The sequence below is a fragment of the uncultured Altibacter sp. genome, assembly GCF_963972995.1.
In the GTDB taxonomy this organism is placed as follows: Bacteria; Bacteroidota; Bacteroidia; order Flavobacteriales; family Flavobacteriaceae; genus Altibacter.
Window position 1 is genome coordinate 1 of record NZ_CAXAXI010000024.1, and the last position, 42721, is coordinate 42721.

Annotated in this window: 35 protein-coding genes, 1 tRNA gene and 1 pseudogene; 26 read left to right on the plus strand and 11 right to left on the minus strand. The window is 41.3% G+C overall.

Annotation, left to right across the window (positions count from 1 at the left end; all coding sequences use genetic code 11):
• Window positions 1-350: pseudogene (locus AACZ11_RS10180) on the minus strand (acyl transferase); the annotation flags it as partial.
• A 93-nt stretch (window positions 351-443) separates the two neighbouring features.
• Window positions 444-1421 carry a T9SS type A sorting domain-containing protein gene (locus AACZ11_RS10185; protein ID WP_290625519.1) on the minus strand — a complete coding sequence of 326 codons (978 nt, stop codon included), beginning with the start codon at window positions 1419-1421 and terminating at the stop codon, window positions 444-446.
• A 221-nt stretch (window positions 1422-1642) separates the two neighbouring features.
• Between AACZ11_RS10185 and AACZ11_RS10190 the strand changes: the two genes are divergently transcribed.
• Together AACZ11_RS10190 and AACZ11_RS10195 are read left to right on the plus strand one after the other, a co-directional pair.
• Window positions 1643-2326: a response regulator transcription factor gene (locus AACZ11_RS10190; protein WP_290625517.1), complete on the plus strand. Its 684-nt coding sequence runs from the start codon at window positions 1643-1645 to the stop codon at window positions 2324-2326.
• On the plus strand, window positions 2326-3369 hold the full coding sequence (locus AACZ11_RS10195; protein ID WP_290625515.1) for an ATP-binding protein: 1044 nt from the start codon (window positions 2326-2328) through the stop codon (window positions 3367-3369). The genes AACZ11_RS10190 and AACZ11_RS10195 overlap by 1 nt, the downstream gene beginning before the upstream one ends.
• On the opposite strand, the gene AACZ11_RS10200 is transcribed toward AACZ11_RS10195, so the two are convergent.
• A complete protein-coding gene (locus tag AACZ11_RS10200) occupies window positions 3343-4404 on the minus strand; it encodes a glycosyltransferase (protein WP_290625513.1) in 1062 nt (353 codons plus the stop codon). The two genes, AACZ11_RS10195 and AACZ11_RS10200, sit on opposite strands and share 27 nt — an antisense overlap.
• A gap of 87 nt (window positions 4405-4491) precedes the next feature.
• Between AACZ11_RS10200 and trmB the strand changes: the two genes are divergently transcribed.
• The 7 genes from trmB (at window position 4492) to AACZ11_RS10235 (ending at window position 9307) form a co-directional block, all read left to right on the plus strand.
• Window positions 4492-5172 carry a tRNA (guanosine(46)-N7)-methyltransferase TrmB gene (gene trmB, locus AACZ11_RS10205; RefSeq protein ID WP_339832354.1) on the plus strand — a complete coding sequence of 227 codons (681 nt, stop codon included), beginning with the start codon at window positions 4492-4494 and terminating at the stop codon, window positions 5170-5172.
• 34 nt (window positions 5173-5206) lie between these two features.
• Window positions 5207-5833 carry a lysine transporter LysE gene (locus tag AACZ11_RS10210; protein WP_290625509.1) on the plus strand — a complete coding sequence of 209 codons (627 nt, stop codon included), beginning with the start codon at window positions 5207-5209 and terminating at the stop codon, window positions 5831-5833.
• Window positions 5833-6159 carry an MGMT family protein gene (locus AACZ11_RS10215; RefSeq protein WP_290625506.1) on the plus strand — a complete coding sequence of 109 codons (327 nt, stop codon included), beginning with the start codon at window positions 5833-5835 and terminating at the stop codon, window positions 6157-6159. Before AACZ11_RS10210 ends, AACZ11_RS10215 begins: the two co-directional genes overlap by 1 nt.
• Window positions 6160-6475: 316 nt before the next feature.
• Complete coding sequence (locus AACZ11_RS10220) at window positions 6476-7612, plus strand: Mrp/NBP35 family ATP-binding protein (protein ID WP_290625504.1); 1137 nt, start codon at window positions 6476-6478, stop codon at window positions 7610-7612.
• 2 nt (window positions 7613-7614) lie between these two features.
• Complete coding sequence (locus tag AACZ11_RS10225) at window positions 7615-7860, plus strand: NifU family protein (protein ID WP_290625502.1); 246 nt, start codon at window positions 7615-7617, stop codon at window positions 7858-7860.
• Window positions 7861-7922: 62 nt separating this feature from the next.
• On the plus strand, window positions 7923-8975 hold the full coding sequence (locus AACZ11_RS10230) for an NAD(P)/FAD-dependent oxidoreductase (protein ID WP_290625500.1): 1053 nt from the start codon (window positions 7923-7925) through the stop codon (window positions 8973-8975).
• The gene (locus AACZ11_RS10235) at window positions 8975-9307 is read left to right on the plus strand and encodes a 2Fe-2S iron-sulfur cluster-binding protein (RefSeq protein ID WP_290625498.1); all 333 of its coding nucleotides are present in this window, start codon (window positions 8975-8977) and stop codon (window positions 9305-9307) included. Before AACZ11_RS10230 ends, AACZ11_RS10235 begins: the two co-directional genes overlap by 1 nt.
• A gap of 9 nt (window positions 9308-9316) precedes the next feature.
• Here AACZ11_RS10235 and AACZ11_RS10240 read toward each other — a convergent pair whose 3' ends face one another.
• The 4 genes from AACZ11_RS10240 to AACZ11_RS10255 form a co-directional block, all read right to left on the minus strand.
• A complete protein-coding gene (locus tag AACZ11_RS10240; RefSeq protein WP_290625496.1) occupies window positions 9317-10213 on the minus strand; it encodes a metallophosphoesterase family protein in 897 nt (298 codons plus the stop codon).
• Window positions 10214-10300: 87 nt separating this feature from the next.
• Window positions 10301-10978, minus strand: coding sequence for a hypothetical protein (locus AACZ11_RS10245; protein ID WP_290625495.1), 678 nt, complete (start codon window positions 10976-10978; stop codon window positions 10301-10303).
• A 5-nt stretch (window positions 10979-10983) separates the two neighbouring features.
• On the minus strand, window positions 10984-12162 hold the full coding sequence (locus tag AACZ11_RS10250) for an acyl-CoA dehydrogenase family protein (RefSeq protein WP_290625493.1): 1179 nt from the start codon (window positions 12160-12162) through the stop codon (window positions 10984-10986).
• Window positions 12163-12237: 75 nt separating this feature from the next.
• A complete protein-coding gene (locus AACZ11_RS10255; RefSeq protein WP_290625491.1) occupies window positions 12238-13326 on the minus strand; it encodes an aromatic ring-hydroxylating dioxygenase subunit alpha in 1089 nt (362 codons plus the stop codon).
• A gap of 73 nt (window positions 13327-13399) precedes the next feature.
• Between AACZ11_RS10255 and AACZ11_RS10260 the strand changes: the two genes are divergently transcribed.
• On the plus strand, window positions 13400-14716 hold the full coding sequence (locus AACZ11_RS10260; RefSeq protein ID WP_290625489.1) for an amino acid permease: 1317 nt from the start codon (window positions 13400-13402) through the stop codon (window positions 14714-14716).
• Here AACZ11_RS10260 and AACZ11_RS10265 read toward each other — a convergent pair.
• The 3 genes from AACZ11_RS10265 to AACZ11_RS10275 are packed head-to-tail and all read right to left on the minus strand — an operon-like array spanning window position 14705 to window position 16551.
• Window positions 14705-15418, minus strand: a complete 714-nt coding sequence (locus AACZ11_RS10265) for a methyltransferase (protein ID WP_290625487.1) — start codon at window positions 15416-15418, stop codon at window positions 14705-14707. The two genes, AACZ11_RS10260 and AACZ11_RS10265, sit on opposite strands and share 12 nt — an antisense overlap.
• A gap of 1 nt (window position 15419) precedes the next feature.
• Window positions 15420-15944, minus strand: a complete 525-nt coding sequence (rimM, locus tag AACZ11_RS10270; protein ID WP_290625485.1) for a ribosome maturation factor RimM — start codon at window positions 15942-15944, stop codon at window positions 15420-15422.
• Between the two features lie 10 nt (window positions 15945-15954).
• Window positions 15955-16551 (minus strand): 30S ribosomal protein S16, encoded by a 597-nt coding sequence (locus tag AACZ11_RS10275; RefSeq protein ID WP_290625483.1) that lies wholly within the window; start codon window positions 16549-16551, stop codon window positions 15955-15957.
• Window positions 16552-16685: 134 nt separating this feature from the next.
• Between AACZ11_RS10275 and AACZ11_RS10280 the strand changes: the two genes are divergently transcribed.
• The 16 genes from AACZ11_RS10280 (at window position 16686) to AACZ11_RS10355 (ending at window position 41417) form a co-directional block, all read left to right on the plus strand.
• Window positions 16686-17489: a DUF6252 family protein gene (locus AACZ11_RS10280; protein WP_290625481.1), complete on the plus strand. Its 804-nt coding sequence runs from the start codon at window positions 16686-16688 to the stop codon at window positions 17487-17489.
• A gap of 195 nt (window positions 17490-17684) precedes the next feature.
• Window positions 17685-18134 (plus strand): PA2169 family four-helix-bundle protein, encoded by a 450-nt coding sequence (locus AACZ11_RS10285; protein WP_290625479.1) that lies wholly within the window; start codon window positions 17685-17687, stop codon window positions 18132-18134.
• A 145-nt stretch (window positions 18135-18279) separates the two neighbouring features.
• Entirely contained in the window at window positions 18280-22629 is a 4350-nt protein-coding gene (gene dnaE / locus AACZ11_RS10290; protein ID WP_290625477.1) for a DNA polymerase III subunit alpha, read from the plus strand.
• A gap of 236 nt (window positions 22630-22865) precedes the next feature.
• Window positions 22866-23183, plus strand: a complete 318-nt coding sequence (trxA, locus tag AACZ11_RS10295; RefSeq protein ID WP_290625475.1) for a thioredoxin — start codon at window positions 22866-22868, stop codon at window positions 23181-23183.
• A gap of 87 nt (window positions 23184-23270) precedes the next feature.
• A complete protein-coding gene (locus AACZ11_RS10300) occupies window positions 23271-23816 on the plus strand; it encodes an ATP-dependent Clp protease proteolytic subunit (RefSeq protein WP_290625473.1) in 546 nt (181 codons plus the stop codon).
• 113 nt (window positions 23817-23929) lie between these two features.
• A complete protein-coding gene (locus AACZ11_RS10305) occupies window positions 23930-24280 on the plus strand; it encodes a four helix bundle protein (RefSeq protein ID WP_290625471.1) in 351 nt (116 codons plus the stop codon).
• Window positions 24281-24440: 160 nt separating this feature from the next.
• Window positions 24441-25370, plus strand: coding sequence for a DUF58 domain-containing protein (locus AACZ11_RS10310; protein WP_339832369.1), 930 nt, complete (start codon window positions 24441-24443; stop codon window positions 25368-25370).
• Window positions 25371-25571: 201 nt separating this feature from the next.
• Window positions 25572-25645, plus strand: a tRNA-Asp gene (locus AACZ11_RS10315).
• A gap of 319 nt (window positions 25646-25964) precedes the next feature.
• Window positions 25965-29096, plus strand: coding sequence for a sensor histidine kinase (locus tag AACZ11_RS10320; protein WP_290625467.1), 3132 nt, complete (start codon window positions 25965-25967; stop codon window positions 29094-29096).
• Between the two features lie 75 nt (window positions 29097-29171).
• Window positions 29172-29804 (plus strand): response regulator transcription factor, encoded by a 633-nt coding sequence (locus AACZ11_RS10325; RefSeq protein WP_290625465.1) that lies wholly within the window; start codon window positions 29172-29174, stop codon window positions 29802-29804.
• 205 nt (window positions 29805-30009) lie between these two features.
• Complete coding sequence (locus AACZ11_RS10330; protein ID WP_339832372.1) at window positions 30010-34014, plus strand: tail fiber domain-containing protein; 4005 nt, start codon at window positions 30010-30012, stop codon at window positions 34012-34014.
• 448 nt (window positions 34015-34462) lie between these two features.
• Window positions 34463-35335, plus strand: coding sequence for a hypothetical protein (locus AACZ11_RS10335; RefSeq protein WP_290625455.1), 873 nt, complete (start codon window positions 34463-34465; stop codon window positions 35333-35335).
• A gap of 168 nt (window positions 35336-35503) precedes the next feature.
• Window positions 35504-36454, plus strand: coding sequence for a DUF1837 domain-containing protein (locus AACZ11_RS10340; RefSeq protein ID WP_290625457.1), 951 nt, complete (start codon window positions 35504-35506; stop codon window positions 36452-36454).
• A gap of 8 nt (window positions 36455-36462) precedes the next feature.
• Window positions 36463-38586: a DEAD/DEAH box helicase gene (locus AACZ11_RS10345; RefSeq protein WP_290625459.1), complete on the plus strand. Its 2124-nt coding sequence runs from the start codon at window positions 36463-36465 to the stop codon at window positions 38584-38586.
• A gap of 325 nt (window positions 38587-38911) precedes the next feature.
• Window positions 38912-40147 carry a DNA (cytosine-5-)-methyltransferase gene (dcm, locus tag AACZ11_RS10350; protein WP_290625461.1) on the plus strand — a complete coding sequence of 412 codons (1236 nt, stop codon included), beginning with the start codon at window positions 38912-38914 and terminating at the stop codon, window positions 40145-40147.
• Window positions 40110-41417: an MvaI/BcnI family restriction endonuclease gene (locus tag AACZ11_RS10355; protein ID WP_290625463.1), complete on the plus strand. Its 1308-nt coding sequence runs from the start codon at window positions 40110-40112 to the stop codon at window positions 41415-41417. Before dcm ends, AACZ11_RS10355 begins: the two co-directional genes overlap by 38 nt.
• Before the next feature lie 110 nt (window positions 41418-41527).
• Here AACZ11_RS10355 and AACZ11_RS10360 read toward each other — a convergent pair whose 3' ends face one another.
• A complete protein-coding gene (locus tag AACZ11_RS10360; protein WP_290625464.1) occupies window positions 41528-42331 on the minus strand; it encodes a hypothetical protein in 804 nt (267 codons plus the stop codon).
• Window positions 42332-42721: the final 390 nt, after the last annotated feature.

Below are 42721 nucleotides of genomic sequence, written 5' to 3' on the forward strand. Positions count from 1 at the left end.
GCATACTGAGATATCTCACCGTACGTGTCGTGAAAAGCTTTTGTGAAAGATGTCTCATACAGTTGAGTGTCGGCGACATAATGAGAGCTTACCGTAGCACCGGTCGTCCCGCTACTGGTAAAAGTGACGTGGGGCGAATATCCTTCGGAAATGATTCGGTGTGTTTTAAAGAATTGGATAGGTAAAAAAGGGATGTCCGTTACCGATCTAACCGCTTCAGGACGGACCTTCATATGTCTACAGAATTCGCGGTAAACGCGGTTGTTGTGATACTGAAACTGAAAGACCTGCAGTGCCGTTTCTGTGAATTCTTCCGAAGAAGAAATAGCAAAAATGTCTTGTTCGAGCATACTACAGATTCCTGAATAATTTCATTCAAAAATAGGGAATAAAAAAAGCTTCTGCGAACACAGAAGCTTTTTAAATTATGGAGTGGTTCTACATTATCGAACCACCAATTTCTTAGTAGTGGTTGCGTTTCCTTGCTTGATCTTCACAATATAAACACCGCTGTCCAAAGCACCGATATCTAAACGATCGTTGATTAGGGTAGTATTTACTACTTGCTTTCCTAATACATCGTAAATTGAAACCTGCTTGGCGCCGGCAACTTTTGAAGTTATATTCACATAGGTAGTCGCCGGGTTTGGGTACATGGCGAACTGACTGTCCTGTGCAGTATTGTTTCCAAGAGTTCCGCTTATTTGAATGTTATCGAAAAAGAAAGCTTCTCCTCCGGCATTCATACGGGCTTCGATCACCAATTGTACAGTAGTGTTTGGCAACAAAGCAGCCGTTCCTGTCTGCCATGCCACGATGTAATTTCCTGTACCGCTGTCGGTAGGTACAAAATCGTCAAGATCACTTCCGGTAGAATCAAGAATATCGATTTCAGTACCATTGGTAAGATCCTTCACGTAGATACGAAGTCTGTCTGAACCGGATTCGTTCACGGTTCCATCACCCTCATAATTACCATTGGTCCCATCGCCATTGATCGCTAAAGCAAAATCTAAAGAAAGACCCGGAGTGGTGGTTCCTGTAAGATCTACCGTGTCGAATTCAAGAATAAAGTTGCCGTCGGCATCACTTATTTGATATCCTTGTGTCCCATCAGTATAATCTACAGTAGCTGAAGGAGTAAAATCGGTTACACCCACAAAATCTCCATCGGTAAGACCTTCGCTGGGAGTGTCGTAAGGCACGTATCGTGCGTTAAAACCAAGTTCGCCACCTGTTGAGGCATAGTCTACCAAAGGCTCGTCCGGGTTATTTACTAAATCATGCGCGACATTGGCATCTCCGGTATCCACATATTGTACAGTGAAGATGGCCGGCTCTTCAAAACTTGTGCCTGCTATTTGTGCAAAAGAAGCAACGCTTGCAAAAAGTGCTGCTATAAATGTAATTTTTTTCATCATTAAATTGTTTTTTAATTTCGTGCAAAGATACATAATTGTATTCCTTTCTTTTTGTTAAAATTCCTGTGTTTTGGCGAGTTTAACGATTCGGTAACACTGTGGTTACTTCCTTTTAGAAAATGAGTATCTTTAGTATGTTATGTAATCGTTAACAATGATGATACCAGAATTGTAAAAAGTATTAAATAGTATCTTTAACTTTTCAAAAAAGTAACCTATAAATGAAACGGAAAGACACAAAAATTCTATTGGTCGACGACGAACCGGATATCTTGGAGATCGTTGGGTACAACTTAACAGCAGAGGGATATCAAGTGATCACTGCCGAAAATGGGGTGAAGGCTATATCTCAGGCGAAAAAACACAAACCCCATTTGATCATCTTGGATGTCATGATGCCTGAAATGGACGGGATTGAAGCCTGTGAAAAATTACGAAACATCCCGGACCTTTCTGAAACGGTCATTACTTTTTTAACGGCACGCGGAGAAGATTACTCTCAAGTAGCCGGTTTTGACGCCGGTGCCGATGATTATATAACAAAACCGGTAAAACCCAAAGTGCTCATTAGCAAGGTGAAAGCACTGTTGCGTAGGTTCAAAGAACCCGAAGAAGAAGAGGCTAAGATGAAGTTAGGCGATCTCGTTATCAATAGGGAAGAATATAAGATCATCAAAGGCAAAGAAGAGATCGTATTGCCTCGAAAGGAATTTGAACTTCTTGCTTTATTAGCCTCAAAACCGGGAAAGGTCTTTAAGCGGGAAGATATCCTTGACAGCGTATGGGGGAATGAAGTTGTCGTTGGAGGAAGAACGATCGATGTTCATATACGGAAGCTGCGTGAGAAGATTGGTGATGACCGTTTTAAGACGGTAAAAGGAGTGGGCTATAAGTTTGTAAATTAATGGCCGGGGTCTTTAAAAAAACATATAAATTCGCTGCCAATACTTCGGCAGCTATCACCTTATTTTTAACACTCGCCATGGGTGTTTTTTTTTATTTCTATCAAGGTATTAATTATTGGTTTCTTGTGGGATTTGCAGTGGTGTGCTATGTTTTTTCCTTTTTTACCATTCAGTATAGGGTAGAACGGTTTATTTACAAACGCATTAAGAAGATTTACGACGACGTAACGCTTTTGGACGCCACTACATTGAGTCCGCAACAAATCACGACCGATATGGAAACGCTTACCCGGGAAGTAGAGCGTTTTGCGCACGATAAGAAACTAGAGATCGAAAGTCTTAAAGTTCGGGAGAACTATCGTAAGGAGTTCATTGGAAATATCTCACACGAACTTAAAACCCCGCTCTTTACCGTGCAAGGGTATATTCTTACGCTACTCGATGGTGCTATGAAAGACAAATCGGTTCGAAAGAAATATTTGCAGCGAGCCAACAAAGGCGTTGAACGTCTTATCTATATTATCAAGGACCTGGACATGATTACCAAATTGGAAGTGGGAGACCTTAACTTGAACAAGGAAGACTTCAATATTATCGAATTGATCCAAAATGTATTTGATCTGTTAGAAATGAAGGCCGCTAAGAAGAATATTTCCTTGGTATTCGATATCGAATACAAAGAACCCATCTTTGTCAATGCAGACCGCGAACGTATCCAGCAGGTCCTCTCCAACCTTATTGTAAACTCTATAAAATACGGGAAAAAGGATGGTACCACCGAGGTAAGTATCGAAGGCCTTATTCGAAACAAAGTGATCGTCCGAGTAACAGACAATGGTGAGGGTATTGAAAAAGTACATATTCCTAGATTGTTCGAACGGTTCTACCGCGTGGACAAGAGCGGCTCCCGAAAGGAAGGAGGGAGCGGATTGGGCTTGTCGATCGTAAAACATATTGTAGAAGCACACGGCGAAAAAATCTATGTCGAAAGTCAGTTTGGCGTGGGCTCCGAATTCTCATTCACGCTCGAAAAGTCGAAATAGTTCTTTGAAGTTAGCCGTGGGATTAAATTCCTGAAGTCCCTTGTAGAATGGGATCTTCAATAATTTTTCTACTGTAAAGCGTTTCTGTTTGCATGAAGGCACGAGCCCTTGCTCCTTTAGGCGTTTTGCTAAATATTCTTGTTCGTACTGTCCCGGCGTTGGGATGAAGAAGGCCTTTTTCTGAAGGGCTGCAAGGTCCATGATCGTCGTATAACCACTACGGGAAACTACGACCTCACTTTTGTTGATCGCTGTCTCCAATTCTGAAGCATTCATATAGTTTACGATCTCCAGATTCCCTATCGTCTTTCTTTTTTGTCTGGCCTCAACCTTCCCTTGAATCAGCAACACTCGCTTCCCGCTACCCTGAAATTCGCTCAGTAAGAGTTCTTCCAACAACGACCGCTGGGGTTCGGGTCCCGATAGAAGGGCAAGAATATCATAAACAATAGGGACATCTTTTTTTTGCATACGGCTTAAAGGCCCTATATAGGTCACCGGAAACTTTAGGTTTTTGAGGTGTCCCAGTTTACCGCTTAGATTGGGCGTTTCCGCTACGTCTGGAACCCAGCAGGCTGTAAACTTTTTAATGGTTTTTTGATGAAGTTTGCTGCTAAAATAGGTGGTATCTCCACTTAACACATTCAACTGATGGGTGATAAAGACCGAAGGAATGTTTTTATTGCGAACACCCAGTCTGTTATCACTAATAAGCCCGTCGATCCTTCCTTCAGCCACCAGGGCTCCTATCACCTTTTTTTCTTCGGAAATGGTTTTTTGAAGGTGGGGAAGCTTCGAAAGTATGGACCACTTAAAATGAGCTCCTTTTTTTGGATAGGTAATGTCGTAGGAAGGTAATTCTAAGGAGGGTAACTGTGGAAATTCTTTCTGAAGTAATAGCAATGCCGCTCCGTCTGAAGCGATCATCACGCGGTACCCTTGCTCTAATAACGCACGAATAATAGGAATACAGCGCGTTGCATGACCCAATCCCCAGTGAAGGGGTGCTACCAGAATGGTTTTCGTATTCGACATAAAAACAAAGGTACGTATTATAGCCGCCGTACAATATTTCCTTAATTTTACCAATTCATATAGTAAGAATAAGCAATAGTTACCATTGTGGGCAGCAAGAATAAATTAAAACGGTTCAAGGAGAATGAGACCTTTGCAAATGTGGTGCAACCAACCCGTGAGGAGATCTTTCAGGATACACATCAGTTAAAAGGGAATTGGCGCACGAACTTCTTTAAGAACGATCATCCCATAGTCTTGGAGCTGGGTTGTGGCAAAGGAGAATATACGGTGAATTTGGCGCAACAATATCCGGAGAAGAATTTTATTGGGATCGATATTAAAGGGGCTCGCTTTTGGCGTGGCGCAAAGACCGCTCTTGAGAACAACTTGAACAATGTAGGATTCTTGCGTATGCAGATCGAATTAATAACGCATGTGTTCGATCAAAATGAAGTAGATGAAATCTGGATCACCTTTCCCGATCCGCAGATCAAATATAAACGTACCAAGCACCGACTTACCAATCGAGAGTTCTTAGAAAAATACAAGACCATCCTTAAACCGCAAGGGATTGTTCATTTAAAGACCGATAGCGAATTCATGCACGGGTATACCTTGGGCTTGCTGCAAGGACTGGAAGAGGAAATTCTCTATGCACATCACGATGTGTACGGTAATGACCATACCCCGGAAGAGGTGACCCGGATCCAAACCTTTTATGAAAGTCAATATCTGGAAGTAGATAAAAAGATCACCTACGTACGGTTCAGATTCCGTTCCACATAAATTTGTTTATATTCACACCACCAACCTTGCTTGAATGGCGCTTATTTTAAACTTCATTATTGGTTTTTTGGCATCTTTTGTTGGAGTGATCCCACCCGGATTGCTAAACATGTCGGCAGCAAAGATCAGTATGAACGAAGGGCGCAAGAAAGGACTTCTGTTCTCTGTTGGCGTATGCATTACGGTCATGATACAGACCTACATTGCCTTGTTGTTTGCACGCTATCTGGATATGAACCCTGAAATTGTGGATATGCTGCAAAAAGTGGCATTGGGTATTTTTATTTGTATTACCATCTTTTTCTTTTTTATTGCCAAAGACACGCGACGGGAGATCCCGGAAGACATGAACAAATCCAAGACCAATCGTTTTTTTTCTGGAATGTTCTTAGGGGCCCTTAACTTACTGCCACTACCGTATTGGGTATACATCAGTATTACCTTTGCAGGCTTCGGTTGGTTCGAATTTACAACCCTGGAACTGTGGGTCGCCGTCATTGCGTCGGGTATTGGAACCTTTGTCATGCTGCTGATCTACGTTCAGTTCTTCCGAAGAAAAGAAGACCAAGGGCGTCTTTCCGTCAATATGAATTACATTATCGGTTTTATTACCGCCGTTATCTCGGTGATCACAGCCATCAAGATCTTTAACGACTTCTAATGAAGCAGGAAGGATTCTTTGAACAGGTATACCATGTAGTACGTCAAATTCCCTTTGGGCGAGTCACCTCCTATGGGGCCATTGCAAAATACCTTGGTGCTGCGGGAAGTGCTCGCATGGTAGGTTGGGCGATGAACGCCAGCGGAGGAAAAGAGGATGTTCCTGCCCACCGTGTGGTGAACCGGAAAGGACTTCTTACCGGAAAACATCATTTTAAAGGAACCAACCTGATGCAACAATTGTTGGAAAGTGAAGGTATTACAGTGATTGAGAACAAGATTCAGAACTTCGAACAGTTGTTTTGGGACCCGGGAGCAGAGTTGTAATTAGGACCTAATTTCTCAAAAATTTACAAACAGTTATATATCCATTCCTTCAGCTATAATGGTATAAATCATTTCAATCCATCGCTTTCATAATCTGAAGTTTTCCTGCTATATTTGCACTTAGAATGAATCTAAATTAGTGAGACCCTCTTTTGAAAAACAAAGTGCATTCAAAAGGATGGTTGAACGAAGCCCAATAGAAATAGGAGTCTTACGAAATGAGTATTTTTTTGAAATACAAAGGGCTTTCGGAAGATTTCGTTGAATAAAAGTGAAGGTCGGTAAGGAGGTCTTGACGAAAGAATATTGAATAGCTATGCTGAAGAAACAAGAAATAATGAAAGCTTTGGAAACCATTTCAGTAGCCGGAGACGGAAAGAATATGGTTGAAAGCGGTGTGATACAGAATGTTGTAACCTTTGCCGACGAGGTGATCGTGGATCTAATACTATCCACACCGGCACTTCATATTAAAAAACGAGCAGAGGCCGATGTGGTCAAAGCGATCCAAGAAAAGGTAGATGAAAATGCGAAGGTGCAAGTGAACATCAAGGTGGAGGCTCCTGCAAAACCTAAGAACCCGAATCTAATTAAGGGAAAACCCATTCCCGGGATTCAAAATATCATCGCTGTAGCTTCAGGAAAAGGAGGGGTAGGTAAATCTACCGTAACGGCAAATTTGGCCGTGACGCTGTCAAAAATGGGGTTTAAGGTTGGGATCTTGGATGCCGATATCTACGGGCCATCCATTCCTATTATGTTCGATGTTGCCATGGAGAAACCGTTGTCTGTGAATGTCGATGGAAAGAGTAAAATGAAACCTATCGAAAATTACGGTGTCAAGGTGCTCTCTATCGGTTTCTTTACACAGCCTAATCAGGCGGTAATATGGCGCGGACCCATGGCTGCCAAGGCGTTGAACCAATTGATCTTTGATGCGGCTTGGGGAGAATTGGATTTTATGTTGATTGACCTTCCTCCGGGAACGGGTGACATTCACTTGAGCATCATGCAGTCGCTTCCCATTACGGGTGCTGTGGTGGTAAGTACACCGCAAAATGTAGCCCTAGCCGATGCCCGTAAAGGAGTGGCGATGTTCCAACAGGAGAATATCGATGTTCCCGTTTTAGGGATTATCGAGAATATGGCCTATTTCACACCGGAAGAGTTACCGGAGAACAAATATTATATCTTCGGAAAGGAGGGCGCAAAGAACCTTGCAGAAGATCTCGATGTGCCATTCTTAGGCGATATTCCTTTGGTGCAAAGCATACGGGAAGCAGGGGATGCAGGACATCCGGCAGCACTGCAGACCGCAACTCCTTTGGAAGAAGCTTTCGAGCGCATTACGAGAAACGTAGTGGAAGAAACAGTGCGCCGAAATGAATCATTGCCACCCACCGAAGCGATCAAAATTACCACCATGGCAGGCTGTAGTGCCGTAAAGAAATAATTATGACACAAGAAGAATTAACAGGAAAGGTGCAGGCAGCACTGGATGAGATTCGCCCCTTCTTACAAAGTGACGGAGGTGACATCTCACTCTTGTCTATTGAAAACGGCAAAGTGGTTCATGTCCAGTTGCAAGGCGCTTGTGTGGGGTGTTCGGTCAACCAGATGACGCTGAAGAGCGGCGTGGAGATGACCATTAAGAAACACGCGCCTCAAATTGAAAGCGTGGTGAATGTGGAAGTGAACTGATATGTATCAGTATACACCTCACAACCGCTTTTTACCTTTGCTAAAATGACCTATTTAGTTACATGATTAAAACCGACATACTTATTATTGGAGCAGGACCTACGGGTCTTTTTACTGTTTTTGAAGCTGGCTTACTGAAGCTGCGTTGCCATTTGATCGACGCCCTGCCGCAACCCGGCGGACAGTGTACCGAGATATATCCGAAAAAGCCTATCTACGACATCCCGGCCTTTCCCGAAATACTCGCTGGGGATCTTGTCGCTAATTTGATGAAGCAGATTGAACCGTTCCAACCCGGATTTACACTGGGAGAGCGCGCCGAAACCATCGAAAAACTAGATGATGGTAGTTTTATTGTCACTACCAACAAAGGAACGAAACATCACGCTCCTATAGTGGCGATCGCGGGAGGATTAGGAAGTTTTGAACCACGAAAGCCACCCATCACAAATATTGCAGATTACGAAGATAAGGGTGTAGAATACATTATTCGTGATCCGGAAATGTACCGCAATAAGGACGTGGTCATTGCCGGAGGGGGGGACTCTGCGCTGGATTGGAGTATCTTTTTAACCGATATTGCATCTCATGTAACCTTGATCCATCGGCGAAATGAATTTCGGGGTGCATTGGATAGCGTAGAAAAAGTTCAAGAGTTGAAGAATTTAGGGCGTATCGAACTGCTTACGCCGGCTGAGGTCATTGATATCGTTGGAAATGGAAAGGTAGAAGGTGTTTCCATAAAACAAGGGGCCGATGTCTTTAACCGTGCCTGCGATCATTTTATTCCCTTATTCGGACTCGCTCCTAAACTAGGGCCTATTGCCGATTGGGGATTGGAAATAGAGAAGAATGCTATTAAAGTAGACAACACTCTGGATTACCAAACCAACATTCCGGGGATCTATGCCATTGGAGATGTAAATACCTACCCCGGAAAATTGAAGCTTATCCTTTGTGGTTTTCATGAGGCGACCTTGATGTGCCAAAGCGCATTCCAACGTATCTTCCCTGAAAAACGCTACGTAATGAAATATACCACTGTAGGTGGTGTAGAAGGTTTTGACGGTAGCAAGAAAGAAGCACCAAAGGCGGTCATAAAGTCGATTAATTAATGGACCAAGATATTAAGATAACCATCATCGACCGAGAAGGGATTGCGCATGAAGTGGAAGCTCCAACCGACATGAATATGAATTTAATGGAGGTTGTTCGGTCGTATGAATTGGCTCCTGAAGGAACTATTGGTATTTGCGGTGGTATGGCGATGTGCGCTTCTTGCCAATGCTACGTCTTGACAGATCACGAACTTCCCGAAATGAGCTACGATGAAGACTTGATGCTTTCCGAAGCTTTCAACGTCCAAGAGAACAGCAGACTGGGATGCCAGATCCACATGAAACCTGAATTGGAAGGTCTAAAGGTGCAATTGGCACCGGAAGCGTAACAAGGTAGGCTATTCTGTTTTATAATCGATCAACTGTTGCGGCCCTTCCAATAAGATTCGAATCACCTTTAGCGTTCCGTCTTCTGTAGTGGAGATGGTCCATTTTATAAGAGAAATGGCTCCATTCTCAATTTCCAATCCGGTAATACTTCGCGGATGCACACAACTTCCATCGTTAAAATAAGCGATCTCTCCGGGCTCCGGAAAACGCGGGCGATGGGTATGTCCCGTGATGGTAAATAGATTTTCATTAGCTATGATCCACTTCTTGGTGCGTCGCTCTACCTTTATGAGTTCTTTATAATTCTTAGCAGGGCTGGTAGGATCGCCAATCCCAAAGATCTGCAACTGCCGCCATAAGGCGCGTACCATGAATCGGTTGAATTTCCAGCCATGATAGTTCATCCAATCGGCCTGATGGCCATGGACCATAAACACTTCCTGTCCGGATGTTTCATGCTTCAGCAATAACCCTTCCGAAAAGGAAATTCCGGGAAACAAAGGTTCATCTTTTCCGCTTACTTTGTCGAAATAGCTGTAAAGATGCTTCTCGACATACCGATCATTCAAATAGACCATATCGTGGTTGCCCACCACACGGTACAGTCGTTCTTCATTGTAAAAAAGGCGAAGCAGGTCGAACACATTCTGATGTGCCTCAAAAATGGATTTGAATTCTATGTTCTCCCAAAGCTCGTCTCCGTCCCCCAGTTCACAATAGGTGAATCCTTCCTTGTAATAGTGCTTTAACGCGTGAAAATAGATGTTCCGGTTGTTGGCGAAATCATCGGCAAAACTATTGTCGCCTCTGTGACAATCACTAAAGATGATAAACTTGGAAGTATCTGAAAAAGAGATACGGCGGGCATGTGTATAAGCACGACTGAATCTTTTTTGGGAAGACATACAAATGGTTTCTTTAAAGATACAATTTGAAATGAACTTTAACCAGTAAGTCATTAAAATGACAAATAGAATGTCAAATGGGTCTAGTTATTTTTGACCAGCAAGCTCACGCCCATGAAATGGGCAGTAGGACCACTTTCCTGAAAGCCGCTGTTTATCAACCGGACACATTTTTTCTTTGAGTAAACTAGATAAGGGCAGATCAACTTCTCTATGAAAAGAGCCTAACTCAATACGAAGCGTATCTTTAGAAAGAGGATCGATAGGAAGTACTGGTGTCACATTATTATTTCTCATAAAAATAAAATGCATGTTCTTTCCCATATCTCCAAACATATTTGCCATCATAGGTTGGATCATCGCAACGAAATTCATAAGATCTGGTTCAATCTCCTTTGGGTCTTTTATTAATAAAGGCTGATCTTTGTAAAACACTTTAAATTGCTCGATTATTTCAGGCAGAGGTTCATAGGTAACTCCTCCAAAATAACCAATCTTTCCTTTGATTACCGCAAATAGCTCGTAGCCTTCAAACAACTCTTCTATGACTTCAATATCTGCAGCAGAAACGCTGGGGTCTTGAGAAAAGGAAGCTGCCCAAAAATCAAAAGGTATCCACCAAATCATATCCATGGCATCCGGATCTTCACTGCTAAACTGCGTCTCTACCATTAACGCGTCCAGACTAACATTCTCATATGCTTTTTGTTGAGCAATTAGTGTGGATAACGAAATTAAGAAAAGGGATACAAAAAGTGATTTCATACTTTTTACTTAAATGCATTCAACCCGGTAATATCAAAACCGGTGATCAACAAGTGGATATCATGGGTTCCTTCGTAGGTGATCACACTCTCCAAATTCATCATGTGTCGCATGATCGAATATTCGCCCGTGATCCCCATTCCGCCTAAAATTTGACGTGCTTCCCGCGCTATGTTTATCGCCATCTCCACGTTGTTTCGTTTGGCCATCGATATCTGTGCAGAGCTAGCTCGATCTTCGTTTTTCAACTGTCCTAATCGCAGGGCTAATAATTGTGCCTTGGTGATCTCTGTGATCATTTCGGCTAATTTTTTCTGCTGAAGCTGAAACGCCCCAATAGGTTTCCCGAATTGTATACGTTCCTTGGCATAGCGAAGCGCTGTATCATAACAGTCCATCGCAGCCCCTATCGCTCCCCAGGCAATACCGTAGCGAGCCGAATCCAAGCACCCCAGCGGGGCTCCCAAACCTGATTTGTTGGGTAACAAATTCTCTTTAGGCACTTTTACATCCTGAAAGATCAATTCTCCGGTGGCACTCGCTCGCAGTGACCATTTGTTGTGGGTTTCCGGGGTACTGAATCCTTCCATGCCACGCTCCACGATCAAGCCGTGTATACGACCTTCTTCATTCTTTGCCCAAACCACAGCTACATCACAAAACGGAGAATTGGAGATCCAAAGCTTGGCGCCATTGAGTACATAGTGATCGCCGGCATCTTTAAAGTTGGTCACCATTCCGCCCGGATTAGACCCATGGTCCGGTTCGGTCAATCCAAAAGATCCCATCCATTCACCGGTAGCGAGTTTTGGCAAGTATTTTTTACGCTGTGCTTCGTTTCCGTATTTCCAAATAGGATACATTACCAACGACGATTGCACCGAGGCTGTGGACCGTACGCCACTGTCTCCGCGCTCTATTTCCTGCATGATCAATCCATAGGAAATCTGGTCGAGTCCTGCACCGCCGTATTCTTCCGGAATATAGGGTCCAAACGCACCTATTTCGGCGAGACCTGGAATAATGGATTTTGGGAATTCGGCATTCTGTGCGGCTTCTTCAATAATTGGAGATACATCACGCTTTACCCATGCGCGGGCGGCATCCCGTATTAATTTATGTTCTTCGGTAAGTAAATCGTCCAAATTGTAATAATCGGGAGCTTCGAATAAATCGGGTTTCATGTTCAACTATTTTGGTCGTCAAATTTAGGGGATTGCAGGCGAATAACCCATTTATTTAAAAGAAAAACTTTGAAATTACTTGTTCAGAAATTCAGCCAACAACCTGTGAAAATGATGCACCCCTTTTTCGCGTGTAGGGGAGAACCTTCCGGCCTTATAAAAACTGGAATTTACACCTTTCTGAACATTTTCAACTACATACTCATCTTCCCGTTCTACCTTTTCGAGTGAACTGCCTGCACCTTTTTCCAATTTTGAAGGATCGTACACATAAGAGATAAATGAAACTTTAGTTCTATGAAGATCCAAAGGTTTAACAATGTTTATGGACAACCCCCACGGATAGAAATTGAACATCATATTAGGGAAGACCCAATAATAATAGGCAGCCACATTTTTTCCGTAATCTATATGGTCTTTGGGAAGATCGAATACCTCGGTTGCATCATTGGTATAACCAATTTGGACGTTGCAAAAGTCGTACACTTCGGTTTTATAACTTCCGTAGTCCAAAGTTTCATTCAATCCTTCGTGTACGAATGGAATATGAAACCCCTCCAAATAGTTGTCACAATAGAGTGCCCAATTGGCCTGAACCAGAAAATCTTTTGACAGAGGCTTATTCAATTTAAATTCATTTAAAGGAAGAAAACCAACTCGTTCCTTCATTGTGTTAATCACTTTTTTGAAATTTATTTGTGAATCCAACCCAACAAATAACAAAGGCCCCCATTTTTCAATTCGAAATTGATGTAAATTATCGCAAGATCTGGGAAAATCTTTTGCTGCTTCAAATTCTGGCATGCTTACAAAGGTGCCATCGAGATTGAATCTTCTTCCATGATAAGAACAAATAAGATTTTTTGATTTCCCACTGCCTAGGACAACTAAATTCCCACGGTGTGTACAAACGTTTGTCATACACTGTATTTCGTCTTTTTCGTTTCGTGTGAGCAGTAACGGTTCGGTCAAAAAACCATCCAACAATACAAAAGGATAAACAGATTGAGATAAGGGGACTAGGTTTTCATCTCCTATCCATTGCCAAGATTTTAAAAAAACGTGCTCCTTTATGGCATCAAACACTTCTTGATCCCTATAAAAACATCCAGGCAGGGTTTCGGCTTTTGTAATATCTGGGTCTATAAAGAATTTGTTCCTCATGCACTTAATAAATGTATATTTAACTTCCCCTAAAGTAAGTAATTAATACTTAATTATTTAAATCATACTAAATATGGGCAAAGAACCACAAAAAATTGGACTAATAACCACTACTTCCTTGGTAGTAGGAAATATGATAGGTGTAGGCATATTCGTGTTACCAGCCGCATTGGCGTCTTACGGCAGTATTAGCTTATTGGGATGGTTATTTACAGCCACGGGAGCTATAATTTTGGCTAAAATTTTCAGTAATTTCAGTAAAATAATCGTCAATAAAAGTGGAGGGCCTTATACCTATGCCCGCGCTGGTTTTGGTGACTTTATTGGATTTTTGGTAGCATGGGGTTATTGGATTTCTTGCTGGGTGGGCAATGGCGCACTTGCCATAGCAATTGTGGGCGCATTGAGTTTCTTTTTCCCTGTTTTGGGAAATAATCCCATTCTTTCGGTGAGTTGTGGGCTCTCAATTATTTGGCTATTTACTTGGATCAATACAAGAGGAGTAAAAACCTCCGGGAGGATACAAGTTGTTGCTACCGTATTAAAAATAGTTCCCTTACTTTTCGTGATCCTTGTAGGTTTGTTCTTTTTTGATATTGACAATTTCCCCGCTTTTAACTTAACAGGCGAAGGTGATTTTTCAACATTGGCATTGGTGGCCACGTTAACATTATATGCATTTCTTGGAATTGAAAGCGCCACCATTCCCGCAGAAAATGTAAAGAATCCCGAAACCACCGTCCCAAAGGCAACTATGTTGGGGACTATTTTTACCACGTGTATCTATATATTGAGCACGGTAATATTATTTGGAATATTGCCTCTCGATATCCTACAAAATTCTCCGGCACCGTTTGCTGAAGCCGCAAAACTGATTAGCGGTGAATATGGGGGGTATTTTGTTGCAGTTGGATTGGTTATATCTGGATTGGGAGTATTAAACGGTTGGATCCTCATTATGGGACAAGTGCCTATGGCAACAGCAAAAGACAATTTGTTTCCACATGTTTTTAAAAGGGAAAACAAAAAACAAGCTCCTATTTTTGGACTGATTATAGGGAGTCTGTTATCTTCTGTGGTTATGTTGATGAATTTTACCGAGGGGCTCGTGGATCAATTTCGGATTGTTGTGGAGATTACCGTGTTTTCAAATTTAGTGCCCTATCTTTTTGTTTCGGCGGCTTATATTTTGGTGATAATTGAAAAGAAATTACATGTAAACAGTTGGATTAAAACATTGGTCTTGGGAGGGATGGGAATTGCATTTTCCCTTTGGGCCATCTATGGATCTGGTGGGGAAACTGTATTTTTTGGATTTCTTTTATTGATGACAGGAATCCCTTTTTATATTGCAATGCAATGGAACAAAAGCAGGCAATCACATCTTTAAATAAAAATCCTTAACAAGATTTTTATAGGCCTCGGTATAGTTATGGCGTTCCGTTTCAATGGTAAGTGAAGAGATTTCAGGGGTGGTTTCTTTAAAGGAAAACTCCAAAAGACCTCTTTTTTCTTCGGAAGCGGCTGTTCCGCGAACCCTACAAATTCTTTTTGGAAATAAGTTCACTTCCGAAGCCATTCTTATAAATTCTACTTCTTCCTTTTTCGGAAGAATGGTCGCAAACACCCCTGTTTCAGTAAGTAAACGGGAGACACCCTCTAACAGATCGCCAAAAGGTAAAGAAGCTTCAAAACGCGCCTTTTCCCTTTCGGGATGCTCGCAGGGGTAGTCTTCGGTATAGAACGGCGGATTGGAAACGATGAGATCGTAACGGTCGTCAATTTCTGCTACAAATTCGTCCAGTCCGGCATGATAACAGAACAATCGGTCGCCCCAGGGGGAATCTTCAAAATTCTCCACACATTGCTCGTAGGCGGCTTCGTCTATTTCTATGGCATCGATAAGCGGGGCATGACTTCGTTGTGCCAATTGCAGGGCAATGATCCCCGTTCCTGCACCTATGTCGAGGATGGAGGAGGTGTGGGGTGATACCGGTGCCCACGCACCTAACAATACGCCATCGGTACCTATCTTCATGGCACAGCGGTCGTGTTGGACAGTAAATTGTTTGAAGACAAAAGGCTTGGACATGCTAGAGGTAAAGTTCAATAAGGCCTTCCGGCACGTCTAACAGAATGGATTTGGCAGTACGATCTACTTTTTTAATAAAGGAATCGTTGATGGGGATGAGTACTTCCTTGCCGTTGTGGTCGATCTCAAACAAGGCCTGTGCCGTGCTGTCGTTGATGGAAACCAAAGTCCCGATCACACCAAAACGCTGGTCGGAGATCGTAAATCCAATAACTTCATGATAGTAGAACTGGTTGCCCGTTAATTTGGGAAGGGCTGTGAGCGGAAGATACAGGGCTGCACCCAAGAGGGCATCGGCATCGGCCTCGCTGTCTACGTCTTCAAACTTTATTCGAAGCAACTCCGATTTGTGTAAGGAACTTTCTTCAATAAAAAATGGAATCAGATTTTTGTGTACTTCCACAAAAACTGATTCCATTTCAACAAATTCTTCGGGGTCGTCGGTATCTAACTTGATAAGCAACTCACCCTTAAAGCTGTATTTTTTAACGATCTTGCCTAAGTAGAAGCATTTCTCCTTTTGCATCGTTAGAAAATTACTCTTCTTCTTTCTTGTCTTCTGCGGCAGGCGTTTCTTCGGCTACTGCTTCTTCAGCAGGCGCTTCAGTTGCTTCGGCAGCCACTTCTTCGGTGGTTTCGGCAGTAGCTTCTTCTGCAGCTACTTCCTCTTCCGCAGGTGCTTCGGCAGCAGCAGCTTCGGCAGCACGTTTTTCATTCACCGCTTTTTCAGCAGCGATCGCTTCAGCCTTTGCCTTTTCTTTAGCATCTGAAAGCTTAGAGCGCTTGGTATCAACCGCTTTTGCTTTCTCCTCTAACCAAGCATTGAATTTTTCTTCGGCTTGTTCTTCGGTCAACGCTCCTTTACGAACACCTCCGGCCAAGTGATGCTTTAGCAACACTCCCTTATACGAAAGGATCGCACGAGCGGTATCGGTTGGTTGTGCTCCGTTTTGAAGCCATTGTACTGCACTGTCTACATTGATCTCGATCTGTGCAGGATTTACAGTTGGATTGTAAATACCTAACTTGTCAAGGAATTTACCATCTCTTTTTGAGCGGGCGTCTGCCGCTACGATCCAGTAAAAAGGTTTTCCTTTTTTACCGTGTCTTTGCAATCTTATTTTTACAGGCATAAAAATTAATTTTTGGGGTACCCGACCCCGGTTATAATTAAGGACGGCAAAGATAGTATAATTTTTTTCTGAAAGTCAATAGATTAAACTTTTTATTTTACATTTGTGACGAACGCATAATGACCCAAATCACTATGAAACATTTTTTTGTACTTTTTTTAGCGGCATTCGCATTATTGAGTTGTGAAAGCACAGAGACCAATTCACCTGCCTTACAGGGAGAAATTGATGAGATCTTCTTTAGAGCGAACGACGCCAGAGCCATTCCCAGTCAAGAGGATGAATCGTTTGATATTATAGGTATCACCGAATTTGAAACCCTTACCCTGCATATCCGAAAAGCAGAATTGGGCGTATATCCTGTAGGGGAAGGCACACCAAACTACGCCACGTTCGAGGATAGAAACGGAAATATTTATACTTCAGAAGTAGGCGGCTCCGGAGAGATTGTCCTGTCCGACCGCTGTTTGTCATGTGGAACCTTATCGGGATCTTTCAATTTTGAGGCGATCCTTCCGGGCATCGATACGGTCAATGTAGACAAAGGGATCTTCTTCGAAGTGCGTTTTCCTGTGGCTGCAACCGACGACCCCGCCACCAATGCGGGTACTTTTGTAGCAAGGATCAACGATGTGCCTTTTAGTCCGTTTAATGTGGCTGCTGCCAATACGGGCAATAATATTATCATTACAGGTTCGTCTACATCAACAACGCTTACACTTCGAATGCCCTTTGATGTCACTGCAGGCAGCTATCCGCTTCCGGGAACGCCCGGTTTTGGTGCCAGTTATGCTGCAGGAGGCGATCAGGAAACGGCTGTGTCAGGTAATATTATTGTCATCGAACACGATACTGCTGCCAAAAAGATCAAAGGAACTTTCTCGTTTGAGACGGCTTCGGCTAGTGTGACCGTAGGACAATTCAACGTCTCTTATTAAGATAGCAATACCATTATTTTTTTGAACAACCCAAGCGAAGGTTAAACTCTGTTAAAACCTCTTAAGCTTGGGTTAATTATTTGCGCAATCCCTTTATTTACGGTATATTGAGGTATATCGAAACAGGGAAGAGCGAAGATCCAGTTTTGATAAAAGAGTAAAATTTTCTTCGCATAATTTTTAAAACTATTGATGATGAAGTATACAGAGAAAATGTCGAACAAGTTGAATGAATTACTGGAGAAGAATTACGATGCCGAAAAAGGCTATAAAAAAGCGGCCGAAATTGTTGACAATGCTAAATTGAAACAATTTTTCGAATCGCAGGCGCAAAATAGATACGACTTCGGACATGAATTGAAGTCCGAGATCCGTAACTATGGAGAAACGCCCGAAAAAGGGACGAGTACCGCAGCCGATATGCACCGTACTTGGATGGACATCAAGTCTACCTTTACCTCAAATGATGAGGAAGCTATTCTTAATGAAGTTCAGCGCGGTGAAAAAAAGGCGGTCGAAGAATATGATGAGGTCATAAACGACATCACCCTTCCGCCGACAACACAAACTTTGCTTACGAAGCAACGTGAAAGTATCAAGTCGGCATTACAAAGTGCCAAGAATTTTGAAGTAGTAGTATCCTAAGCGATACAGCTATGAAAAGGAGAAACCGAGCCACAGCTCGGTTTTTTTGTTTATAAATGTACCAAACTGTGTATAACTTTGCTTCCTGTTCTTGTGTGATTTTTCTATTTTTACCTCCACAGGCAACCGCACATAAACTCCTAACATGTACTTGATCTTCGACACCGAAACCACCGGGTTACCCCGTAATTGGAACGCACCGCTTACCGACAGCGATAACTGGCCAAGGTGTATCCAGATCGCATGGCAGTTGCACGACGCTATGGGCAATGTGGTGGTCCACGAAGATTATTTGGTGCAACCGGATGGGTTCAATATTCCGTTCGATGCCGAAAAGATCCACGGCATTTCTACCGAACTGGCTCAAAAGGAAGGTATTCCCTTGGCTGAAGTGATCCAAAAATTTACCGAAGCGCTCAAACAAACTACCTTTGTTGTAGGACAAAATGTAGGCTTCGACCTCAATATCATGGGAGCCGAATTTTTACGCCTCGGATTGGAAAATCCGCTACCCGACTATCCGGTGCTCGATACGTGCACCGAAACTACCGCACAACTCTGTCAGATACCGGGCGGTCGCGGCGGTAAATTCAAATTGCCCACTCTTACCGAACTGCACGAATTTCTTTTTAACGAACCCTTTGCCGAAGCCCACAATGCCACGGCCGATGTGGAAGCGACGACCCGTTGTTTTCTGGAATTGGTGCGCCGCAGGATCTATACAGCCGAAGAATTGGACGTGCAACCGGATTATTTCGAGAAATTCACAGAGGCGAATCCTTCCGAGATCGAGCTTATTGGCTTAGAGCATATCAATCTAAAGAAGGCGTCAAAGAAGATCCGTCAGCAATTGGAAGCCCAAGCCGAGACGGTGGAGATCTCTTCCGAAGAGATCAAAGAGAACATTGCCGTACTCGAAGATGCACCCTTTGCTCATTTACACAACCATTCGCAATTCTCCATCCTGCAGTCTACTTCAAGCACACAGGACCTGGTCAATGCGGCGGTGAAGTTTGGGATGCCCGCCGTAGCACTTACCGATAGCGGGAACATGATGGGTGCGTTTCACTTCGTGAGAGCTGTGAACACCTATAACAGCAGTCTTTCTGAAGAGGAGAAGCACAAATCCCTCAAAGGGATCGTTGGCTGTGAGTTCTTTGTGTGTGAGGATCACAAGAACAAATCGCATAAGGACAACGGCTATCAAATTGTGATGTTGGCGAAGAACAAGAGCGGCTATCACAATCTTGCCAAGATGGCCTCTATTGCTTATACAGATGGCTTTTATTACGTGCCGCGTATCGACAAGGAAGTCATTGAGAAATACAAAGAAGATATCATCGTGCTGTCAGGAAGCTTGTACGGGGAGGTTTCCGGCAAGATCCTGAATGTAGGGGAACACCAGGCGGAAGAAGCACTCCTATGGTGGAAAGACACGTTTGGGGACGATTTCTATCTGGAGATCATGCGCCACAATCAGGAGGATGAGGACCGGGTGAATACGGTGCTTATTGAATTTTCAAAGAAGCATGAGGTGCCTTTGGTCGCGTGTAATAATACGTATTACATCGAGAAGGAAAATGCCAATGCACACGATATTCTTTTATGTGTAAAGGACGGGGAAAAGCAGGCGACGCCCATTGGTAGAGGGCGTGGCTATCGCTACGGACTGCCTAATCAGGAGTATTATTTCAAGTCGCAGGAGGAGATGAAGGAGCTCTTTAAAGACCTTCCGGAAGCGATTAGCAGTATTTCGGAGATTATCGGGAAGATCGATTCGTTTTCTCTGGCCAGAGACGTCTTGTTGCCCAATTTCGCCATTCCGAAGGAGTTCTTACATACCGAAGATGCCGATGGCGGAAAACGGGGAGAGAATGCCTATTTGAAACATCTAACCTATGAGGGGGCAAAAAAGCGCTATGGAGAAGTGACCGAAGCGATTCGCGAGCGGTTGGATTTTGAACTGGACGTGATCGCAAATACCGGGTATCCGGGATATTTTCTTATTGTACAGGATTTCATCGCCGAAGCCCGAAAGATGGATGTATCGGTAGGGCCGGGTCGTGGATCGGCGGCTGGTAGTGCGGTGGCCTATTGTTTGGGCATCACCAATATTTGCCCTATAAAGTACGACCTCCTTTTTGAGCGTTTCCTGAATCCGGACCGTGTGAGCATGCCCGATATCGATATCGATTTTGACGATGAAGGCCGGAGCCGCGTGATGGACTATGTGATCCGGAAATACGGAAGCAATCAAGTGGCACAGATCATCACCTACGGGACCATGGCGGCCAAGTCCTCCATTCGGGATACGGCACGGGTGTTGGACCTGCCCTTGAACGATGCCGACCGCATCGCGAAGTTGATCCCCAACATGACCAAACTGAACAGGATCTTCGGACTAAGCGATCAGGAACTGCGCAGCAAATTCCGAAGTGATGAGTTGCCCAAGGTGAATGAATTATTGAACCTTTCGGAAGGGTCCGATCTGGAAGCACAGACCATCAATCAGGCGAAAGTATTGGAAGGCTCGGTACGCAACACCGGGATCCATGCCTGCGGGGTGATCATTACGCCGGACGATATTACCAATTTCGTACCCATTGCCACCGCCAAGGATTCCGACCTCTATGTGACGCAGTTCGACAACTCGGTCGTGGAGAGTGCCGGTCTGTTAAAGATGGACTTCTTGGGATTAAAGACGCTTACCCTTATCAAGGATACGGTGAAGCTGGTAAAGCACAAACACAATATCGATCTGGATCCTGACGAATTTCCTTTAGACGATGAAAAGACCTTCGAGTTGTTCCAACGCGGAGAAACGGTAGGGATCTTTCAGTACGAATCGGCCGGGATGCAGAAACACATGAAAGACCTGAAGCCTACGGTCTTTGCCGATCTCATTGCTATGAACGCACTGTATCGTCCCGGGCCCATGGAGTACATCCCCAGTTTTATTCGCAGAAAACACGGGGAAGAGGAGATCAGTTACGATCTCCCGGCCATGGAGGAATATTTAAAGGAGACCTACGGAATTACGGTCTATCAGGAGCAGGTGATGTTGCTGTCCCAAAAGCTGGCCGATTTCACCAAAGGTGAGGCAGATGTGCTTCGGAAAGCGATGGGGAAGAAACAAAAAGCGGTACTGGACAAGATGAAACCGCAGTTCATCGAGCAGGCAGCTGCCAAAGGACACGATCCTGAAAAACTGGAAAAGATATGGAAGGACTGGGAGGCGTTCGCGAGTTATGCCTTCAACAAGTCACATTCCACCTGCTACGCCTGGATCGCTTATCAGACTGCTTATTTAAAAGCACATTACCCGGCCGAATACATGGCTGCGGTGCTGTCGAACAACATGAGCGACATCAAGCAGGTGACCTTCTTTATGGAAGAATGCCGCCGCATGGGACTGGAAGTATTGGGTCCCGATGTGAACGAATCCTTCTACAAGTTCACGGTGAACGACCGTGGTGCCATTCGATTTGGGATGGGTGCCATTAAAGGGGTAGGGGGCAATGCGGTAGCAACCATAGTGGAAGAGCGTAAGGACGGAAAATACAAGTCGGTGTTCGATCTTGCCAAACGCATCGATCTGCGGGCTGCCAATAAGAAAGCATTTGAGAATCTCGCCTTGGCGGGTGGCTTCGACAGCTTCGATACGCATCGGGCACAGTATCTGCACGATGACGGCGACGGGGTGATGTTCGTGGAAAAGGTATTGCGCTATGCCGCCAAGTACCAGGAGACTCAAAACTCATCTCAGGTAAGTTTGTTCGGGGATGCCAGTGAGGTACAGATCCCGGAACCGGAGGTGCCTCCCTGCGAGGAATGGGGCACCATGAAAAAATTGAAGTTGGAAAAAGAGGTGGTAGGGATCTATATTTCCGGCCATCCTCTGGATGACTTTAAGACCGAAATGAAGAACTTTACCAATTGCCGGGTATCCGATTTCCACCACTTGGAGCAGTTCGTGAATCGCGAGTTGTGTTTTGGCGGCATCGTAACCGATGTGCAACACCGGGAATCGAAGGCCGGAAAAGGTTGGGCCATCTTTACGGTAGAAGATTACGAAGACAGTTTTGAGTTCAAGATCTTTGGAGAAGAATACTTAAAATGGCGCCATTTTCTGGTGCCCAACAGCTTTATCCATGCCCGTGTCTTTGTAAAAGAAGGTTGGATGAATCGCGATACCGGAAAGCTGGGGGAACCTCGCTTGCAGTACACGCACATGCAGATGCTGCACGATGTCATGGAAAGTCAGGCGAAGAAACTCACCATTCAAATGGCGATCGAGGAGCTTAGGGAAGATCGCATCAATACGTTAAAGGACCTCTTCCGCATGCATAAGGGTGAAAAGCAGCTGCACTTTGTCGTATATGAGGTCGCAGACCAAGTGAAACTCAATATGCCCAGCAGAAAGCACAAAGTGGCCATCTCTCAGGAACTCATACAGGCCCTCGAAGCAGAGCAGGTACGCTACAAATTGAATTAGAGGCCCGTCTGGAAACCATCCGGGCAGGCTCGCCATTGCATCTCGGGCAGGCCCGCCAGTACGAGTCGGGCAGGGATTGGAGCGAGCTACCGTGTAGCGCGGAAAGCCCGGTCGCGCCCGCAGGGCGAGAGCCCGCATAACAAAAGGGAATAGCGCTATTGGCTAAACTAATGTTAAGGGTGCACCGTTTCGGTATATTTTTAACTATTTTTGTGTAACAATTTAAAATCAATACAATGGCTTTAGAAATAACAGACGCGACGTTTGAAGAAACGGTCTTAAAAAGTGACAAACCGGTGATGGTAGACTTTTGGGCAGCATGGTGTGGTCCGTGCCGCATGGTAGGTCCCATCATTGATCAAATAAGTGAAGAGTACGACGGCAAGGCTGTCGTTGGTAAAGTGGACGTAGATGCCAATCAGGAATTTGCCGCCAAGTACGGGGTGCGAAACATCCCAACGGTCTTGGTGTTCAACAAAGGAGAATTGGTAGGCCGTCAAGTGGGCGTAGCTCCTAAGAACGTCTATGCCGAAGCGATCGATTCACTTTTATAGAAAGGAAAAGAAATTAAGTTCTAAAAGGCTTGGCAGTATGCCGAGCCTTTTTTAATTTTCAACAGGATTAACACAAGCATATATTCTATGGAAAAAGTAAACAAGGTTCAGGATACCATCGATCAGCAATTGCTCAAAGAACGAAAGATTTTTTTATGGGGCATGGTGGACGATAAGAGCGCGAAGCACTTAGTGGACCGACTCATGTATCTGGATTCCCTGAATCACGACGAAATAAAATTCTATATCAACAGTCCGGGTGGGTACGTAACCAGCGGGTTCTCTATCTACGATACCATGAAGAGCATCAAGAGTCCCGTGACAACCATCTGTACGGGATTGGCAGCTTCCATGGGCAGCATTTTGCTGAGCGCAGGAGAAAAGGGGAAGCGGTTGATCCAGCCCCATGCCCGGGTAATGATCCATCAGCCCAGCGGTGGCGCCAGAGGACCGGCCAGTGATATCGAGATCACAGCCCAGGAGATCCTTAAGACCAAAGAAATTAGCGCCAGGATCCTGGCCGAAAACTGCGGACAAACCTTCGAAAAAGTCATGAAAGACTTTAACCGGGACCACTGGATGGATGCCGAAGAATCTGTGAAGTACGGCATCGTAGACAAAGTGGCGAAGTAAATCGTGATCAGTGAGTCGTCCGGTGATAAAATAAAAGGGTTTATATTTGTGAACTGTTGCATAAGACTCCCCGGTTTAATAGTTAAGTTGAACTAGAAACGAAGGGCGTTATTATGAATCACAAAGAGATGGAGGTTTGGAAAAGGAGCATGGACTTGGTAGAATATATATATCGAGTTAGTAAAAAGTTTCCAAAGGATGAAACCTACGGTTTGACGAGTCAGATAAGACGGGCAGCAGTTTCTATTCCATCGAATATTGCAGAAGGTGCGGCGCGTAAGGGCGATAAGGAATTGCTTCAATTCCTTTCGGTGAGCCTTGGTAGTTTGTCGGAACTAGAAACACAATACCTGTTATCAATTCGCCTAAACTATATAGATGCGTCAGAAGAGTTGGAGATTTTAATAAAACAAGTAAGGAAGCTACTGGTGGGCACACGAAAGTATCTTTTACGTAAAGAGTAAAACCGTTCACCACTCACCAAAATATAGATATTAAAAAAGAAATTAATGAGATTCCGGTAGTGGGTACAAGTAAGTATCTTTTAAGTAAAAAGTAAGTCTGTTCACCGCTCACCGCTCACCGCTCACTGCTCACTGCTCACCCTTCACCATTCACTAAAAAATGAATATTGAAAAAGAAATAAACGAAATCACCGGGTTCAAGAACCTGGAATTGCTCGCTACCCAGGTAGTGGAGGGGTTTATTTCGGGCCTGCATAAAAGTCCGTTCCATGGCTTCTCGGCCGAATTCGCCGAACATAAGATCTACAACAACGGGGAGAGCACCAAGCACATCGACTGGAAGCTGTATGCCAAGACCGACAAGCTCTATACCAAGCGGTATGAGGAAGAGACCAATCTGAGGTGTCATTTGATCTTGGACAACAGCAGCTCCATGCATTACCCCGCACTGCGACAGTTCGGGATCGGTTCCCTCAACAAGATCGGTTTTTCGGTACTGGCGGCTGCCGCTATTATGAACCTGCTCAAACGACAGCGGGACGCGGTAGGCATGAGTATTTACAGTGATACCTATGAGTTCTATGCTTCCGAAAAGGGAAGCGAACGTCACCACCATTTGTTATTACATCAGTTGACGGACGCATTGACGAAACCCCGCAATCAGGTTCCTACCAAGACCTATACCCATTTGCATCTCATTGCCGAAAAGCTGAAGCGGCGTTCCTTGGTCTTTCTGTTCACCGACATGTTTCAGAGCGATGCCGAAGAAGAAAAACTCTTTGAGGCGCTTCAGCATTTAAAATACAACAAACACGAAGTAGTGTTGTTTCACACCTACGACAAAGAGAAAGAGATCGACTTCGATTTCAGCAACCGTCCCAAGCGCTTTGTGGATGTAGAGACAGGCGCCCATGTTAATTTGTATGCCGATACCATTAAGGAGTCCTATGAAGCAGCGGTACAGGACTATTTCAAGGCCCTGCAGCTAAAATGCGGACAATACCGCATCAAGTACGTAGCGGTGGACATTAACGAATCGTTCAATAAGATCCTCACCACCTATCTGGTAGAGCGGCAGAAGTTCGGATAGGAGATTGATTGTGAGGTGACTACGGAGGTAAGGTACGTGAAAGAAGAATTAAGTGTATTTTTTTAAAAAAATTGTTTGTGATAAACAAATGGAGTGGTATATTTGCCACCGCAATCATAGTAAGGGACCTGTCCCGGGGTTGCAAGTAACAATATCCACACGACCAACTGTAGTTGGTGTCCGGCAACGGATTGGAATATTGGTCTGGTAGTTCAGTTGGTTAGAATACCTGCCTGTCACGCAGGGGGTCGCGAGTTCGAGTCTCGTCCAGACCGCAATTAAAATGTTGTGTTGTCCCCTAAATATTGGGGATGTGGTACTGAGAAATCAGTAACCGATGAGAAGCTTATCCGTTGGGATGGGCTTTTTTTGTTTTAGTTACTTAACGTAAGTATATATATTGGCTATTGCTCTGTGCTAAATATTTGATTAAATTTAAAAACAATTTTAAAAAGGTATAAAGCAGTTTTAATATATGCTTTTAATTGTTTTTCTAACTCCAAATTTGTTGTGTTATACTGAATGGAGATGTAAAAAAGTATTGCTTTAATTTTTCCTTTATCAATAAAAAGGGTTAAAATAACAAAGATCAATTTGAATAACTACCAGCATGTACTTCTGTTATTTAAAATGGTTGCCATATGTTTGTGTATCTCAACAACTCAACTTGGTGCCCAAACCTTATCTCAAATGGAAAGGCTTTCCTCCAGTGAAGGTTTGCCATTTCGGGATGTAACATCCATAACCCAAGACAGCTTAGGGTTTATGTGGTTTGGAACCTCTCAAGGTTTAATTAAATATGATGGTTATTACTTTAAGCAATACAATAGCAACCCTAACAATCTAAATTTTATAGAAAAGGACTTATTGACCAATCATAATACCATTTATAGAAATTCCAATTTTATATGGTATGTGGCAAACAATTCATTATTTAAACTAAACATTAAAACCGATAGGATTCAGGAGATTGGTCAAGCAGAAGGCATAAAAGGAGGCGTTGTAGAACTTCATATTGATTCTAAGAAGCAAATCTGGATCGTATCAGAAAACCATTGGACTTCTGCCAAGTCCGGTACAAAACAATACCTTCAAAAGTTTGATGAATCTTATGGTTTTAGAGTAATTGATAGCGTAAAAAGAGCTGAACGTGAATTTACTAAGGTAATTTCAGATGCCAACAATAATGTTTGGTGGACTACTATAAGTGGGGGGACCAGACAATATTCTGAAGATGGAAAACAATTGGGAATTATTTCTATAGATTGGTGGAGTAGTATCGATACGGACTCTTTAGAACCTGAGCATAAAGTGCTACTTTTTAATCAAAAGGATATAAAACCAAACAGTGAGGTATATCATGGTTCCAATAATTTTGGAGGGTATTTATTTTTTGACCAACAGAACAATCATTATTTCTTTCCTATTAATCGCGGGGTTTTTAAGTATCATCCCACGTCAAAGAAAATGGAAAGTATTTTGCAAATTCCTATTGGTATAAGCCATGCTATCGAAGATCAAGAGGGGAATGTTTGGTTTGCAGGAGAATCTGTTTTATACAAAATGGATCGCGATGGAACTATGTTCAATTTTACTGATGCGATACACCAGGTGCTCGATTTTACCAATATATCACAGCTTTTTATTGATCATAATGGGTTGTTATGGATTGCGACAGATAATGGGTTATTAAAAATACAGATAAAACCTAAATTGTTCGATCAATTGTTCAGATCACATGAGAAAGGCTGGGGGAATAGCATGCGCAGTATATTTGAAACCCAAGAAGGGGATTTAATTGCCATGTATGAACGTGAAAAAGAGCTTATTGTGTTTGATTCCTCTGGTGTACAACAAAAAAATCTAAAACTATGGGGGAATTATCCCAAAACCTATAACCCTCTTATTGGAAGTCGTTTCTTTGCCTTAGATCGAGAGAAAGAATATGTGTATTCTGTCAATGACTATCTCATAAAAATACACTTAAAAGATGGCAATACTAAGGTCTTTCCGGAGTTTTCAAACCGACTCAACATAACTGGGCCCAACCCCATAATAACTCTTAAAGATGGGCGCTTGCTGTTTGGCTTTACCCTTTCAAAACTCACCTTGTACGATCCGTCTACGGGTGAAAGTAAGCTTGTTTTTAAAGACACATCCCTGAAAGATATTTTGCACTTTAGATATTTTTTAGAAAGCAACACTCCAGAGATTGTCTGGGTAGGGACTATAAATGATGGCCTTTTAAAAGTAAATTTAAACGGTACTATTGAAGCCCATTACGACTTAAATTCAACACCTCCTTTAAACAATAATAATGTTATTGTTATACATGAAAACAAAGATAAAAGCCTGTGGCTAGGAACTTTTGGGGGAGGATTAACCTATTTAAACCCAAGCCAAAAAAAGTCAATTTTTTATACTACCAACAACGGTTTAGCTAACAAAAATGTTGTGGGAATTTTACCATATAAAGAATCCTATCTTTTAGTTAGTACCTACGAAGGCCTATCTTTTTTCAATACAAACACAAAAAGTTTTCAAAATTTTTATGAAGAAGACGGACTTACCCATAACGAATTTAATTATACTTCATTTTTTCGAGACAGTAAGGGGGGGTATTATTACTTTGGTGGAATGAACGGAATTAATAGGTTTAAACCAGAAAATTTAATAGCAGAAGATATTTTGTTAAAACCTATTCGGTTTACTTCTTTAACCCGATTTAACAGTAAGCGGAACGATGTTTTAAATTTTGATTTGTCCTATGACACGCCTGAAAGAATCTCCATCACACCCTACGATCAATATTTTCAGTTGAATTGGACCATACCTAGTTATTTTAAAAATAAGTCCAACACATTTTCTACAAGATTGGAAGGATATGAGTCGTCTTGGTTTTTTCAAGGAGCAAACCCATACGTACGTTATAATAAACTACCTGCTGGTGACTATGTGCTAGAAGTAAAAAGTTCAGCTTTTAACGATTCAGAAAGTAAAAACATAGTAAAGATTCCCATTCATGTAAAACCTATTTTTTATAAAACATGGTGGTTTATTCTATTGAGTGTGCTTGCTATTTTAGCTATTATTTATGGACTGTACCTGCTGCGTGTAAGGCAATTATTAGCAGTAGAGCATTTACGAACAAAAATTTCAAGTGACTTGCATGATGATCTAGGTTCCATGCTTTCTGGTATTGCCATGCAATCAGAATTGTTGGAGGCAAATGCCGATAATGAGAGTAAAACCAAATTAAACAAGATTGCACGTTTAAGCAGAGATGCTATATCAAGTATGAGAGATCTTGTATGGAGCATTGATAGTCGTAAAGAGCGAGTGTTAGATCTTCTGGAACGAATGGAAGAACTAGCGGAAGAATTATTACTCCCTAAAGGGGTTAACTTTTTTCTGGAGAAGAATAACGTAAACCTAAATAAAAAACTACCAATTATTGCAAAACAACACTTGTTTTTTATTTACAAAGAAGCAATCACCAATATTGTGAGACACTCCAATGCTAAAAATGTATGGCTTCAATTTAAAAATCAACAAGGGAATTGTATCGTACTAATTAAAGACGATGGAACCTTAAAATCATCCAAAAAATCGACAGGTTTTGGGCTTTCTAATATGTCGCTTCGTGCAAAAAAAATGCACGCTACAATTGCTTTTTATGATGAAAAAGGCTTTGAAATTCACATTAAATTGCCATTTATATTGTAACAAAAACCACATATTAATGCTATTGTTACACCCAAATAAGTAGGCTACCTTTAAACCTCATAATAACATACCTATATGAAATCCATTACGCTAGGCATTATAGAGGATGATCCATTGATTCAAGATAGTTTGAATGCATATTTTACCGCCCAATTAAATACACAAATAATACTAGCGTCAACCTCTGTTGAAGTCTTTTTGGATGAGTTGTCCAACACAACAATATTGCCTTCCATTTTACTATTAGACATTAATTTGCCAGGCATTTCTGGAATAGACGGTATCCCTTTACTAAAAAAAGCATGTCCAGAAGTTGATATTATTATGCTCACCACCTTCGAAGAAACAGACGTCATTTTTAAAGCCTTATCCAATGGTGCCTGCTCGTATGTATCTAAAAGGGTGTCTCTTGAAAAAATTTCTGAAGCCGTAACGGTTGTTCATGAAGGAGGTTCGTATATGTCTCCTTCCATTGCTAGAAAAATAGCAAACTTTTATATGCCTAAAACTGAAAACAAAAGTGTTTTGACAGACCGTCAAATGGAGATAGTAAATGGCATCGTTTCTGGAAAAAGCTACAAAGTAATTGCGGAAGATTTATTCGTGTCTATAAACACCGTGAGGAGCCATATCAAGAACATCTACAACATTTTGGAAATTAACAGTAAGGCTGAGCTGATTAAAAAATCCTTCGACAGGGAATTATAGTCCTTTTTCAGTTAAACATATCATTCCCTTTTTAGTCCTTATTGAATAGGTTTTTACCAAACACCCACACCACTTTTATTTAGAATCCTTTAAACTAAAAACCACATCAAGATGTGGTTGACAACAGCTTTTATAGTAAATATCTTAGTGCGCATGATTTTACTTCGTTGATACGAAAGAAAATCACCTTGTAAAAGATCCAATTATGAAATTAAGAAGTATTCCCACTATTGTATTTTTTTTGCCCCTTTTTATTAGTGTAAATGTAACCGCACAAGTGGGTATTGGGACCACGAGTCCCAATGCCCAATTGGATATAAAAGCGACCAACCAAGCAACCCCAGCCAATACCGATGGTATTTTAATCCCTAAGGTGGATGAGTATCCCGCAATTAATCCAACCGCATTACAAGACGGCATGTTAATTTATGCCACAGGAACCGGAGCCCCTGCCAAAGGATTTTATTATTGGGACAATGCCCTTACCGCCTGGATCCCTTTTGGCGGTGCAGGTGCGGTTGAAAAGTTAGATGATCTATTGGATGGGAAATCGGATAGCGATGGTACCGATGATGGTTCTTCGGTGTTTTTGGGCCTTAATGCAGGTGCTGCCGATGATAGTTCCAACAATCAAAATGTCGGGGTAGGGTTTAATGCATTGACAAGCAATACAACGGGTCGTTTTAATTCTGCCTTTGGCTATGAAACATTAAGTTCAAATTCTATAGGTGTTTTCAACACGGCATTAGGACATCATGCCTTAAAAACGAATACAACTGGCCATCAAAATACTGCAACTGGGAAAAATGCCCTGACAAATAATACTTCGGGAGGAGATAATGTTGCCGTAGGATACAACGCAGTTAGTAATAATACCACAGGAACAGCTAATGTTGGAGTGGGGGTTAGTGCCTTGGGTAATAACTTTATTGGCAGTAATAATGTTGCTCTTGGAACTCAGGCTTTAACTACAAACTCTGGAAGCAACAATACTGCTGTAGGACGTACAGCAGGAGGATTCACTACCAATAATGTTACCGCTGTAGGATATTATGCCTTACTAAGGAATCAATCAAGTGAAATAACAGGTATTGGAGCGTTTGCACTAGAAAACAACGAGGGTGCAGGAAATGTAGCTCTGGGCGCTTATACGTTACAAGCAAATACCACGGGTATTGATAATACAGCCACAGGTTTTGAAGCCTTAAAATTAAATACCTCGGCCAACGGAAATACGGCCTATGGGTTTAAGGCATTAACCACAAATGAAATGGGCAGCTATAATACGGCCATTGGTTGGAATGCCCTCACCAATAGTGTGAACTCCATTGGTTTTAATACGGCCGTGGGTGCCGACGCGTTAGCCTCAAATACGAATGGAAGATATAACACCGGAATTGGTGCAAATTCCCTTTTTAACAATACTACCGGATATGAAAATACTGCCTTGGGGATGAACTCCTTAATTGCTAATACCACTGGAAACCGAAATACCGCAGGGGGCTATCGTGCTTTAGGATCCAATACGACAGGAATACAGAATACAGCCTTTGGTATGGATGCACTGTTGGCCAATATTGACGGTGACTTAAATACCGCTAGTGGATACCGCGCTTTGACTTCAAATACCACCGGGGTGGAAAATACTGCGATGGGTCATAATGCATTGCTGCTGAATGATACAGGGAATTATAATACGGCAATGGGTTCGTATACGTTGCCGAACAATACGGGAAGTTTTAACTCTGCCTTTGGAAGACATGCCCTAGGTCTCAACACTACAGGAAACAACAACACAGCTTTGGGTCATGGTGCTGCGTTCAACAATACCACCGGATTTGAAAATACGGCATTGGGAATGGACGCATTATTTTCTAACACTACTGGAAGCCGAAATACCGCAGGGGGCTATCGTGCTTTAAGATCCAATACGACAGGATTACAGAATACAGCCTTTGGTATGGATGCACTATTGGCCAATACGGAGGGTCAATTAAATACCGCTAGTGGATACCGCGCTTTGACTTCAAATACCACCGGGGTGGAAAATACTGCGATGGGTCATAATGCATTGCTGCTGAATGATACAGGGAATTATAATACGGCAATGGGTTCGTATACGTTGCCGAACAATACGGGAAGTTTTAACGCTGCCTTTGGAAGACATGCCCTAGGTCTCAACACTACAGGAAGCAACAACACAGCATTGGGTCATGGTGCTGCGTTCAACAATACTACTGCCGGAGCAGTTACTGCTGTTGGTTACAGCGCTTTGGCATTCAACGCTGCTGATAATACCACTGGAGTTGGTGCCTATGCATTAGAGAATAATTCCGGTGCAGGAAATGTAGCTCTGGGCGCGTATACATTACAGGCAAATACCTCGGGTATTGATAATACAGCCACAGGATTTGAAGCCTTAAGATTTAATACCACGGCCAATGGAAATACCGCCAATGGCTATAGGGCATTGACTTCAAATACAACTGGGGCAAACAATACTGCAGTGGGTGCTAGTGCCTTAAACGCAAACACGATTGGTTTTAGGAACATTGCCATAGGCTATAGATCATTAGAAAGCAATACCGAGGGATATCATAATGTCGCTGTAGGCGCTGAGGCATTAGCGTCGAATAACTTTGGTTATTTCAACACAGCCGTAGGTGATAATGCTCTAAAAGAAAATGCCTCTGGAGCGAGTAATACGGCCATTGGCACCTATTCTATGGGGGTTAGTACCGGTGGAGATTATAATACAGCATTAGGGGCTGGTTCTTTATTTAGAAACACCACTGGATCTAATAACACAGCCCTAGGTTATCTCACCATGGAGTTCAACACTACAGGTACATTTAACATAGCGATAGGACGGGGTGCTTTAAACTTTAATACGATTGGCAATCAGAATACGGGTAGTGGGTATAATGTTTTGTATTCAAATACCACCGGAAATTTTAATACAGCGGATGGATCTCATGCGATGTATGGGAATACCACGGGTTCCCAAAATGCTGCCTTGGGAGTCAATGCGTTGCGAGCCAATGCTACTGGAACAGACAATACGGCGGTTGGCTTTAATGCGGCAAAATCCAGTTTAACTTCTAATATTACTGCCGTAGGAGCCTATGCCCTAGAAAACAATTCTACGGGCATAGAGAATACGGCAACTGGGTTTGAGGCGTTAAAATTAAATACCACGGCCAACGGAAATACAGCTAATGGATATCGCGCTTTAACTTCAAACGTAACGGGGGCAAACAATACCGCACTAGGTGCTAGTGCCTTAAACGCAAATACCACCGGCAACAAAAATACAGCAGGAGGGTATCGTGCTTTAAGTCAAAATACAACAGGAATACTGAATACAGCCTTTGGTATGGATGCACTAATGGCCAATACTGTTGGGCAATTAAATACTGCTATTGGAAACGGTGCTTTAGAAAACAACACGGCCAATTTTAATACGGCAGTTGGAGTTGGCGCTCTCTATGCTAACACCACCGGCTACCAAAATATGGCAAATGGGGTGTATGCCTTATATTCAAATACCGATGGGCCTCTAAATGCTGCCAGTGGCTATAAAGCCTTGTTTTCAAATACCACTGGCGCTAATAATGCGGCTTTTGGCGGAGAGGCACTAAATAACAATACTACTGGGAATTTAAATGTGGGGATTGGGTATGGATCGGGAACTGGCATTACAACAGGTAGCTATAATATCGCTATTGGGTATAATGCGCAAGTGCCAGATGGTACGGCATCCAACCAAGTACAAATAGGCGATGCTAATATTTCCTATGCAGGAATTCAAGTGGCATGGACGGTTACGTCAGACAAGCGTTGGAAAGACAATATTCGGCCCTTACCGTATGGCCTTAATATGATTGAAAAACTGAAACCGGTTGATTATGTTCGAAAGAACAATGAGAGCCAAACACGAGAAATCGGCTTTATTGCTCAAGATGTGAAGGAAGTGTTGCAAGCATTGAACTATGACGATCAAGGGCTGCTCTCCACCGACGATCAAGGATATATGAGTGTGCGGTACAACGATTTTATTCCGGTTTTGGTAAAAGCAGTGCAAGAACAACAAGCGGAAATTGAAAATTTGAAGTTAGAACTATTGGCTTATAAAGTCTTAGAAGCACGCATTTTAGCTCTGGAGGAAAAGAATGATTCCGAAAACGTAACCCAAATTGTACCTGAATAGGAAATGCTAAGTAGAATAAAGGGTTTTTTACTGAATAGATAGTTTGAAAAGAAATTTATCCAGAAGCCTGCACTGTGCGGAGCCGAAGTGGATGGGCTTTTTTTGTTTATAGCTTGTATTTTTAGCGTAGGAGAAAGGGGGTCTGCCCGGATGCTTTTCAGAAGGGCCTGCCCCAAGCGGTCACCCTGAGCCTGTCGAAGGGGGGCAATCGAATAAAGGAAAGATTGAGAAGCACGCCGCCACGGAGACTAAAATCTTACCTGCCTCAAACCGGAGTTCAATTTTTCCATACATTTTTACACCTAGCATCCCACCTGTTCCCATTTATTTTCTATATTTGAGTTCTCTCCAATTATAAGGTTGCAATAAATAACGATATCTGGAACTGATAACCTGATAGTAGATAGGTAATTCTGGGTATCAGGCGTTAGCAACAAGCAAAAAAACTATGATAAAACAATTAATCAAAGATTTAACTTACGATCAAATCGATTTAACTCAAGGTTTAACTAGGGCGAAAATAATTGCTTTTGAGATTGAGAATGAATCATTCAAAAAATGGATTTCGACTGAATTAAATGGATACACGAATGATGATAAGTTACCCGGTTATAGAATTTTACCTTGTGACATTTTTGCTGTTATAGTTGATCCTTTTGGGCAAAAAAGAATGATTCCATATGACTTAACAAATCTTGACAAAGATTTGAATGGAAAACTATACAAAATGGATGCTAGGCAAAGTATCCCAGTTATTGAACAAGGTCTAAAAAGCAATGGTGAGCAATATGGTTATGAGGAATTGCCTATGAATTTAGTAGCATCCTTAAGAGACAACGATAATGACAGAATTATTGGAGTAAGAAGAAGAATACAGTTTAGTCAAGCAAAGCACATACTAAATATAACTAAACAAAAACTGATTGATACACTTCTTGAATTAGATAAAGCATTTCCTGATTTAAAAAATGATGATTATCGTCCAACAAAAGAGGATAAAGAAACCGCTAAAACTATTATAAATAATAATATCTATGGCGACAATGCAAGCTCTACGATTGGTGTATCCGATAATCTTACACAGAATATTAATAATATTTATAATCAAAAAGTCGAACAAATCCTTTCTGATTTAAGACAGTTAAATGTCCCAGAAGAAGATTTATCTGATTTAAAGGATATAACTATAAACGAAAAGGATAAGTCTAAATTAGGAAAGAATATTATGTCTTGGGTTGGTAAAATGACAACTAAAGCTGTCGAAAAAGGCATTGATGTTCAAATACCGATAATTTTAGAAAAAGTTCAAGATTTAATCTAAAGAAAAGCCAGTTGCCAACAATAGCCATAGCCTATTGCGCGGATGAGTATAAAAAGGAAAAAACTTACAAAGTTAACTAACTCTTCAACTGAATTAAAACGCACAAAAAAAGCAATAGGCTATAGCCAAGACCGTTGGGCATCATTATAAAGAAATATTTAACATTCAATGAAAGAATCTGAAACAAACATAGATTTTGAAATATTAATTGATGATTCATTTATAAATTTAAAGTCAGAGGATGAAATTGAACATATCGAAAACAAAAACGTTTTAAGTCTCATAAATGACTTTGCAGACGGGAAATGGAGATTTCGAAAATTCCAAGAGTTTATTTGGGATAATATTGCAGAAACAGCACTTTCATATCAAGACAGAATGGCGTTAATTGATAAATCACATTCTACTCTTACAGAAGCAGCTAAAAAATTAAGACTAACAGACCTTACCAAGGATCAAGATGGACAGGGAAGTGAATTGGCAGAAATAGTATTGTATGGATTTATGAAACATCATTATAAAGCCTTACCAGTTGTCCCGAAAATTTTTTATAAGCAAAACCCACAAGATAATGCTAAAGGAGCTGATAGCGTACACATATTAATTAATGATGATAAAAGCTTTACTATTTGGTTTGGAGAAGCTAAATTTTATAATAGTATAGAAGATGAAAGGCTTTATAGCATAGTGAATTCAGTTGAAAACTCATTGCTATCTGATAAACTTCAAAAAGAAAACAGTATCATAACGAACGTTTCAGATTTAAATGATTTACTGAAAGAAGATGGTGAATTGCTTGAGCAAATAAAAGAGATACTTGCACCAAAAACTTCAATTGATGATTTAAAGCCAAAATTACACATACCTATACTAATACTATATGAGTGTCAGATCACGGCGAAAAATAATTCGTTAACAGATGAATATAAAGAAGAAATTATACACTATCACAAAGAAAGAGCTGAATCTTATTTTAAAAAGCAAGTGAAAAAATGCAGTAAATCAATATTTAAATATTCTGATATTCACTTTCATTTGATTTTATTTCCTGTTCCCGAAAAACAACCAATTGTTGATAAATTCATCCAGAATGTACATCATTATAAGAATCAAGACTAGTTTGCAATATGGATATTTTTGAAACCTGCCATACAATAAATAATTTATTAATTGATAATAAAGAATCAATAGCGAGAGATGAGTTAATCAAACTTTTAGACTATCATCAACAAAATGATATTCAATATTCAGAACTAGTAAATCACCTGATTAAAGAAACTGGCTTGTACCCATATATAGATTATGATAATGCAAGTTGGCAAGATAGATTCGTCTATGAAGTATTTAAAGTAGATACTGGGGATACAGAATTACCAACTCTACATAGAGAACAATCTAGCCTTTTAAGCAAATTAATTGAGGGTAGAAATATTGCTGTTAGTGCACCTACAAGTTTTGGAAAAAGCTTCGTAATTGATGCTTATATTTCAATCAAAAAACCATCAAACGTTGTTATTATAGTTCCAACTATAGCACTAACAGATGAAACAAGAAGAAGACTCTACAAAAAGTTTGCGCACGAATATAAAATAATTACAACTACTGAAGTTGAACTCGCAGATAAAAACATATTTATCTTCCCACAAGAGCGTGCTATTAATTATGTTGGAAAAATAGAACAATTAGATATTCTCATCATTGATGAATTCTATAAAGCTAGTTCAAAATTTGACGCTGATCGCTCTCCTACTCTTATAAAAGCTATTTTAAAGCTTGGTAAAGTTGCTAAACAACGTTATTTTTTAGCGCCTAATATTAGTCATTTAGAAGAAAATCCTTTTACAATCGGAATGGAATTTTTCTCGCTAGATTTCAATACTGTTTTTCTTGAAAAACACGATTTTCACGAGGAACTCAAAAATGATGAAGAACTAAAAAGCTTAAAATTACTTGACATTCTGAAAGAGACACAAACTAAATCTCTCATTTATGCTGGGACTTATAGTAACATTGAAAGCCTTTCAACTTTGCTGATAGGCAGTAAACTTGAACAAGAACGTGAACTACTAAATAGATTTTCATCTTGGTTAAGTAAAAACTATTCGTTTAATTGGAGCCTTACAAAATTAGTAAATCGAGGAACTGGAATTCATAATGGTAGGCTTCATCGATCTTTAAGTCAAATTCAAGTCAAATTATTTGAAGAACCAGAAGGGTTAAATAATATTATATCTACTTCCTCTATAATTGAAGGCGTAAATACTTCTGCCGAAAATGTAATTATTTGGGCAAATAGAAGTGGTAAAGGAAGAGCAAGACTAAACGACTTTACCTATAAAAATATTATGGGTCGTAGTGGTAGAATGTTTAAACATTTTATTGGAAAAATTTACATTTTAGATGTACCACCTAAAGAAGAACGAACTCAACTAGATATACCATTTCCAGAAGAGATACTCGGCGATTTAGATGAAAAGAAGTTCGCAAAAGAGTTAACGAGTGAGCAAGTAGCCAAGATTATTATGTACAAAGAAGAAATGGCTTCTATTTTAGGAGAAGAAGAGTTTGAAAGGTTGCAAGCTCAAAATATTTTCCAAATAAGTGATGCAGAATTGATTAAGAAAATCGCTTATGATATGAAAAACGACCCAAATAGTTGGAATGGGCTAGGTTTTTTAAATTCAATGAATACCCACAATTGGGATAGGATGCTATTTAAAATAATTCGTTTACAACCAGGTGGTTGGGAAGCGAGTTACACACAATTTGTAGAGTTTGTCAAAATTCTAAAGTACAATTGGTTTAAATCAATACCAAAACTCTTGAAGGAATTAGAACCTTACGAAATCGGTATTGATGATTTTTTCAAATTAGAAAGAAAAGTTACATTTAAATTAACTTCATTGTTAAGTGATGTCAACATTTTACAGAAAGAAATATTGAAAGAAAAGAATTATGATATTTCTCGTTTTGTTTCATTAGCATCAAATGCGTTTCTTCCAACAGTTGTTTATCAACTTGAGGAATTTGGCTTACCAAGAATGATTTCAAGAAAAATACATAATGAAGGGCTTATTGATTTTCATAGCAAAGAATTAAAATTACACAATGTTTTAGCAAATCTGAATGAAATTGGGTTTAAACGAATTTCAAAAATCCGAGGAATCGATGATTTTGATAAGTATATTCTAGAATATTTCTTTGCTGGAATAACAGTTCATAGTAACAACGATGCCCAACAAAGTATGTAAAAATAGCGGTTTTTGTGTTTAAACAATAAATAAATAATAAAATAAGGGTCGGTTAGAAGCTGTAAATTATAGTATTTTAATCCGCTACTTTTCATATGCAAACCCGTTACTCGTAATCCTGCAATATCGTGTAAACCACTCAACACCAAGCTAAAGTATTGCATTGTGGACAGCATATTAATTTTTCCGGCGCGACTGTCGCTGCACAAAGAATAAAAGTGTTAGTTATACCTTTGTACTCAATACAGCGTTAACAAGATTGTGAACAAACACGTTCGAATCCATCGTGAATTACTTCCATAATTTTGTTATTTTACGAATTACTATGGGCAAGAAATATTCGGTCATAAAAGAGGAGTTGCAGTTCAAAGTTGATAAAATAGTCGACAATGACCTAGCATATTTAACACACTATTTGCAAAATAATAAAAATGGTGTTTCAAATTATTATAAGCCATCGGCACAAGAATACCTTACAGAGCTTCACGAAGTAAACAACATTGCTCAAGAAGCTGATTTCCAATATTATTTGCCAATTGAATGGGATGTTCCATTTCCGCCACCGGAGAACCCAACATTTAAGTTTATCGATTTGTTTGCTGGAATTGGTGGAATTCGATTAGCATATCAAAACATTGGAGGTAAATGTGTTTTCTCAAGTGAATGGGATAAATTCTCTAAGCAAACCTATGAGGCCAATTTTGGCGAAGTCCCTTTTGGTGACATAACCAAAATTTCAGAAAAAGATATTCCCGATCACGATATTTTGTTAGGAGGGTTTCCTTGTCAACCTTTTTCCATTGCTGGTGTTTCTAAGAAAAAGTCATTAGGAAGACAGCACGGATTTTTGGACAAAACACAAGGAACGCTTTTTTTCGACATTGCTCGAATAATCAAACATAAAAAACCAAAGGCTTTTATGCTTGAAAATGTGAAAAATCTTGTTTCACACGATAAGAAAAAAACATTTGAAGTGATAAAAGAAACGTTATCTGAATTAGGCTATTCGCTTTACTACAAAGTATTAGACGGGAAATTTTATGTCCCGCAACATCGTGAGCGAATAATCATCGTTGGTTTCAAAAAATCTGTTTTTAAGGGCAAAGAAACTTTTACATTTCCTCAGCCCGATGAGGCGAATTTTGCTATTAGAGAAATTCTTCAACAAAAAGTGGACGAAAAATATACGCTTTCAGATAAGCTTTGGAACTATTTACAAGAGTACAAGAAAAAACATCAAGCTAAAGGTAATGGATTTGGATTTGGCTTAACTGACCTCAATGGAATTTCAAGGACAATGAGTGCTCGCTACTACAAAGATGGAGCGGAGATACTAATACCACAAAAAGGTAAAAACCCAAGAAGATTGACGCCGAGAGAATGTGCAAGGCTTCAAGGGTTTCCGGATAGTTTTGTTATTCCTGTTTCTAATAACCAAGCGTACAAACAATTCGGAAACTCGGTTGTTATGCCTTTGATTCAAGCTGTTGGTAAGAACATTGTAAAAGAACTCGATATCCTAAATGAATCTAAGCAACCTAAAACAGCTATTTATCAATAATGGTTGTAAAAAGATTTATGCAAAAAATCTTGCACCTAATGACAACTCCAAAAATCAAGTTTATTTTGGGGGTAGTTTTGAAATTCTGAACATTCTACCAATTTCCGAGATTGTCACTGAAGAAGCTGGCGATTGGAATAAAGAACGGTTTAAAGCACAAATAAATTTTGCTTGGCTCGATAATGAGGGTGTTATTTATCCAGCACCTAAAGCCCAATTAATTTTATATCCCAAATATCCCGAAGTTCGGTTTTCTGGATTTCTAGCAAGATGCCTAAATCCACCTTCTGTATTGATGACACAAAGACTAGCTGGTAGGTTGCTCTTCTTTAGTGTTGCTCAAAATGGAAGGATTTTGGGTTATGTTGCTGCGCCCGATTCAGAAATTGCCAATGAATTTAACAAGACAGAGCACAAGTCGGAGCACGGTGTTTTTTTCGTGATAGAACTGCCTAAATCAATAAATAACCGTATTGTTTTACTTCAGGAGCTTAAGCGCATTTATGATTTAGGATGGATAACTTCTAAAAGACTTGATGCCAGTGGTAAACTCCTTCCATGTCGTTCACCTAACTGTGGTGGTTATACCTTGGAGGCAGAACTTGGAGTAACACCTAACGGTTATTCAGAACCCGATTTTATGGGGTGGGAGGTAAAACAATTTGGTGTAGCTAACTTTAACAGTACAAATTCCAAGGCCATAACTTTAATGACTCCTGAACCGACCGACGGACTATATAAAACAGAGGGAACAGAATATTTTGTGCGGACGTATGGTTATGAGGATAAACTTGGGCGACCAGACCGATTAAATTTTGGAGGTGTTCATAAGGTTGGCGAAAAACATCACCTTACCAATCTAACAATGCACCTGATTGGTTTTGATACTGAGAGCGGAAAAATTCGTAACTCTAATGGTAGAATTGCATTATTAGACGATCAAGAAAATGAGACAGCTTCTTGGAGCTTTACTTCTATGTTAAAGCATTGGAACAGAAAACATAATCAAGCTTGTTATGTACCGTCGTTATCAAGAAAAAATGAAGAGCGGGAATACCGTTATGGTAATGAGATAATCTTGGGAACGGGAACTGATTTTCCATTATTTTTATCTCAAATGGCAAATGGGAATATTTATTATGACCCTGGAATTAAACTGGAAAATATATCGACCAAACCCAAATTAAAAAAACGAAGTCAATTCAGAATTAAATCTGGATTTTTACCTAATTTGTATAAACAGAATGAAATCGTAAACATTACAGATTAGTAAACCTCATATACGTACCGCTTTACTATTCGCATGAGCGAACGCTCAATCCTAGATTCCGCATAACAACAAAAAAAAGAGGCGGTTTCCCGCCCCTTTTCCCATCATGGCTAAGCAATCGTAGCGATCGCTAGGGATTGTGCCCCCTGTAAGGGGTAAAACTCGCCATCGGCGGTCTCTTGGAAGAAGAGCACGCCAATCACACTCAGCGACACCACCGTATCAGGCAGCGCCTCGGTCAGCCCCAGATCGGTGCTCAACACCGCTTCCTCCGTTAGTGTGACATCCGCCGGGAGCAGTTCCCCCAGGGTCACGTGTCGACTACCGTTCAGTTCAGGCGCCACCGGAACATAGGCCTGGAACTCCTCATCATACACATGGTCACTCAGCAAGGTGGTGGCCAATACAAACTGATAGTGGGTGGTACCCTCCGGCAGTTTCAGGTCGGTCTCCATCTCAAAGGCCGGCACCGTCCACGTCACCACAGAGCGGTTCGCATCGATGGCAGGCGCATCATAGAGTGCCGAAAACACACTATCAAACGCCCGTTCCTTATTGAACTCAAAGCCGTGGAACAACGGTTTGTTCGCCCCCATGATAAAGGAGCGCCTACCCCGTTTCCCGGGGCCCTTAGAACTCATCCGCCTAAAGATCCCCGTCAGTCGGGCCGAAGTGGTCGTGCCACCCATCTTTTTGATCAATGAACCCAACGATTTCCGTAAGGTCATCGACATCAAGGCCGCCCCTGTAAACTCGTTCATATTCTCACGAGTCCGTTTAAACTTGGGGTCGTTCTCGATACGTTGCTTGTTCAAACTTCCTTTTTTCCGAACCAGTTGTTTTCCTTTTCGCTCATAGAACGTAAGATCATCAAAGGTTCCTTCTAACTTGATAAAACTTTTCTGCTTTCCCATAATTTCTAGGATTTAAAAGTTAAACATATATGCCGGTGTGCGAATGCCATGTCAAAAGGAGTCTGCAGCACCCTCTTAAACGAGGCATTTTTTCGAACACCAACAGGTCAAACATAGAACGGCATTTTCAGACTTCCAAACCACCCTGTCCGATTTGGCCGCTTTTGGACACTCTTTACCGGAATTGTCCACTTTTGTCCGTTTTTGTCCGTTTCTGACCGTTTTTGGTCACTTTGTCCGTTTTTGACCGGCGCATCACTCGAAGTGACACGGCTTCTTCTTTAATTCAATGTCCCTTAGAATCAAATCGGCCTCAGAAAGTATCCTGTAAAATACAAGGAGGTGCAACGTTAAGCGCGTTCCGCTGTCTGAGGTACGCTAAGGCGTGCC

Coding starts and splice junctions, on each gene's coding strand:
- rimM (WP_290625485.1), bottom strand. CDS start 15,944: ATGCAAAAGGAGAAATGCTTCTACTTAGGCAAGATCGTTAAAAAATAC.
- AACZ11_RS10220 (WP_290625504.1), top strand. CDS start 6,476: ATGCTGAAGAAACAAGAAATAATGAAAGCTTTGGAAACCATTTCAGTA.
- AACZ11_RS10285 (WP_290625479.1), top strand. CDS start 17,685: ATGAAGTATACAGAGAAAATGTCGAACAAGTTGAATGAATTACTGGAG.
- AACZ11_RS10325 (WP_290625465.1), top strand. CDS start 29,172: ATGAAATCCATTACGCTAGGCATTATAGAGGATGATCCATTGATTCAA.
- AACZ11_RS10185 (WP_290625519.1), bottom strand. CDS start 1,421: ATGATGAAAAAAATTACATTTATAGCAGCACTTTTTGCAAGCGTTGCT.
- AACZ11_RS10345 (WP_290625459.1), top strand. CDS start 36,463: ATGGATATTTTTGAAACCTGCCATACAATAAATAATTTATTAATTGAT.
- AACZ11_RS10190 (WP_290625517.1), top strand. CDS start 1,643: ATGAAACGGAAAGACACAAAAATTCTATTGGTCGACGACGAACCGGAT.
- dcm (WP_290625461.1), top strand. CDS start 38,912: ATGGGCAAGAAATATTCGGTCATAAAAGAGGAGTTGCAGTTCAAAGTT.
- AACZ11_RS10255 (WP_290625491.1), bottom strand. CDS start 13,326: ATGAGGAACAAATTCTTTATAGACCCAGATATTACAAAAGCCGAAACC.
- AACZ11_RS10235 (WP_290625498.1), top strand. CDS start 8,975: ATGGACCAAGATATTAAGATAACCATCATCGACCGAGAAGGGATTGCG.
- trxA (WP_290625475.1), top strand. CDS start 22,866: ATGGCTTTAGAAATAACAGACGCGACGTTTGAAGAAACGGTCTTAAAA.
- AACZ11_RS10245 (WP_290625495.1), bottom strand. CDS start 10,978: ATGAAATCACTTTTTGTATCCCTTTTCTTAATTTCGTTATCCACACTA.
- AACZ11_RS10360 (WP_290625464.1), bottom strand. CDS start 42,331: ATGGGAAAGCAGAAAAGTTTTATCAAGTTAGAAGGAACCTTTGATGAT.
- AACZ11_RS10310 (WP_339832369.1), top strand. CDS start 24,441: ATGAATATTGAAAAAGAAATAAACGAAATCACCGGGTTCAAGAACCTG.
- AACZ11_RS10225 (WP_290625502.1), top strand. CDS start 7,615: ATGACACAAGAAGAATTAACAGGAAAGGTGCAGGCAGCACTGGATGAG.
- AACZ11_RS10250 (WP_290625493.1), bottom strand. CDS start 12,162: ATGAAACCCGATTTATTCGAAGCTCCCGATTATTACAATTTGGACGAT.
- AACZ11_RS10265 (WP_290625487.1), bottom strand. CDS start 15,418: ATGTCCAAGCCTTTTGTCTTCAAACAATTTACTGTCCAACACGACCGC.
- AACZ11_RS10335 (WP_290625455.1), top strand. CDS start 34,463: ATGATAAAACAATTAATCAAAGATTTAACTTACGATCAAATCGATTTA.
- AACZ11_RS10215 (WP_290625506.1), top strand. CDS start 5,833: ATGAAGCAGGAAGGATTCTTTGAACAGGTATACCATGTAGTACGTCAA.
- AACZ11_RS10240 (WP_290625496.1), bottom strand. CDS start 10,213: ATGTCTTCCCAAAAAAGATTCAGTCGTGCTTATACACATGCCCGCCGT.
- AACZ11_RS10195 (WP_290625515.1), top strand. CDS start 2,326: ATGGCCGGGGTCTTTAAAAAAACATATAAATTCGCTGCCAATACTTCG.
- dnaE (WP_290625477.1), top strand. CDS start 18,280: ATGTACTTGATCTTCGACACCGAAACCACCGGGTTACCCCGTAATTGG.
- AACZ11_RS10230 (WP_290625500.1), top strand. CDS start 7,923: ATGATTAAAACCGACATACTTATTATTGGAGCAGGACCTACGGGTCTT.
- AACZ11_RS10300 (WP_290625473.1), top strand. CDS start 23,271: ATGGAAAAAGTAAACAAGGTTCAGGATACCATCGATCAGCAATTGCTC.
- AACZ11_RS10275 (WP_290625483.1), bottom strand. CDS start 16,551: ATGCCTGTAAAAATAAGATTGCAAAGACACGGTAAAAAAGGAAAACCT.
- AACZ11_RS10280 (WP_290625481.1), top strand. CDS start 16,686: ATGAAACATTTTTTTGTACTTTTTTTAGCGGCATTCGCATTATTGAGT.
- AACZ11_RS10330 (WP_339832372.1), top strand. CDS start 30,010: ATGAAATTAAGAAGTATTCCCACTATTGTATTTTTTTTGCCCCTTTTT.
- AACZ11_RS10355 (WP_290625463.1), top strand. CDS start 40,110: ATGAATCTAAGCAACCTAAAACAGCTATTTATCAATAATGGTTGTAAA.
- AACZ11_RS10305 (WP_290625471.1), top strand. CDS start 23,930: ATGAATCACAAAGAGATGGAGGTTTGGAAAAGGAGCATGGACTTGGTA.
- AACZ11_RS10260 (WP_290625489.1), top strand. CDS start 13,400: ATGGGCAAAGAACCACAAAAAATTGGACTAATAACCACTACTTCCTTG.
- AACZ11_RS10200 (WP_290625513.1), bottom strand. CDS start 4,404: ATGTCGAATACGAAAACCATTCTGGTAGCACCCCTTCACTGGGGATTG.
- AACZ11_RS10340 (WP_290625457.1), top strand. CDS start 35,504: ATGAAAGAATCTGAAACAAACATAGATTTTGAAATATTAATTGATGAT.
- AACZ11_RS10210 (WP_290625509.1), top strand. CDS start 5,207: ATGGCGCTTATTTTAAACTTCATTATTGGTTTTTTGGCATCTTTTGTT.